Source organism: Pelagerythrobacter aerophilus, assembly GCF_003581645.1.
GTDB lineage: Bacteria > Pseudomonadota > Alphaproteobacteria > Sphingomonadales > Sphingomonadaceae > Pelagerythrobacter > Pelagerythrobacter aerophilus.
This window is the reverse complement of the sequence record NZ_QXFK01000016.1, coordinates 280,615-337,499: the sequence shown is the minus strand read 5'-3', so window position 1 is coordinate 337,499 and position 56,885 is coordinate 280,615. Positions and strand designations below refer to the sequence as shown.

General features: G+C 64.1%; 52 protein-coding genes (2 of these 52 only partly in view). 30 read left to right on the top strand and 22 right to left on the bottom strand.

Going from position 1 to position 56,885, the window contains the following annotated elements:
* From D2V04_RS09910 to D2V04_RS09885, 6 genes are all read left to right on the top strand, one after another.
* On the top strand, positions 1-68 hold the final stretch of the coding sequence (locus D2V04_RS09910; RefSeq protein WP_119513509.1) for a hypothetical protein. 460 nt of this gene lie to the left of the window's left edge; only the last 68 of its 528 coding nucleotides appear in the window; the start codon falls outside the window, past its left edge; its stop codon occupies positions 66-68.
* A 95-nt stretch (positions 69-163) separates the two neighbouring features.
* The gene (locus tag D2V04_RS09905; protein ID WP_182849726.1) at positions 164-916 is read left to right on the top strand and encodes a fimbrial biogenesis chaperone; all 753 of its coding nucleotides are present in this window, start codon (positions 164-166) and stop codon (positions 914-916) included.
* Positions 917-929: 13 nt separating this feature from the next.
* Positions 930-3,536, top strand: a complete 2,607-nt coding sequence (locus tag D2V04_RS09900) for a fimbrial biogenesis outer membrane usher protein (RefSeq protein ID WP_182849725.1) — start codon at positions 930-932, stop codon at positions 3,534-3,536.
* Positions 3,533-4,465, top strand: a complete 933-nt coding sequence (locus tag D2V04_RS09895) for a Csu type fimbrial protein (RefSeq protein WP_147391808.1) — start codon at positions 3,533-3,535, stop codon at positions 4,463-4,465. Before D2V04_RS09900 ends, D2V04_RS09895 begins: the two co-directional genes overlap by 4 nt.
* A 271-nt stretch (positions 4,466-4,736) precedes the next feature.
* On the top strand, positions 4,737-5,699 hold the full coding sequence (locus tag D2V04_RS09890) for a PAS domain-containing protein (protein WP_182849724.1): 963 nt from the start codon (positions 4,737-4,739) through the stop codon (positions 5,697-5,699).
* Between the two features lie 189 nt (positions 5,700-5,888).
* Positions 5,889-7,142 carry a diguanylate cyclase gene (locus tag D2V04_RS09885; protein WP_119513504.1) on the top strand — a complete coding sequence of 418 codons (1,254 nt, stop codon included), beginning with the start codon at positions 5,889-5,891 and terminating at the stop codon, positions 7,140-7,142.
* A gap of 176 nt (positions 7,143-7,318) precedes the next feature.
* Here D2V04_RS09885 and D2V04_RS09880 read toward each other — a convergent pair whose 3' ends face one another.
* Positions 7,319-8,251: a LysR family transcriptional regulator gene (locus tag D2V04_RS09880; protein ID WP_182849723.1), complete on the bottom strand. Its 933-nt coding sequence runs from the start codon at positions 8,249-8,251 to the stop codon at positions 7,319-7,321.
* A 71-nt stretch (positions 8,252-8,322) separates the two neighbouring features.
* Here D2V04_RS09880 and D2V04_RS09875 point away from each other — a divergent pair, with 71 nt between their 5' ends.
* From D2V04_RS09875 to D2V04_RS09860, 3 genes are all read left to right on the top strand, one after another.
* Complete coding sequence (locus tag D2V04_RS09875) at positions 8,323-9,357, top strand: aldo/keto reductase (RefSeq protein ID WP_119513502.1); 1,035 nt, start codon at positions 8,323-8,325, stop codon at positions 9,355-9,357.
* Between the two features lie 15 nt (positions 9,358-9,372).
* Positions 9,373-10,554, top strand: coding sequence for an MFS transporter (locus D2V04_RS09870; protein ID WP_119513501.1), 1,182 nt, complete (start codon positions 9,373-9,375; stop codon positions 10,552-10,554).
* A gap of 359 nt (positions 10,555-10,913) precedes the next feature.
* Positions 10,914-11,777, top strand: a complete 864-nt coding sequence (locus tag D2V04_RS09860) for a TetR family transcriptional regulator (RefSeq protein WP_147391807.1) — start codon at positions 10,914-10,916, stop codon at positions 11,775-11,777.
* Here D2V04_RS09860 and D2V04_RS09855 read toward each other — a convergent pair.
* Positions 11,774-12,397, bottom strand: coding sequence for a TetR/AcrR family transcriptional regulator (locus tag D2V04_RS09855; protein WP_119513498.1), 624 nt, complete (start codon positions 12,395-12,397; stop codon positions 11,774-11,776). The genes D2V04_RS09860 and D2V04_RS09855 overlap by 4 nt on opposite strands.
* 81 nt (positions 12,398-12,478) lie before the next feature.
* On the bottom strand, positions 12,479-14,002 hold the full coding sequence (locus tag D2V04_RS09850) for an MFS transporter (RefSeq protein WP_228766354.1): 1,524 nt from the start codon (positions 14,000-14,002) through the stop codon (positions 12,479-12,481).
* A 364-nt stretch (positions 14,003-14,366) separates the two neighbouring features.
* On the opposite strand from D2V04_RS09850, the gene D2V04_RS09845 reads away from it, so the two are divergent.
* From D2V04_RS09845 to D2V04_RS09830, 4 genes are all read left to right on the top strand, one after another.
* Positions 14,367-16,766, top strand: coding sequence for a TonB-dependent receptor (locus D2V04_RS09845; RefSeq protein WP_119513496.1), 2,400 nt, complete (start codon positions 14,367-14,369; stop codon positions 16,764-16,766).
* A gap of 209 nt (positions 16,767-16,975) precedes the next feature.
* On the top strand, positions 16,976-18,100 hold the full coding sequence (locus D2V04_RS09840; RefSeq protein WP_228766353.1) for an amidohydrolase family protein: 1,125 nt from the start codon (positions 16,976-16,978) through the stop codon (positions 18,098-18,100).
* Between the two features lie 218 nt (positions 18,101-18,318).
* Positions 18,319-18,831 carry a flavin reductase family protein gene (locus D2V04_RS09835; protein WP_182849721.1) on the top strand — a complete coding sequence of 171 codons (513 nt, stop codon included), beginning with the start codon at positions 18,319-18,321 and terminating at the stop codon, positions 18,829-18,831.
* A gap of 4 nt (positions 18,832-18,835) precedes the next feature.
* Complete coding sequence (locus D2V04_RS09830) at positions 18,836-19,213, top strand: VOC family protein (RefSeq protein ID WP_182849720.1); 378 nt, start codon at positions 18,836-18,838, stop codon at positions 19,211-19,213.
* A gap of 26 nt (positions 19,214-19,239) precedes the next feature.
* Here D2V04_RS09830 and D2V04_RS09825 read toward each other — a convergent pair whose 3' ends face one another.
* The 12 genes from D2V04_RS09825 to D2V04_RS09770 all read right to left on the bottom strand — a co-directional run bounded on the left by D2V04_RS09825 (position 19,240) and on the right by D2V04_RS09770 (position 33,947).
* Complete coding sequence (locus tag D2V04_RS09825; RefSeq protein ID WP_119513492.1) at positions 19,240-19,971, bottom strand: helix-turn-helix domain-containing protein; 732 nt, start codon at positions 19,969-19,971, stop codon at positions 19,240-19,242.
* Positions 19,972-20,069: 98 nt separating this feature from the next.
* Complete coding sequence (locus D2V04_RS09820) at positions 20,070-20,822, bottom strand: hypothetical protein (protein ID WP_228766352.1); 753 nt, start codon at positions 20,820-20,822, stop codon at positions 20,070-20,072.
* A 34-nt stretch (positions 20,823-20,856) separates the two neighbouring features.
* Complete coding sequence (locus tag D2V04_RS09815) at positions 20,857-21,126, bottom strand: hypothetical protein (protein ID WP_119513490.1); 270 nt, start codon at positions 21,124-21,126, stop codon at positions 20,857-20,859.
* Positions 21,127-21,261: 135 nt separating this feature from the next.
* Positions 21,262-21,867, bottom strand: a complete 606-nt coding sequence (locus tag D2V04_RS09810; protein WP_228766351.1) for a class GN sortase — start codon at positions 21,865-21,867, stop codon at positions 21,262-21,264.
* Positions 21,864-23,972: a marine proteobacterial sortase target protein gene (locus tag D2V04_RS09805; protein ID WP_119513489.1), complete on the bottom strand. Its 2,109-nt coding sequence runs from the start codon at positions 23,970-23,972 to the stop codon at positions 21,864-21,866. Before D2V04_RS09805 ends, D2V04_RS09810 begins: the two co-directional genes overlap by 4 nt.
* Before the next feature lie 311 nt (positions 23,973-24,283).
* Positions 24,284-24,715, bottom strand: coding sequence for a hypothetical protein (locus tag D2V04_RS09800; RefSeq protein ID WP_119513488.1), 432 nt, complete (start codon positions 24,713-24,715; stop codon positions 24,284-24,286).
* A 218-nt stretch (positions 24,716-24,933) separates the two neighbouring features.
* Positions 24,934-26,037, bottom strand: a complete 1,104-nt coding sequence (locus tag D2V04_RS09795; protein ID WP_228766350.1) for a LacI family DNA-binding transcriptional regulator — start codon at positions 26,035-26,037, stop codon at positions 24,934-24,936.
* A gap of 17 nt (positions 26,038-26,054) precedes the next feature.
* Complete coding sequence (locus D2V04_RS09790) at positions 26,055-27,557, bottom strand: tryptophan halogenase family protein (RefSeq protein WP_119513486.1); 1,503 nt, start codon at positions 27,555-27,557, stop codon at positions 26,055-26,057.
* Positions 27,554-28,552, bottom strand: coding sequence for a cupin-like domain-containing protein (locus D2V04_RS09785; RefSeq protein WP_228766348.1), 999 nt, complete (start codon positions 28,550-28,552; stop codon positions 27,554-27,556). Before D2V04_RS09785 ends, D2V04_RS09790 begins: the two co-directional genes overlap by 4 nt.
* 25 nt (positions 28,553-28,577) lie before the next feature.
* Positions 28,578-29,297, bottom strand: a complete 720-nt coding sequence (locus D2V04_RS09780; protein ID WP_119513484.1) for a SapC family protein — start codon at positions 29,295-29,297, stop codon at positions 28,578-28,580.
* Positions 29,294-30,841, bottom strand: a complete 1,548-nt coding sequence (locus tag D2V04_RS09775) for a tryptophan halogenase family protein (protein WP_119513483.1) — start codon at positions 30,839-30,841, stop codon at positions 29,294-29,296. Before D2V04_RS09775 ends, D2V04_RS09780 begins: the two co-directional genes overlap by 4 nt.
* Positions 30,842-30,947: 106 nt before the next feature.
* Positions 30,948-33,947: a TonB-dependent receptor gene (locus D2V04_RS09770; RefSeq protein ID WP_119513482.1), complete on the bottom strand. Its 3,000-nt coding sequence runs from the start codon at positions 33,945-33,947 to the stop codon at positions 30,948-30,950.
* A gap of 470 nt (positions 33,948-34,417) precedes the next feature.
* On the opposite strand from D2V04_RS09770, the gene purB reads away from it, so the two are divergent.
* The 5 genes from purB to D2V04_RS09745 all read left to right on the top strand — a co-directional run bounded on the left by purB (position 34,418) and on the right by D2V04_RS09745 (position 37,839).
* On the top strand, positions 34,418-35,728 hold the full coding sequence (gene purB / locus D2V04_RS09765; protein WP_119513481.1) for an adenylosuccinate lyase: 1,311 nt from the start codon (positions 34,418-34,420) through the stop codon (positions 35,726-35,728).
* Between the two features lie 79 nt (positions 35,729-35,807).
* Entirely contained in the window at positions 35,808-36,158 is a 351-nt protein-coding gene (locus tag D2V04_RS09760; protein ID WP_119513479.1) for a DUF1049 domain-containing protein, read from the top strand.
* Positions 36,155-36,829, top strand: a complete 675-nt coding sequence (gene pyrF, locus D2V04_RS09755; RefSeq protein ID WP_119513477.1) for an orotidine-5'-phosphate decarboxylase — start codon at positions 36,155-36,157, stop codon at positions 36,827-36,829. The genes D2V04_RS09760 and pyrF overlap by 4 nt, the downstream gene beginning before the upstream one ends.
* A gap of 2 nt (positions 36,830-36,831) precedes the next feature.
* On the top strand, positions 36,832-37,194 hold the full coding sequence (locus tag D2V04_RS09750) for a bleomycin resistance protein (protein ID WP_119513475.1): 363 nt from the start codon (positions 36,832-36,834) through the stop codon (positions 37,192-37,194).
* Between the two features lie 6 nt (positions 37,195-37,200).
* Positions 37,201-37,839 (top strand): phosphoribosylanthranilate isomerase, encoded by a 639-nt coding sequence (locus D2V04_RS09745; protein ID WP_119513473.1) that lies wholly within the window; start codon positions 37,201-37,203, stop codon positions 37,837-37,839.
* Between the two features lie 49 nt (positions 37,840-37,888).
* Here D2V04_RS09745 and D2V04_RS09740 read toward each other — a convergent pair whose 3' ends face one another.
* Together D2V04_RS09740 and D2V04_RS09735 are read right to left on the bottom strand one after the other, a co-directional pair.
* Positions 37,889-38,347 (bottom strand): outer membrane protein, encoded by a 459-nt coding sequence (locus D2V04_RS09740; protein ID WP_119513471.1) that lies wholly within the window; start codon positions 38,345-38,347, stop codon positions 37,889-37,891.
* A gap of 227 nt (positions 38,348-38,574) precedes the next feature.
* The gene (locus D2V04_RS09735) at positions 38,575-39,162 is read right to left on the bottom strand and encodes a porin family protein (protein WP_119513469.1); all 588 of its coding nucleotides are present in this window, start codon (positions 39,160-39,162) and stop codon (positions 38,575-38,577) included.
* A 245-nt stretch (positions 39,163-39,407) separates the two neighbouring features.
* Between D2V04_RS09735 and trpB the strand changes: the two genes are divergently transcribed.
* The 4 genes from trpB (at position 39,408) to D2V04_RS09715 (ending at position 43,823) form a co-directional block, all read left to right on the top strand.
* Positions 39,408-40,622 (top strand): tryptophan synthase subunit beta, encoded by a 1,215-nt coding sequence (gene trpB, locus D2V04_RS09730; protein WP_119513467.1) that lies wholly within the window; start codon positions 39,408-39,410, stop codon positions 40,620-40,622.
* Between the two features lie 118 nt (positions 40,623-40,740).
* The gene (trpA, locus tag D2V04_RS09725; protein WP_119513465.1) at positions 40,741-41,523 is read left to right on the top strand and encodes a tryptophan synthase subunit alpha; all 783 of its coding nucleotides are present in this window, start codon (positions 40,741-40,743) and stop codon (positions 41,521-41,523) included.
* A 62-nt stretch (positions 41,524-41,585) separates the two neighbouring features.
* Positions 41,586-42,434 (top strand): acetyl-CoA carboxylase, carboxyltransferase subunit beta, encoded by an 849-nt coding sequence (accD, locus tag D2V04_RS09720; RefSeq protein ID WP_119513463.1) that lies wholly within the window; start codon positions 41,586-41,588, stop codon positions 42,432-42,434.
* Between the two features lie 93 nt (positions 42,435-42,527).
* Entirely contained in the window at positions 42,528-43,823 is a 1,296-nt protein-coding gene (locus tag D2V04_RS09715; protein WP_119513461.1) for a bifunctional folylpolyglutamate synthase/dihydrofolate synthase, read from the top strand.
* On the opposite strand, the gene D2V04_RS09710 is transcribed toward D2V04_RS09715, so the two are convergent.
* Positions 43,824-45,554 (bottom strand): AmpG family muropeptide MFS transporter, encoded by a 1,731-nt coding sequence (locus D2V04_RS09710; RefSeq protein WP_119513459.1) that lies wholly within the window; start codon positions 45,552-45,554, stop codon positions 43,824-43,826.
* Positions 45,555-45,625: 71 nt separating this feature from the next.
* On the opposite strand from D2V04_RS09710, the gene D2V04_RS09705 reads away from it, so the two are divergent.
* The 3 genes from D2V04_RS09705 to rsmD all read left to right on the top strand — a co-directional run bounded on the left by D2V04_RS09705 (position 45,626) and on the right by rsmD (position 48,212).
* Positions 45,626-46,789: an aromatic ring-hydroxylating oxygenase subunit alpha gene (locus D2V04_RS09705; protein WP_119513457.1), complete on the top strand. Its 1,164-nt coding sequence runs from the start codon at positions 45,626-45,628 to the stop codon at positions 46,787-46,789.
* A gap of 110 nt (positions 46,790-46,899) precedes the next feature.
* On the top strand, positions 46,900-47,664 hold the full coding sequence (locus D2V04_RS09700; protein ID WP_119513455.1) for a pseudouridine synthase: 765 nt from the start codon (positions 46,900-46,902) through the stop codon (positions 47,662-47,664).
* Positions 47,665-47,666: 2 nt separating this feature from the next.
* Positions 47,667-48,212: a 16S rRNA (guanine(966)-N(2))-methyltransferase RsmD gene (gene rsmD / locus D2V04_RS09695; protein WP_119513453.1), complete on the top strand. Its 546-nt coding sequence runs from the start codon at positions 47,667-47,669 to the stop codon at positions 48,210-48,212.
* Between the two features lie 27 nt (positions 48,213-48,239).
* Here the strand turns inward: rsmD and D2V04_RS09690 are convergent, their stop codons facing one another.
* A complete protein-coding gene (locus D2V04_RS09690) occupies positions 48,240-48,728 on the bottom strand; it encodes a hypothetical protein (protein WP_147391806.1) in 489 nt (162 codons plus the stop codon).
* Between the two features lie 302 nt (positions 48,729-49,030).
* Positions 49,031-49,684 (bottom strand): hypothetical protein, encoded by a 654-nt coding sequence (locus D2V04_RS18195; RefSeq protein ID WP_228766347.1) that lies wholly within the window; start codon positions 49,682-49,684, stop codon positions 49,031-49,033.
* A 107-nt stretch (positions 49,685-49,791) separates the two neighbouring features.
* Here D2V04_RS18195 and D2V04_RS09680 point away from each other — a divergent pair, with 107 nt between their 5' ends.
* The 3 genes from D2V04_RS09680 to D2V04_RS17940 all read left to right on the top strand — a co-directional run bounded on the left by D2V04_RS09680 (position 49,792) and on the right by D2V04_RS17940 (position 52,776).
* Positions 49,792-52,098 (top strand): ATP-dependent helicase, encoded by a 2,307-nt coding sequence (locus D2V04_RS09680; protein WP_119513593.1) that lies wholly within the window; start codon positions 49,792-49,794, stop codon positions 52,096-52,098.
* Positions 52,099-52,137: 39 nt separating this feature from the next.
* A complete protein-coding gene (locus D2V04_RS09675; protein WP_119513449.1) occupies positions 52,138-52,536 on the top strand; it encodes a GFA family protein in 399 nt (132 codons plus the stop codon).
* Between the two features lie 81 nt (positions 52,537-52,617).
* Complete coding sequence (locus tag D2V04_RS17940) at positions 52,618-52,776, top strand: hypothetical protein (RefSeq protein ID WP_182849719.1); 159 nt, start codon at positions 52,618-52,620, stop codon at positions 52,774-52,776.
* Positions 52,777-52,866: 90 nt separating this feature from the next.
* On the opposite strand, the gene D2V04_RS09670 is transcribed toward D2V04_RS17940, so the two are convergent.
* Positions 52,867-54,237 (bottom strand): DEAD/DEAH box helicase, encoded by a 1,371-nt coding sequence (locus D2V04_RS09670; RefSeq protein ID WP_119513447.1) that lies wholly within the window; start codon positions 54,235-54,237, stop codon positions 52,867-52,869.
* Positions 54,238-54,369: 132 nt separating this feature from the next.
* Positions 54,370-54,918: a hypothetical protein gene (locus D2V04_RS09665; RefSeq protein ID WP_119513445.1), complete on the bottom strand. Its 549-nt coding sequence runs from the start codon at positions 54,916-54,918 to the stop codon at positions 54,370-54,372.
* A 158-nt stretch (positions 54,919-55,076) separates the two neighbouring features.
* Between D2V04_RS09665 and D2V04_RS09660 the strand changes: the two genes are divergently transcribed.
* Together D2V04_RS09660 and D2V04_RS09655 are read left to right on the top strand one after the other, a co-directional pair.
* Complete coding sequence (locus D2V04_RS09660) at positions 55,077-56,525, top strand: FAD-binding oxidoreductase (RefSeq protein ID WP_119513443.1); 1,449 nt, start codon at positions 55,077-55,079, stop codon at positions 56,523-56,525.
* Positions 56,526-56,593: 68 nt separating this feature from the next.
* Positions 56,594-56,885, top strand: partial view of a SapC family protein gene (locus D2V04_RS09655; protein ID WP_119513441.1) — the 5' portion only. It continues 491 nt past the right edge of the window; 292 of the gene's 783 nt are visible here — the first part of the coding sequence; it begins with the start codon at positions 56,594-56,596; its stop codon lies off the right edge, out of view.

The following is a 56,885-nucleotide window of genomic DNA, read 5'->3' as shown; positions in this document are numbered from 1 at the left end:
TGTCCGAATACGCGGTGGCCGGTACGTACGAGGATGAACTGACCATCACGCTCGCCGCGAACTACTGACCCCCTGGCCCTTCGTGGGCCACGACCGGGAGGGCAAAACCCTCCCGGTCATTCTTTTCTCTTGCTCGTCACGCGGGAGTCCGGGGATGACATCGATGCGTAAAAGGCTTGCAGCGCTCCTGACGCTTGCCGCACTGATCTGGTCCGCGCCCGCCGCGGCCTACGACCTCAGGCCGATCGTGGTACAGTTGTCGCCGACAGGCGCCGGATCGGGCCAGACCCTCGTCATTACGAATTCGCATGAGGTTCCAATCGCCATCGAGGTGCGCGCATATCGGCGCCAGCAGATGCCCAATGGTGAGGACACTCTCACGCCCGAGGACGAGGATCTGCTGATCTATCCTCCGCAGATGGTAATACCGCCGCGGACGAGCCAAAGCTTCAAGGTGCAATGGGTCGGCGATCCTGCGCCTGCGCGCGAATTGGCGTATCGCATCGTAACCGAGCAATTGCCGATCAAGCTCACGCAGGAGATCGAGGCCGGCAGCAACGCCGATATCACCGTTCGCTACCGCTACGAAGCTGCGCTCTACGTTATGCCCAGCAATGCGGAGCCAGCCGCCCGCCTCATCTCGATCACGCGCGTAACCGGCGAGGATGGATCCGAGCAACTGGAGCTGCGCATAGCTTCCGAGGGTACGATGCGCGCTATTCTGGAGACCCCACGGGTCACGATCAGGGGCGCCTCGGGCGAATCCATGGTTCTTTCGGGCGAGCAGGTTCAGCCGCTCGATGCCCTCAATGTCCTTCCGGGCGCTGAGCGGGTCGTCCGGATCGCCGCTCCGCCCGGCCTGTCCTCCGGCCCGCTGACCGGCGAACTGGACACTCGCTACGTCGTCCTTCAGTGATCGGTGCGCGCCGATGCGGTCCGCTCCTCCCGCAATTTTCCGGTTGATCGTGATCGGCGCGCTCTACGCACAGCCTTCGCTCGCACAGGGAGACGCCCCTTCCCCGCCGGCACCAGCGGACGGCCAGGAAGCTGCATCTTCTTCAGGAGACGTCGTACCCCCTACCTCTCCGCCCAGCGCCGCAGACCCGGCAGAGATGGATGCCGACGCCTTGTTCCGCCAGGTCTTCGGCAAGGAGCGCCCACCCCTCGCCGCAGGCAACTACAGCGTGATCGTCGATCAGGTGAATGTCGGCGAGTATGAGATAACGCCGGGCCCCGCGAATGACGGCACCGTGGCCACGGCTCTCTTGCGGGCAGCCTTGATCCCGGTCGCCCTGAGCGACACTGCCGCACGTCTCCAGAACCTCGCGCAGCAGCCGGTGGTGCGCTTCTCGGATCTGCGCGATCTCGGTTTCGCAGTGCACTTTGATCCGGGGCAGCTCGTCCTGCGCATCACGATACCGCCCGAGCAGCGGACCGCCCGTGACCTGTTGCTGCGCGGAGCGAGACGCCGCGCAAACCTGGAGTACGTGCCGCAGGCGGACGTCTCGGCCTATATCTCGGCGCGCGCCGGGATCGATCTGATCGAGGATTCCACGAACCGTGACAAAGGGTTCAGCGGATTTGCCTCCGACATAGACGTCGGCGCCAACGTCATGGGTCTCGCTGCCCAGGCACGGTTCCGCTATGACGAGCGCCGGGACCGGGAGTTCAGCCGGCGCGATGTGCGGCTGACGTACGACGATCTTGAGAATTTGATCCGCTTCGAGGCAGGCGACCTCAGCGTCGCCAGACGCCCCTATCAGCTGGCGCCGAGGATTGGCGGGTTGGCCGTATTCCGCGAATTTCCCATCGATCCCTATCGCAATATCCGGCCAACCGCCGAACAGGGCTTCCAACTCGACGAGCCCGCCCGCGTCGAAGTCGTCCTCAACGGCGCGCCCGTGCGCACGTTCACCTTGGGCGCGGGACGATACAACCTGCGCGATCTGCCTCTCGTGCCGTCTGCCGCCAACGATATCGAGTTGCGCATCACGTACGCCAGCGGGCGCACCGAAATTCTCTTGTTTCCGGCATTCTACGATATCGAGTTGCTCGAACCGGGCCTGGTCGATTTCGCGGTGAACGTCGGCTTTCCCTACCGTGACGAGAACGGCATACGCACGTACGACGATGGCAATTACAACGTGCTGGCTTATGTTCGCAAAGGCCTCACTCCCACGCTCACCGCCGGCCTGAACTGGGAAGGCGACGAGCACTTCGACACCGTAGGAGGCGAAGTCATCTGGGCCTCGCCTGTCGGTTCGCTCGCAATCAACGCAGCCACCAATGTCCGCGCCCCGTCGCTCGACAGTTCGCGCGCCTCTCTTCAGTACGCGTGGAGGGACTCCGACCCCGTACGCGGTCGAGCCATCGACGCTCAGGTCATCGTGTCGGGACGAGACTATCGGACGCTCAACCAGCTGTTCGGCAGTTCCATCATGCGCATGTCGGCACAGGCACGTATTGGCCAGATGATCTCACCCGTTACGCGCGCCCAACTTTACGGCGGTTACGACGACGCGCGCGAGTTCGGTGAACGGTACTACTTTGGCGGCTCCCTTTCACGCCAGTTCGGGTTCGGGTCGGTCGCATTTGGGGCGGAGTATCAAAAGGATACGGAAAGAAAGGGGCTTGTGGTGCGCGCCTCCCTCTCGATGCCGATTGGGAAAGGAACGGCAAGCGCGAGCTACACAAGCGAGGACAATGCAGCGCGTGTCGAATACAATCGTCTGGCTTCCCTGGGCGTGGGCGCGATGGGCTTCAGCGCCGGCGCGGAAAGACGCGACGACTACGACCGGCAATACGCGCGCCTGAACTACATCGGCAACCGGTTCGAAGCCGGCATCGAGCAGGTGCGCGCAGCCTCCGATGGCGGCCAGCGCGAGCTCCACACCGGCTTCACGTTCGGCACATCGCTGGTGATGGCGGACGGCGCGTTCGCTGTGGGCAGGCCGATCAGCAACAGCTTTGCCATCGTCTCTGTCGACGAACGGGCGGCCGACTACCGCATCGCGGTCGAGCCTCGCCGCGGCTTCGGCTCGACCAAGACGCTCTACTCCGCCTACAGCGGCGCCCTCGGACCCGCGGTGGTCCCGTCCTTGCCGCCCTACTTCAACCGCACACTCGAAGTGGATGCGCCGGAAGCGCCTGCTGGCACGTCCCTGGATGGTCAGGTGTTCGCTATCCGGCCGGGGTACCGCAGCGGGTATCGGCTCCAGGTCGGCAGCGGCTCCAATGTCTCCGCCGTCGGTACGCTGGTGGGCCGCGGCGGCACGCCCCTGGCATTCGCCACGGGCGAAGCGCGGCGCGTCAAGGCAGAACCCGACGAGCGGTCACTGCAACTATTCACCAACGCCGGAGGGCGCTTTTTCCTCGAAGGAGCCATGGCCGGTGAGACTTACGAGCTCACGATCCGCCTTGGCGATACCACACTCGAGACAACGCTCATCATCCCGCCCGACATCGTCGGCATTCACCGGATCGAGGATCCGATCGCGTTCGATGTCGCGGCCCCGTCAGAAGGAACCGACCTATGACACTCAAATCGCCGAATGTGCGTGCGGGTCTTGTGGCCTGCGCACTCGTCGCGTCACCCGCATTGGCCGAGGATTTGCCGTTCGACGCTACCTGCCGCCTCGAAATGGAGGTCGACAGCGCAATTTCCTGGCACGGACCCTTCGGCCGAGGATACGAGGTGTTCGCCCCCGATGAGACGATCGAGGTCGCTACCGTGTCGATCAGGCACGAAGGCGGGCCCTGTCGCTACTTCCTCACAGCCGCCCCGAACGAAGCGAGCGACAACACGCTGCACGGTCCTGAGGGTAGCCTACGGTTCGACATCCTGCGGCAACCCAGTGGCCCGTCCCTGCTCTCCCCCGATTACACGGGCAACCAATTCTCCCGCCTGCCCGGCCAATTCGGGGCCGGGGTCGGCGCACAAGAAGCCATGTTGTATGTGACGATCCCGCCTGGACAATTCGTGGCTGGTGGCACGTATTCGGGCCAATCGATCTTGCGTCTGTTCCGCGACGATCCGGCTGGTCCGGAGCTTGCCGATCAAGCGCCGGTTAGCGTCGTCGCCCCCGTCGCTGCCGTCCTCGAGGTGGACAGCATGGAGGCCGGCACCGGATCCAATGCGATGAGCGTGGATCTAGGCGATCTGACTGCCGGCGTCGACCGCACCCTGGATTTCACGGTCCGCAGCAACGCGCCGGTTGCCGCACGGTTTGACTCGGCTAATCGGGGCATGCTCGCCCATCATGCCAGAGCGCCCGGCATTGCGTATCACCTGTCTGTTGGCGGTATGCAGGTCGATCTCCAGAATGCGCTGGCGACCTATCAGATCGGTACGCCCGGCTCGGCCCAGTTGCCCGTGCCGTTGCGTATCACGGTTCCCGCCAATGTGAACGCCGCCGCCGGCAATTACCAAGATACGCTGACGGTCGTGTTCATCGTGGACGGTTGACGCGCCGCGCCGCAGCGCGGCCGAAGCGCCCCCCCTCGCGCCAAGGCTGAAAGGGACAAGTATGCGACCAGGCGCCTCGCGATTTGCCCGCTGCGGGCGGGCGGGGTGGGCCTGTCGATCTCGCATACGATCGTCGAGGCGCACGGTGGCCGCATCTGGGGGCAGCCGTGCGCAGACGGCGCGCCAACCCGCGGCCCGCTTCTTTGCGCGCCGTGTAATCCCTTGCAATTACGCCATTTTGTTGCACAGTGGTGTAAACAGGGGAAATCCGATGATCCCGAGGGAAGTGCTTGGCGCCTTTGACGAGTTCGGGCCGCTGCTCGGTGCGGTTCTCGACCAGACCCACGACTGTATCAAGCTGCTCGATCCCGATGGAACGATCAGGTACGTCAACGAGCGCGGTGCCATTGCGATGGAGCTTCGCGCACCTGCCGAACTGATCGGGCAACGGTGGGTCGAACGCTGGCCGGGCGAAATGCGCGCGGTCGTCGAGCAGGCGCTGGAAGAAGCGCGTTCAAGCGAAGTGGCACGCTTTACCGGTTCGCGAACGATCGGCGGCAAGCCGAGCTGGTGGGATGTGACCGTCACCCCGGTTCGGCTGGCGCAAGCGACCGAGTACCTGCTCGTGATCGCACGCGATATGACCGCCGAGGTCGAGGAACGCAGGCGGGCCGAGGCGGTGAGCGCCGAGATGCGGCATCGCTTGCGAAACGCCATGGCGATCGCATCCGCGCTCGTGCACATGGGCGCGCGCGGCAAACCGGAACTTCAGGCATTTGCCGACGAAGTTGCGTTTCGCTTTGCTCAGTTGGGCCGCGTTCAGGAGCTGGTTCTCGATTCCGCGCCGAACAAGTCACTGAAGCAAGTCGTAACTCTCCTCGGTAACGTGTACGACAATCTCGAAATCGGCCCGATGCCCGAAATCGAGCTGGAGGACGCCACCATGCAGGCGCTCGCGCTGGCGTTCGGCGAACTTGCGACCAACAGCTTGAAGTATGGAGCATTGAAGGACGGCACTGCTGTGCGCGTCACAGGGCAGCTTGCTGACGGGGAACTCCAACTCACCTGGCAGGAAGAGACCGCGCTTGCGCCGCGGCGCGCTGGCGGACAGGGCCTCGACTTGATCGATCGGATCATGCGCGCTTCGGGCGGGCGGATCGAGCGCCGCGTCGAAGATCACCGGTTCACGGTCCGGGCGATTTTTCCCGTGCAGCCGCCGCACGAGGCGACCTGAAACCGGTTAGCGCCGACTACGCGAAGTTGGCCGTTCACGCCGGGCGCTGAGCGGCCATTGCCGATCCGCAACGTCGCGGGACGGCCCGCGCAGGTAATCAACACGCTGCGGGGTTAACACGCTGCGGGGTTAACCGGACGTTTGCCTTCATCAAGCACAGGGACTGCTGACTGCATCAAGAGTGGGTCGATGACTGCCGCGTTCGTTCTCGCCATCAATATGTTCATTGCGGGCATTTTCGCGCTCGCGTTCGGGGTGGTGGCCGCAATGAACCGCACGGCGCAGGGGGCGAGGTGGCTGGCGATCGGTTACGCGACCGGCATCGTGACCATTCCGCTCGAGTTTCTCCTGCCCTGGCAAACCGATCCCGCGCCCGTCGTGATCGGGACATTCCTGGTCTATCTCCTCGCTCTGACGTTCTGCCTGATTGGGATCGCGCGCCACTACGGCACGGCGCCGCCGTGGCGGACCATGGCGGCGATCTGGATGGCAAGTGTGCTTGCGATACCGGTCATCTTCATGCTGACTTACGGTTCGCCCGCGCGAGGGCTCCTGTATCAGCTACCCTATTTCGCGATGCACGCGGCGGTGGGACTGGTCATCTACCGCTCGAAGCGTCGTCAGCCGCTGGACCTGCTCCTGTTCACGCTGAACGGAGTGGCCGCCTCCCTTCATCTGCTCAAGCCCCTGATTGCGTGGACGATCGGGACCGCCACAGAGCCGCAGGGTTATCTGGCGACGACATACGCGGCAGTGTCCCAAAGTATGGCCGCCGTAACGCTTGTGGCACTCGCACTGGTCCTGCTGCTGGTGATGATGCGGGATACCACCGCCGAGATGGCGGCGCGATCGGAGACCGACGCACTGTCGGGTATCCTCAACCGGCGTGGCTTCGATCTGCACGCCGAACGAATGCTGGCACACGCGCGACGTACGAACGAGCCGCTGACGCTGGTGACTGCCGATATCGACCATTTCAAGTCGATCAATGATCGCTTCGGCCATGCCGTGGGCGATCAGGTGATCGCCCATGTTGCGGCCCTGCTTCGGCAGTCGGTCAGCGACGAGGCGATCGTCAGCCGGCTGGGCGGTGAAGAATTTGCCGTGCTGCTTGCGGGCGCATCACTTGCCGCCGGGCGGCGTATTGCGGAAACGGCGCGTGAACGGCTCGCGGCCGATCGCCTCGCGCAACTGGATGGCGACTGCATGGTGACCGTGTCGTTCGGCGTCGCGCAAATGACGCAGGGCGACACCTTGTTCGATCTGTCGCGGCGGGCGGACGCGGCCTTGTATCGTGCGAAATCCGGCGGCCGGAACCGGGTAAGCCTCGCCCTCGGCGAAGCGCGCGAGACGCCGACGCCGCCCGCCGAACGCCCGCCGGAGTTCGCTGAGAGGCAGCATGCATACGCCGCGACCCAGGTCTCCCCGCTACCCATCCGCTAGTCAGCGCCGCCGTCGATCGACCGAGAAGCCATGCGGTAATGCCCGCCCGCCGTCCCGCTGACATTCACCTCGTTGAGCGGCACCCTTCTAAGCGCGAGCCTATGCGCCAGCGGAAGCCACGATCGGGTGAGCTCGAAGCGCCCATCGGCGATCGAGATCCTACTCTCAGTTCGGCGCTACAAGCTCTGGATCGGCAGGCGCTCCGCCAGGTAGTCGACGAACACGCGCACCCGCGCCGGCGTGTTGGCTCCGCCGACAAAAACGGCGTGGATCGTTTCGACATCGCCCGGATTGAAGGTTTCCAGAATCGGAACGAGCTGACCGCTCGCAATCTCCCGGGCGACGCTAAAGGCGCCCACGCGCGTGATGCCCGCTCCGGCCAAGGCGAGCTGGCCCAGCGTTTCGCCGTTGTTGGCCTCGATGTTCCCCGTCACCGACAGCACGTAATCGCGCCCCTCTTTACGGAACGGCCATATCGGCTCGGCACGGCGGAAGTTGAAGCCGAGGCAATTATGACCGTGCAGATCTTCGGGCACCTGCGGCGTACCATGGCGCGCAAGGTAGGCCGGCGATGCAACGATGACGCGGCGCGTCTCGCCAAGCTTACGCGCCGTCAAGGGACTGTCCGCCAGGGGACCGAAACGAACCGCCACATCCGCCTGGCCGGCGGCAACATCGACAAGCGCATCTGTGAGACCGATATCCACCACGATATGCGGATATCGCTGCACGAACTCGCCCAATAGCGGCACCACGCAGAGCCGTCCGTGCGACAGGGCGGCGCTGATGCGCAGCCGACCGCGCGGTGCGCCTTGGTCGGCGATCTCCTGCTCGACATCGTCGAGATCGGCGAGGATGCGGCGCGCGCCGCATAGATAGGCATGTCCTTCGGCGGTGAGGGTGAGCGCGCGGGTCGAGCGAAGCAGCAACCGCACGCCAAGCCGCTCCTCCAGTCGGTCGATGGCCCGGCTTACTGCCGACGGCGTCAAGCCGAGGCGCCTGCCTGCTGCGGAAAAACTCCCCTCGCCGACCACCGTGGCGAATAACTCCAGAGACCGTGCGCGATCCTCTCGTGCCGTCTTTGCTTCCAACTCAAAAGTCCTTCGCATCCAGTCGGACTACCCAGCTCTTCGGGCGCCCTCCATTTATGTCTCACCCTCATAACTGGACAGGACGGATCATGGAATATCGGCAATTGGGATCGTCGGGCCTGCGCGTTCCGGCGCTCAGCTTCGGGACCGGCACTTTCGGCGGCAAGGGCCCCTTGTTCAGTGCCTGGGGAACCAGCGACGTGAAAGAAGCGCGGCGGTTGATCGACATCTGCCTCGATGCCGGGGTGAACTTGTTCGACACTGCTGATGTCTACTCCAACGGTGCGTCCGAGGAGGTGCTCGGCGAAGCGATCCGCGGACGCCGCGATGAAGTGCTGATCTCGACCAAGACCGGCTTGCCCATGGGCGACGGCCCGGCCGACTGGGGCGTGTCGCGCTCGCGGCTGATCGCCGCGGTCGAGGCGTCGCTCACGCGGCTCGGCACCGACTACATCGACGTACTCCAGCTCCATGCATTCGACGCGCACACGCCGGTGGAGGAGCTGCTCGCGACGCTCGACACACTGGTCGCGCAGGGCAAGCTGCGTCACGTGGGCGTTTCCAACTATCCCGGCTGGCAGCTCATGAAGGCATTGGCCGCAGCTGATCAGTGCGGCTGGCCCCGCTTCGCCGCGCATCAGGTCTACTATTCGCTGATCGGCCGCGCCTACGAGGCCGATCTGATGCCGCTCGCCGCCGATCAAGGCGTCGGTGCACTGGTGTGGAGCCCGCTGGGCTGGGGGCGCCTTACCGGCAAGATCGGTCGCAACCGCCCTGTGCCGGAAGGCAGCCGACTGCACGACACCGAGCAGTTCGCGCCGCCGGTCGATGACGAGCACCTCTACCGCGTGGTCGATGCGATCGAGGTCGTCGCGGAAGAGACGGGCAAGACAGTACCGCAGGTCGCGATCAACTGGCTGCTCCAGCGACCGACCGTGTCGTCGGTGATCATCGGCGCGCGCAACGAGGAGCAGCTGAGGCAAAATCTCGGTGCCGTCGGCTGGTCGCTGACCGCCGAACAGGTCGCCGCACTCGATGCGGCAAGCGACGTGCTGCCGCCCTACCCCCACACTCCATATCGGCAGCAGGAGGGCTTCGCCCGTCTCAACCCGCCGCTGGTCTGACCTGGAAGAACCCACATGAAGCTCAATCCCCCATTACTCGCGCTAGCCGCGGGCGCCTTCGGTATCGGCGTGACCGAATTCGCACCAATGGGCCTGCTGCCCGTAATCGCCTCCGATCTCGGCGTCTCGATCCCTGCCGCCGGCCTCCTGGTCAGTGCCTATGCGCTGGGCGTGCTGATCGGCGCGCCGCTGATGACGCTGACCACGGGGCGGGTACCACGGCGGACGTTGCTGATCGGCCTCGCCGCGATCTTCACGCTTGGCAACCTCATGTCGGCGGTCGCCGAGGGGTACAGTATGCTGCTCGTCGCGCGGATCATCACCTCGCTCAATCATGGCGCTTTCTTCGGCGTTGGATCGATCGTCGCGGCAAGTCTCGTCCCGGTCGAGCGCCGCGCCGGCGCCGTCGCGGCGATGTTCATGGGGCTGACGATCGCCAACGTCGTCGGCGTGCCGTTCGCGACCTGGGCGGGCGAACATCTCGGCTGGCGCGCGTCGTTCTGGGGAATAGCTGGACTCGGTCTGGTGACGATGGCGGCGCTGCGCCTGACCCTGCCGGCGATACCTGCACCCGCCGGCGGCGATATTGCCCACGAATTGCGCGTGCTGACTCGCGCGCCGGTGCTCGGCGCGCTCGCGCTCACTGTCATCGGGTCGAGCGCGATGTTCACGGTGTTCACCTACATAGCACCGATCCTGCGGACGCAGACACACGGCTCGCTCACGTTCGTGACCGCGATGCTCGTGACTTATGGCGTCGGTCTGACGGTCGGTAACTGGCTGGGCGGCAAATTCGCGGACAAGTCCGTCGACCGCACGCTGATCGCTACGTTGGCCGCGCTGTCGGCAATTCTCGTCACGTTCGCTGTCCTGATGCCGTTTCAGATGCCGGTGGCGGTCCTGGTCTTCCTATGGGGCGTAGCCAGCTTTGCGCTCGTGCCGCCGCTGCAGGTGCGTGTGATGACCGCTGCGGAGGATGCGCCGAACCTTGCCTCCTCCGTCAATATCGGCGCGTTCAACCTAGGCAATGCGATCGGAGCTGCGCTGGGCGGTGCGGTAATCGCCGGTGGGTTCGGCTACCCGGCGGTCGCACTCGCGGGCGCCGCCACCTCGATACTGGGGCTTGCCGCGCTTCTCTTTTCCAAACACGCCAAGGTCCGCTCTGCGGAACGACCGCTCTGTAAGGGCGGCATCTAGTGGACCGTTTCCTTGCAATGTTCGCATAGATACGCCCGAAGCTGAGCCGTCAGCTGCCCGTCTGCTTTCAGGTGGCCACTCTGCATCGACAAGACATTTGCAGGCGGCGAGATGATCGATGCGGTTTGAGAAGGTGAAGGCGTCGGACGCGCCTGCGCAATGTTCGACCCAAGCGAGCAAGGTCTAGACCTCCGCGGCAGGGCTGCATTGAACCGGTCGGGGCGTCTTTCGCTGTACGATACCGCGCCGCCTCGCGCGGGCGCCAGTTGCGCGAGCTTCGATGATTTGGCAGTGTCGAACCAGGCTATGATTGAAGCGCTTCTTCCCGGCACCGGCGAAATCTTACAAACGAGCTTGGCTTGCCGGGAGGAGAAGCTTTCGTGACAAAGGCTTCACAACGCTCTGTAGATCGCGCTGAGCTGTTCGATGCCGTCTGGTCCTCTCCGTTGAGTGAAATCGCTGACACCTTCGGCATGACGCCTGGTGGCTTGGCGAAGATGTGCGACCGACTTGATGTTCCTCGACCAAAGCGAAGCTACTGGCGGCTTCCGACCGATGAGCGCGACAAGATCCGCCCCGAACTGACACCTGTCTCATCCAATTCCAACGAGCTTGCCTCGAACCGGCCAGCCAAGAAGCGTTCGCGCCTTCCGATCACCGAGCGTCGGGCTCAGCTTCTCGCCATCGCGACAACCATCATCGAAGAGGAAGGCACCGACGCGGTCAGCATCAATCGCCTTGCCCGCGAGGCCGGCATATCGGAGGCACAGGCGCACAATTGCTTCGCCCGGCGGGTCGATGTGCTTGCCGAGCTGGCGCGGCGCGAGATTCGCGAATTCGAACACTCGAGAAGGGGTGTGGTTCTCCGCGGCCAGGATCGGATGACGCAGATCGTCCTGTCTACCGTCAACTATCTGAACGAAGCCGGGCGGCGAGGTGCACTGCTTCAGTCGATCCTGCTCGAAACCGAGGTGCGCGAAATGCTGCGGAGCGAGCGGGAGGCGACCCGCGAGGTCTTGACCGGCCCGATCGTCAACTCGATGTCAGCGACCTATCACATGAGCAAGGAGGAAGCAGTGGGCAGCAACTGGCTGGTCACTGCAATTTGCTTGCGCACAGGGGGGCTCGTCTCGAACGGCCGCCTGTCGACGGAGGCCGGAATCCGCCTCTGCCTGCCTATGGTTATGGGCTGCGTACGAAGCAACGCTCAGCGAAACGCCTAGACGTCGTCCTGCCTCTGCGGACGCAACTCCTCGAGTGAAGCGGGGATCAACCGACGGCAAAGGCTGCGCGCGGTTTCGAGTGAGACATCGCCTTTGTGGACCAGCCGCGCGCCTTCTTCTGGCACTGCCAGAAGAATTTGAACAACGCCGAGCGCCTCGCGTGGGCCGTAGTGCAACTCGCACTGGACCTTGCGGGCCAGCGCACGGACCACGCGAGCTCCGAGCGTTTTCATTTTTCCGTCCAGATGGCGAGCAAGCCACTTCTCGCGAAGGCAAAGCTCGATTGCTGCCCCGTGCCTGGCGATGTGCTCCAAATATATGATGGCACAGTGGACAGCCGATTCAATCAAGTCATCCCGTGCGGCGGCTTCCTCGATTCCTGCATCAAGCAGCAGATCGGCCTGACGGTCGAGCACTGCCACGAGCAATGCGTTGAGATCCGGGAAATAGGAATAGACCAGCGAACGGCTCGTCCCCAGCTCGGCTGCAACATCGTTCGGAGATATCCGCGCCGATCGCCGGAGATTGATCTGGCGATCGGCTTCCAGAACCATCATCGCCGCACGATCCTGCGCACGCATCCGGGATTGTAGTTCCACTTTGCGCACCGCGTCTTTCATAGGCGAGCTATAGGATGGCGATCTGAGGATGGAAAGGTAACGGATCCTTCTTGCCGTCCAAGCAGACAGGGCCATTGGCATTCAGAAGGTGGGAGGGCTGCCGCCGGCATTCTCGGTCTCCCGCATCCTTTCCTTCGCAGCCACTTCGCGTAGCCGGTCGACATTGGCGCGATGCCGCTTTTGATCGATATCGTAGAACAGCAGGATCAGCACCCCGCCAAGCCAGAGCGACAGCACAGTAGGAACGTAGTGCGCGATCAGCGAAAGCTCAGCGGTCCGGGAAACCGTCGAGGGATCGACCTTTTCGGGGAATCCGGCCGCGGTCAGGACCAGACCTGCCACGAACACTCCAAGCGCCGCCGAGCATTGCTGCATGAAGCTTGAGGCGGAGAAGAACACCCCCGATGAGTGCTGCCCGGTTCTGACAGCGTAGTCGTCGACAACATCGGCCAGCATCGAACTGGTGTTGATCAGTGAAATCGCGATCAAACTGCCGCTGATGGTTCCCTGCACGAGAAGCGCCGGCACGAGTAAACTGTGCCCCGCGGGGAGGAACAATCCGAAATAGGTGAGCACCAGCGGCGTCACGCTCACAAGGATACCCAGAACGGCCGTCGCCATCGCTGTTCGCTTCTTCCCGAACTCGCGAGAGAATACGGGCGCGAGCGGCGCCGCCAGCGTTGCAGCCGTAACCGCTTCAAGCGCCAGGACCGCAATCTGCTTCGCGCCAAGATCGAAGATGTAGGTATTGAAATAGAGTGCAAGGGCCCCTGTAAGCCCTATCGCGGTCAGCTTCAGCACACCGAAGCCGAAGATGGCGAGGAACGCACGGCTCCGAAATGCGGTGAACATCTCGCGCAGGTGGGTTCGCCAAGTCCCACGTGCCGCCGGACGCTCGTCCGCCTGCCGCATGCGTGGAATCTGGCTCATGGTGCCCAGCCCGCAGACAAGGATTGCAACCGCCATCAAGATCGCGCCGGAAACGGCGAACTTGATGTATCCCTCCGGGTTGAGCTGGCCCACTGGGTGCTCGGGCGTTTCGACGAAGAAGAATGTTAGGCTCAGCGCGACAAAAGCGAACGTGCCGACGTATCCGAACCAGAAGCGCAAGGAGAAAAGCCTGGTCCGATCGGCGTAGTCGCTTGTCAGTTCGGGCACCATGGCCGTCGATGGAATGTCATAGGCGCTGACCGCGATGCGCGTGATCGATGCAATCGCGAAGATCCAGATTCCCGTCTGCGTGGGCGAAAGCCCGCCCGGTGGGAGCCAGATCAAAAGGAAAAATATGGCCGTGGGGATGGCCGAGCCAAGGATGAACGGATGCCGCCGGCCAATGGAGGTGCGCGTCATGTCCGACCAGCGACCGATAAACGGATCTACCAGCGCGTCGACGACGAGTGTCGCGGCGATTGCGGTGGAGACGATCGTGGCGGGGATGCCCACCACCTGATTGTAGTAGAGGAGGAGGTAGGCGAAGGCCGCGTTCTTGACCGCGGTCGAGACCGACCCGAACCCGTAAGCGAGGCGCACGCGCCCCGGGACAACCCCATCCGCTGACGAAGGGTCGGGCCGCTCCGCGTATTCCGCAGGATCCTGCGCCTCCACATCTCGCGCCATCGGTCCGATCCTCTCGTCTCGCGCAGCACCGTTCTCGCACTGTCGCTTTCCATTTCGGGAGGTCAGTCCGTCATATATAGATAGTGTGTCAAGATAATTCGCGATGCCTTCAGGCGAGTGGGGACGACTCTATCAGCGGCAACCCGCCCGGCGCCGGAGGCGCACCTTCCGCAAGTGCGCGCGAGAACGCGAGGCGAGATTTCGAACGAGATCTCCCGGACATATCTCCAGCCGCGGCTTGCCACCTCAACACGAGTCCGACTGCACCTTGCTGCTACTGACCAATGCTCAATAAGTATGCATCATAGTCAAGCAAGAGATCGCCATATCTGGTGCTGTCTTGCGCATATCCATGTTGACTACATCACAATTTACATGTGAGACTACGCACACAAAGGCTTGCCAAGGGCCTAGCTGGGAGAGGTATATGAGTACGAAGGCATTTCGGCACACGGCTGCGCTCGCTGTGGTGCTGGCCGCGGGCACGGTCACTGCGGCTCCGCTCGCAGCGCAAGAAAACAGTCCTCAACAGTCAGCGCGCAACGGCGCCTCCACGGGCGATGTTATCCTTGTGACCGCACGCAAGCGGGTCGAAGATATCCAGGATGTCTCCGAATCGATAACCGTTGCTACTGGTGAGGCTCTCGAAACCCTGCAAATTGTTCAGCCAAGCGACCTCACGCGAATCGCGCCGGCGCTTACATTCAGAGACAATCCGATCCCCATGTCGTCTGCCTTCGCTGTCAGAGGCATCGGCACGTCCTCGTTCTCCTCTACTGTGGAGCAAAGCGTATCGACCGTCGTCGACGGTGTCGTGCTCGGCCAACCCCAGTCGGCGGCCTCGCTGATCGACATCGAGCGGATCGAAGTACTCGAAGGCCCGCAGGGTCTCCTGTTCGGCAAGAACGCCTCAGCCGGGCTGGTGAATATCGTGACAAACTCGCCGCAGCTTGGACGGTTCGCCGCCGAAGCGGCGGTCACGCTCGGGACAGATGGGGAGATTCGCAACAGCGGCGTACTGAACGTGCCGATCGGGGAGCGGCTGGCGTTGCGCCTGGTGGGCTTCCGCAACCGCACCGACGGCTTCATTCACAACGAGTTCCTGGGCGAAGACTACAACGGCGAGCGCAACTATGGCTTTCGCGGCAAGCTGCTCTTCGAGCCGAACGACGCAGTCCGCCTGCTGGTGACGGGCGACTATTCGAAGGACACCTCGGTCTGCTGTTTCTCGACAGCGCTGACGCTGGGCGAAAACGCCAACCTGGCAAACCACTTCGAGGAGTACGGGATCGAGCCGGGTCCGGACAATCTCTCCGTCGTTGCCGGAATGCCGACCGGGACCTATCCCGGTGCTCCGCTGAGGCGATACAAGGGCGTTACGGGGCAGGTCGATATCGATCTCGGCGGCATGGCGCTGACGTCGATTACCGCTTTGCGGGACAACCATCACATCCTGGATTTCGACGGCGACCAGACGCCGCTCGACCGCTTTGACTATAACGGTGGCGACTATCGCTATCAGCAGTTCAGTCAGGAACTGCGGCTCGCCTCTGACCCCGGGCAGACGATCGAATGGCTTGCGGGCCTCTACTACTTCCGCGGCGAGAACGACGTCTTCTATCGCGCAGGCGGACGCTTGCTTGGACCAGCCCCGGCGCCGCTCATAGTGGCCGTCATAGAGACCGACTTCGTCAGCAAGAGCTATGCGGGATTCGGTTCGGTGACCTGGAATGCGACCGACGCTTTGCGTCTCCGGGTGGGCGGCCGCCTGACCCACGACGACCTGCGGGCACGTCGGATCGCCTACGATCTTCCCGGCGCGCTGCCGGGTTCGTCCGCCATCATCGGCAGTGTTGCAGGCGACACGACCGAGAGAGGGGACTCGACGAACTTCTCGTGGAAGATCACCGGCGAATACGACATCGCGCCCGACGTCATGATCTATGCCAACGTGGCCCGCGGCTACAAGGGGCCGGGGCTGGCCTCGAGTGGCATCGTCCAGCCCGACGTAAGCCCGCTGATCCGCCCCGAGACGGTCATGGCCTACGACCTGGGTGTGAAATCGCGCTTCTTGCGGGGGCTCGCGACATTCAATGCGGCGGTGTTCTACGAGAAGTTCAAGGATTTTCAGACCCAGATCTACGACACCAGCACCAATCCTCCGGGCTTTCGCACGACCAATGCGGGCGGGCTCGTAACCAAGGGGATTGAGGCGCAGCTCTCCATCAGACCGGTCGACGGCCTGAACCTGTCGGCAAATGCGGCCTACATCGATGGCGAGTACCGCGACCTCGACGGTGTCTCCTGCCCCTATGCCTATACCGTTCCCGCGCTCAATAGCGGCTGCCGCCTGATCGATGGACGGCCGGTTCTCAATGTCGATGGCAACCGGCTCGCCAATTCCCCCAAGTTCAAGTTTAACGTGGCGGCGAATTACGAGACCGCGCTTACCAGCGATGTGGATCTGCTGCTCGCGACCGATTATTCGTGGCGCGACGACGAGCAGTTCTCCACCAGCGGCGATCCCAGAACGATCCAGCCCGCGTACGGCATCTGGAACGCCTCCGCGGGACTCTCATTCGCCGATGGCCTGTTCGAATTGCGCGGCTTCGTTCGCAACATCACCGACAAGCAATTCGCGACACTGATCGCGCCGAACTCGGCCGATACCTCGGGCGGTTACGCTCAGTATCTCTCACGTTACCGCGAGCGCCAGGCGGGCCTCACTCTCCGAGTTCGCCTTGGCGAATAACCGACTGGAGCGGGCGCCATGGCCTGTCCGGCAGAGTCCGCGATCGGCTTGCCCCGCCCGCTCCACTTTTTAGACCGGCCTCGTTGGAGGTAAATTGACACACACACTGATAATTAGATAATTATCTGATCGAATCGAAAGCCGAGATTGGGAGATTTGCAATGTCGTACGCATATGGACGTGTCATAAATGATGCTGACAGTCACACTATGGAAACGCAGGACTGGATCTACGAGTTCCTCGATAGCGACGATCTGCGGGAGAAGTACGGCACGCTCTACAAGGCGGACAAGTCGGGCCGGGTCGTAGGAATGATCGAGAAGGCAAAGGCGCGTGCGACCGATCCAGAAGCCGACGCCGCAGCCGCCGACGACCCGATCTCGGGCGACAAGGGCTGGATGGCTTTTGGCGCGTTCGATGCATCCGAACGCGCCCGCATGCTCGACAAATACGGTTTCGTCAGCCAGCTCGTCTTCACCACGGCCTGCCTGGCCGCGATGGGCAAGGCAGAAAGTGACGAGGAGAAATACGCGATCGTCAGGGCTGCAAACAAGGCCCAGCAAGCGTTTTGCGACGGTGACAGGCGCCTGGTGAACGTCGCGTATATTCCGCTCGACAATCCGGCCCTGGCCCTGGCCGAAGCCGAGCGCGCGATCGCAGCAGGCGCAGGTGCGGTGGGCGTAGCGCCGATGCCATCCGGCGGAATGTCCCCCGGTCACCCGGACCATGCGCCGTTCTGGGCAATGCTCGAGAACCGCAAGATTCCCTTCATGGTCCACATCGGCACCGGCACCAAGACGCAGCCCAAGGGCTATCACAACAACGGGCGCGAACGTGCGCCGGACCTGCACGGCGGAGGCGAGAACCTGCGCTTCGCCGACTTCACATCGCTCTGCTTCGCACCGCAGGAGTTCCTCACCGCGATGGTCTACGATGGCATCTTCCAGCGCCATCCGGGCCTGCGCGGCGGGGTAATCGAGTCCGGAGCAGGTTGGGTGCCCGACTTCCTCCGCCGGCTCGACTACGCTTACAAGTCGTTCAAGCGGACGGATCCCTATGTCCAGGAGCTCGAGATGCTCCCGTCCGAATTCATTCGGCGGGCGGTCAAGTTCACCCCGTTTCCGGGCGAGGACGTTGGCGAAATGATCCGCGACGGCGGCGCAGAGCTGTTCATGTTCTCGAGCGACTACCCGCATCCGGAAGGCACGAAGGACCCCGTCGGCAAGTTCGAGAGCACGCTCGAGGGCGTCGATGAAGCAACCAAGGACATGTTCTATCGCACAAATTACGACGCGATGATGAACTATCAGTCGAGCGCGGCGTTGGCCGCCTGAGATTGCCGAAGCCAGGCGGGCGGTGCGCAAGTCGCCGCCCGCCTCCCGGCCGACGCCGCCATGAGCGAACCTGCGACACCGCACCAAGGTCCCGGAGAACCTTCCGCCAAGCCGTTGCGCGCCGTCATCAGCGGTAGGGTGAACATTTATCCCGACAAGGTCCTGCGCGACAGCATCGGGGCGCCTTGTTGGTCCGATGCTGAGCTGACAATCTGATGATGACGCAAGGACCAGAGCTGGAGACGCTCGAAGCATTCCTGGAATCGATGGCGCGACTGGCAAGTGCGGTTCACATCGTGACTGTGCGTCACGGCGGCCGCGACTACGGCATGACAGTCACGGCGGTGACATCCCTTTCGACCGATCCGGTATCCATCTTGCTATCGATCAACCGGCAGGCGGCGGCGCACGATGCGATCCTCGCAACCGGCGAACTCGGTGTGAGCACACTCAGGCCGGGACAGTCAGGTCTTGCGAGGACCTTCGCCGGCATGACGGGGGTCTGCGGCGAAGCCCGTTTCGCGGAGGGAGATTGGGATACCGGCAGTGACGGTCCGCCCGTCCTGCGCGATGCAGCATCCATGATGCGGTGCAGGGTTCTTCAGTCGCACGTAATCGGCACCCACCGCATATTCGCCTGCAAAGTCGAACAAGTAGTGTTGGGACATCAACCTCATGCGCTGGTTTACGGCAACCGCCAGTTCGGCACGATGGCATATGCGGAGGATTAGCGAGATGGAGCAGACCCGGCCAGCATTCTACAAGATCTTCGTGGCCGATCTCGACCGAGCAATCGATTTCTATTGCGAATGCCTCGGCTTCACCGAGCAGCGACGGATCGACGCCGGCGCGTTCGATGAGGTGATCCTCGCGCCCTCGAAAGCCGGGGCGGCGCTCGTGCTGTGCCGGTGGAAGGATGGGCGCAACCTTACGCTGGGCCAGGCAAACGGCCCGGTCGGTTTCTACATCGCAGAACTCGACAAGACCTGTGAGACGATGATCGCGCATGGCGCGACCGTACGGCTCGAACCAACCACATTCGCCGGGACCCAGATCGCCGTTCTCGCGGACCCCGACGGACACCAAATCGAGCTTATTCAGCGCCAGAATTGATCGCAAACCGCTCGCTAGCGGTCACTTCACGCGAAGCGAGCGAAATCGTCGGTGGTGGCCGTGTCGAGCAGCGCTTTGTAGTGCGAATAGCAGGCGGACCCGGGCAGGATACGACCCATCTCCGGTACCGTGATTTGCTCCACTGGGATAAGGCCGATCGGGCAGGCTACGGGCACGAGCTGTGAGCCACTGCCAATCTGCAACGTCAGCAATATGCCGAACATGCGCATCTCGCGCGTCGCGCGACCCAGCATCGCCATGCGATACTGGCCGGTGTCGTTGGTCACCAGATATATGTGGCCCGAGAGATTGGGTATGGACACATGGCCTTCCTGAGCGAACTGCTGATCGGCGCGCGCCAACTCGGAGAAGACCAGATGCCCCAGGCTCTCGTCCCAGCGAATTGTGGTGAGGTAAGCATAAAGCGTATCGGAGTTCTCGAAACTCGGACGCAAGGTCAGGAAATCGCCCTCGATCCACTTGATGGCGGCGCGCGCGTAGGCCCCGAGCTGCTCAGGCGCGGGACCGGACGGCGCGACGGCAGGAAGGTCGCGCAATGGCATCCCCAGCGCATCCTCCAGGCGAAGCACCGTAGCCAGCGTGAAGCTGCGCCCGCCCGACAGGGCCTTTTCGAGCGTTGAAATGCTGATCCGCGCCATATCGGCAAGCGCCTGCCGCGAGATGCGCCGCCGCGCCAGCTCCTCGCGCACGCGGCGGGCGATGACCTCGCCATCCAGTCCATCGTTGCGTCCGGTCATGATAGTGCCCCCGCCGGCCGTTAATATGCGGACATATCCGCACATTCCCGCACACGCCGTCAAGGGGTAGAAATGCGTTCCGGACGGGCTCGTTGGGATCAGCAGCTGGGAACCTTCGTACCGCCTCGCACTTCGTAGTGGCCGTCTTCTCCGCGAACGTAGTGCTCGCGGAAGGTCCGCGAGCCCCTGTAGGTGACTGTAAAACTGCGGCCTTTCTCGACCGATGTGATGGTGCCCTCCAGGCTGGTGTCGCCCTCCCCCATTGCCCCTTCGTTGGAGAAAAAGACCGGGATGCTGGCGATCTCGAGCGGACCGGCGGGCGTCAGTGCGGTCAGCGAGGCGCGAGAGCAGGCATATCCCTGCCAGACGCCGCCGCCTTCGGTGTAGAGCACCGGATCGTCAGCAATCGCATCGCTCCAGCCCCAACGCAGCGCCGGATGGCCGAACGTCCCGGTTGCCCCGACGTGCGACCATTCTCCTTCGACTTCATAGCGCGCCCGGACTTCGCGCAGATAGTGCACCGCGTTGATCCCGGAGCAGGGGTGGCCAGTGCATGCGCTCCTTCCGGTGCTGACCAGCGCGACTTTTTCGCCGGCCAGCGGGATCAGTGCCAGCGGTACGAACGTGAAGGTCGAACCGTCGATTTCGCGCACTGCTTCGTTACGCGGAGCCTGGCCGAAAGCGGCTTCGAACGCCGCCGGCGTTCCGGGCGGAACGGTATCGCGATCGACATCGGCCACCTCCAAAGTCAGGCGCTTCTCCGAATAAATCGGCGGTGTCGACGCCTCTTGCGCCCCTGCGGGCGAGGTCATGACAGCAACCAGAGCGAGCGCCCCTGTCGACCTTGCCATATGCGATCTCCCTGCCTTGCCGTGTTTGCCGGACTTATTTGCCAAGCATCGCGCGAACATCGTTGCACATCTTCTGCTTTTGCGCGGATGTCGCCCCAGCGATCTTCTTCGTTCCCATTGCATGGCCAGCCTTGAACGCGCGCTCGAACTCTGCCGGCGACGTGCCGCCCTGCACGGCGATTCGGCGCTGTTCTTCTTTCATCTGTGCGAGCTCCGCTGCCGAATAATCTCCGCACGCTTCGGCGACCGCCTGCATTGATCCGCCCAGCGACGCGAGATCACCGTAAGTCGTGCCCTGCGCCATGACAGCGGGGGCGAACAGGAAGAATATTGTCCCAGCTATTGTTTTTAACATGAAGATTCCCCTTGATTGACAGCTGCGGACGATCCGCCAGGCTGTATTTGCGATCAGGTTTAATCCGGCGACGCATCGAATCGCTCAATCCATCTTTTCCGCCATTCCGACGAAGCGCAACGGGCCCCGCTGTGTTGCGTCGAAGGGATAGCAGGAAACGAGCAGCAATGTCGCCCGGTCAGGATGAGAGTCGAACGCAAAGTCGTTCCATCGCACTATCTGGCTGCCGGTCATGCGATAGCGCAGCGTATCGCCGGTTATCCCCTTCAGTTCGATGAGATCTCCCGGCCGCAGGTCGCGCAGAAAGGTGAAATGAGTATCACGATGCGCGGCTATGATGCTGGTTCCGTTCTCGCCCACGCCTGCTCCCGCGGATAGCAGGCTCGGTCCGAACGCCATTGCCTGGCCGGAACCGCCCGCCAGGACCACTTCGCTGATGCCCAGACGTGGCACATCGAGGCGCGCGATCGGCGCAGTGTCTGCCCAGCTCCAGGGCTTGACCGGCCGGCCAAGCGCCTGGCTCTGCTCAAAGGCTCGGTCGAGCAGGATTTGCGCCAGCACCGCTTTGGCAGGAATCCAGACCCCTTGGGCCATTGTGGCGGTGCCGATCAGACAGGCGCCGATTGCAATCAGGCGGAGAAAGCCGCGCCCGAAAGCGCGGCTCCCCATGTTGGCGAGGCGAAGGCTCACGCCATCGCTCCGGGCATGCGGCGGCGTGTCAGCCATATCCCGGCAAGGCCGATCAGCATGAGCAGCAGCCCCTTCCCGACCAGACCCGCAAAGCCGGTCGCGGTTTGAGGCAGGTCGAGGGCCGTGGCCGGATCGTTGGCCCGCGCGGCCCGGTTTGCCCGCTCCTCGCTCGCCGCAACGGCCGCCCGTGCCGTCTCCCCGCCGAACAGCGCATCGAAATCCCAGCCCGCAGGCAGCAGGAGGGGCAGTTCTTCTTCGGTCAGCGGCTGATCGAGCGGCCGCGTGGGCGTCTCATCGACCGCGACCAGGCTGGTCTGGCTGGTAACGATCGAGAAGGCGAGACCGAGCTCGGCGATCGCCGTATCCGCGTCCTCATGCGAGATCGCGCTCATCAGACGGCCGACCTCGATATCGTCGATCCGCCGCTTGGCCCAGAGCCGCGCGACTGCCTCGCTCTCGATGGCGTCGCTCAGATCGACCGTATCCGTCCATGCTTTATCGCCGATCGTGCCGCTGACCATCAGCGTCCCCGAAAGGCGGTTGGCACGGCCGAGCAGGACCAGCGGCTCGCCGGCATAGAGATCGGGGAGCACGGCCGGGGTCAGTTCCACGCCATCCCCCGAGAGTGTCACCTTGAGGTTGCGCGCGACGGGAGCCTTCAATCGGTTCAACAGTGCAGCCATCTTCGCGGTCACTTCGTCCGGCGATCCGATATTGACGTAAGTTCCGCGCCCCACCTCGGCCATGCGGGTCATCAGATAGTTGTTCGGGGCCGAGCCGATCCCGACCATGAACACGCGGCTCCGCCCAGCTTGCGCAGCCAAGGTGGCCAACATTTCGCGTTCGTTGGAAATCGCGCCGTCGGTCAGGAAGATGACCTGCCGCAGCCCGCTGGCGGAGCCAGCCGCACGATCGTCGAGCGCCGCCTTCAGCGCAGGCAGCATCTCGGTGCCGCCCGACGCCTCGAGGCTTTCGGTGAAGCGGCGTGCGACGGCGATCTGCTCCGAGCTCGCTGCGACGGGTTCCTCGAACAGGACGGTCATGCTGTCGTCAAAGCGGACGATATTGAACCGGTCCACGGGTCGCAGTGTGTCGAGCGCATGGAGCAGGCTTCGTTTCGCCTGGCGCATCGATTCCCCACCCATCGAACCGCTGTTGTCGATGACGAAGATCATTTCGCGCGGAGCGGGCGGGGGCATGGTGTCCGGCGCCGGCGGGGAGATAGTGGCCATGACGTACTGCTTCCCATCGCGTTCCTGTCGAAAAAGCTCCACCGTCGGATCGGCCGTCGCCGAACGCCAGCGCAATTCGAAATCGCGGTCGGCCGGAACATCGCCATCCGCCAGGCGGACGGTCCGCCGCCGCGGCCCGCCGGCTTCGACCGCGATCTGGTGATAGGGGCTGATGATGTTGGCGGGCTTGAACCCGGGGGCGAGCCGCACAGTGATCGACACCGGGTTGAGGTCGCGTCCCAGCGCCGGGTCGGCCAGCGGCGCCGTCACGGCGCGGGCATCGTCCGCCGACCGCGCGTCCTGCACGCTATGCGGCGGGACGTAGCGCGGCCCCACCACCAGCGGCAGCCGGAGCGCATATTCGCCGCTCAGGCGGCGGACCGGTGCCTGATACTCAATCGAAACCAGCACGGTTTCGCCAGGCCCGATATTGGCAACGCTGTTGCGGAACATGTTGGCGCGATACTGCTCGGTCAAGCCGGCTTTCCGGCCGCTGGCCTTGGCTTCTTCATAGATCTCACGGGCCTCTTCGCGGCGCTTGATGCGGCCGACGATGACCCGCTGGCCGACGACCATCTTCAGGCTGTCGACCGCGCCGTCTTCGGGTAGCGGGTAGAGGTAGGTGGCCTCCATCCATTTGTCGCTCGTGTTGCGGAACGCCTGGGTCACGCGTACCCGAGCGATCTGCCCGCTGACCTCCACGTCCATATCGGTGCCGAGGCGCACGGCAGGCAAGCGATCGGCGACGCCTTTTTCGGCAAGCAGCAATGTGCCGCTGCCGACCGGATCGGCTTCGGTTCGGGGGTCGGCGGCGTTCAACCGGCTTCCGAGCAACGCCCCGAGAAGCACGACCAGAAGAAGGGCCAGGCCCATTGCAAGCCGTCCGCGGGAATGGGACGGAAGTGACAGACGAGACGCAGCGCGACGAGGCAAAGACATGAGATCGCTCCATCTTGGATGGTGGAGTTTTCTCGGTAGGCGGCGGCTATCCCAGACAGCCACCACCACTGTTTGCTACTCTTTGCACTTCCAGGTGGCCTTGTCCGGATTGCACCTCATTCTTGACGATTTGTGAGGAAATGTGCGGACGCGCCTGCTGAGACCGTCCACGGCATCGCGTCAAACGAGATAACTCAGGCGCTTGCTCGAGCTCGACCCAGATGCATGTCAGCTAAGCGCGATACTCACAGCTTGCTCGGATTGCCCTCGGCGATGGTCGCGTGCAGACCGCGAAAGATGTCCTCTGGCACGGAGCGGACAGTATTGCCCGTGACGACGATGCCGATACAATCTCTGTCGCTTTTCAGATCCTTGCCGTCCTCAACAACGCACAAGCGCTCCTGATCATCGATCGACCATTTGCCGACAAGCGATTCCGCCTCATTCGCAACGCCGTTTGCCGACATACGCGATACTGCCCGGCCATCCGACGCGAAGTACATGACAACCTCCAGCGCGAACGGAGCCTCGCTCTCCGGCGTAAGAACGATGGTATTGCCGGCGATGCGCTCAATAGCCGCCCGCCCCGCCAGCGTCGGCTCTTCAGCTTGGCCATATGCACTGGCGGGAATCAGGGCCGAGAGGCCCATGCTTGCGAGGAGCAGAGGTCTTTTCATGGGCCGCGCGTATCGGATCGTAGCCCGCCTTGCAAACAGTGTCGTTGCCGCAGTGCAGTCAGCCCCGTGCCGGACCTTCGAAAGATAGCCAGCGCTCGGATTGGCGATCCCGATCCACGATCACCCGTGCCAGAACTTCGTCCGTAACGTCAGCCGCACGGCTCGGCCAAGAGGATCGATCTCATCGCGGCTCCGGCCGGCGGATTGCCGCCATGGCCCTATCGACCGTCTACGCGTGCAGGACCAGTCGAGCGGCGCACTACTAGCTCACCTTGTATCTGTACGGGTTCCGCCGGCGGAGCATGGGTGCGAGCATCGATCAGCATTTCCACAGCGCGGCTAACCGTGGCGGCAATCGGCTGTTCGACCGCGGTCAGCGGCGGATCCGTGAAGCGCACCACCGGCGAATTGTCGAAGCTGATCAGCGACATGTCCTCAGGCACCGCGAGGCCTCGCTCGCGCGCGACCTGCAGCGTGGCCAGCGCCATCTGATCATTGCTGGCAATGATCGCAGTCGGAGGGTCCGGGCGGTCGAGTAGCGAGTTGGCCGCGGCAATTCCGCTTTCAAAGCCAAAGTCGCCTTTCACGCACAAGCCGTCCACGGAAAGACCAGCCCGGCCCATCGCTTCGCACCACCCGTCGATACGCCAGCCCGCCAGGCTATACTCGTCGGGTCCGGCAATGAGCCCGATGCGCTTGTGGCCCAGTTCGATCAGATGATCGGTGGCAAGCGCAGCCAGGTACTCGTCGCCCATCGTGATCGCTATGCCCGGGCCTTCCTCCTTCGAACCGATCCGGGCGAAGGGAATGCCGCTTTCGGCCAGTAGATCGGTGATCTGCAGGTTTTCCGAATGTGGCGGCGTCACGATTATCCCATCGGGCCGCAAAGCTGCAATCGCCGCACCCAACTCTCGTTCGACATGGTCGCTGTGGGTATCGACCAATTCGAAGATCATACGATAGCCGCGCTCGGCAGCGGTCAGCATGCCGCCGAGGAGCATCTGGTCGATCCAGTCACGTCCCTCGCGCGCGCGCCAGTCGGCTATGGTGCGGTCGCGGTCGTTGATGGCGAGGATGAGATAGGAACGTGAACCACTCATCCGCTGCGCGGCTATCGAAGGTACGTAACCGAGCTTGTCGATGCTCGCCTGGACTCGTTCCTTCATTGCCGGGCGGACATTGGGGCCGTTATTGATGACGCGGCTGACGGTCTGCAGCGATACACCCGCGTCCGCCGCCACGTGCTTGATGGTGACCGATTGGCGGCGCCTGCCCGTTGGTGCTAAACCCCCATTACCCACTGCCATTATCGTCCTCGTCATTCGCCTGCCACATACGGTCAGGCAACCGTCGCCTGTTTTGACCCGCAGAATTGCGCCACATAGTCTTCGTGGCTTGGCAAGGCCGCCACTGTTTTGGTGATGTTTTCTCGCAAGGATGAAAGAAAGCGCGACAGTTCCGCGTCGCTCATTTTCTTCGCTATTGGGTGGTGGTTTCGCGGCTTGATGCCCTGGCCGAGCATGACCTGCACCCAACTGTTCTCGGCGAATATCTCCTCGTTCTTACGGAAAACACGACCCGTTTCGCGGAACAGCTCGATCTTCTGGCGCAGTGTATCCGGGATATCCATCGTGGCGCATTGCCGCCAGAACGGGCTGTCGCGCCGGTCGGTGGCGTTGTAGTGTAGGATCAGGAAATCCCTCACCTGGATCATGTCGGTAAGCTGCTGATCGTTGAATTCGGCGATGTCCCGTTCGCTTACCTGGCCCGCCGGCATCATCCGCATCAGCCGCACGACAGCGCGCTGGATCAAGTGGATACTGGTAGATTCAAGCGGTTCGAGGAATCCGCCCGCAAGGCCGATGGCAACACAATTGCGATGCCACTGCTTGCGCCGTGCGCCAGCGGTAAACGGTATTGCCCGGGGCTCGCTGATGGGCTTGCCTTCGAGCGTTGACATGAGCCGTTCGCGCGCTGCGTCCTGCGAAAGGTAGCGGCTGCAGTAGACGATGCCATTCCCGCCGCGGTGCTGCAGGGGAATACGCCATTGCCAGCCCGCATCGTGCGCAATGGCACGGGTATAGGGCACGGGCGGTCCGGAAAGCTCGGTTTGCACCGCGATCGCGCGATCGCATGGCAGGTAATGGGACCAATCGTCATAACCGACGTGCAGTGCCCCTTCGATGAGCAGCGCACGAAAGCCCGTACAGTCGAGGAACAGGTCACCTTCGAGCCTCTGGCCATCTTCCAGCCTCAGGGCGGTGATGTCGCCGCTGTCCCCGTCGAGCTCGACCTGTGCGATCTTGCCCTCGACGCGTTTGGCGCCGGCTTTCTCGGCAATGCGGCGGAGAAAGGCAGCATAGGCCGTTGCGTTCAGGTGATAGGCGTAGTTCAGCCCGTTCTTGGGCAGATGTGCGAATTTGCGCGCATAGGCTGCCACCAGCTCGAGGCAGTAGTCGCTGTAGCTGTCCGAATGGCCGCGCTCGTTCCCCTCGGCCCAGAAGTGCTGGAATCCCGCGGACCAGTGATCGCGCCCGGTGGTCCCGAAGGCATGGAAGTATTTTTCCCCCTCGCACCTCCAGTTCTCGAATTCGATGCCCAGCTTGAAGGTCGCCTGCGTCTCGCGCATGAAATCGGCTTCGCTTATACCGATCAGGCGGTTGAACAGAACCAAGGGTGGGATCGTCGCCTCTCCCACGCCCACAGTGCCAATGGCGTCGCTTTCGACCAGGGTCAGGTCGATTGTCTCGCCCATGGTGTACGCCAACGCCGCGGCGGCCATCCAGCCTGCGGTGCCTCCTCCGGCGACCACGATCCGCATGGGTGTAAAGTCGCTTCTCATTTGCTCAGTGCCCTCAGCAGATAGGCTTTTATCCTGCCTGCGGTCTCGGCGGTCAGCGGAGCAAGGATCCCCCGGGCCTTTTGGGGGATATGCTCGGCCACCTCCGGTGGATTCTCGAAGACGTAATGGTCGAACAGCTCACGCCAGAAGGCGCGTTCGGATCGCGGCAGGTCGCGCAGCGCGAGGATGGCGTGATTGAGCGCGTCATGCGGCTGGCCGAGAAAACCGGGCGTGTCGCGCCACCAGTAGTTTACCAGCACATTGAAAGGGTCGAGTCCCTCGACATGGTGCCACCACATCGAAGGAATGTAGACCGCATCGCCCGGCTCCAGCTCGACCACTTGCGCATGCTTCAACGCCTCGGCGAAACGCGGGAAGGCATCGAAGTCGGGCGCGTGGAAATCGACCATGCTCACCGCACGGCCGGCGGGCGTGTTCTCGAGCGGGCCGATGTAGAGATTGGCGAACTGCTCGGGCGGGAAGATCGTGAAGCGTCGTCGGCCAACGGCACAGCAAGCCAGATTGCGAGGAAAGTCGTTGTGAGCCGCCACGCAGGTGTCGGTACCGATCCAGATGCTTTCGAGCGGTCGCCGGTCGACCACCGGGGAGACATTTTCTTCGACCAACCCGTCGAAGAACAGCTTCATATCGACCGAGGAAAGGTAGATCGCGGGCGCTTCCGTGCGGGCTTCGTTGTCATCGAAACCGCGAAAGATGTCTGCGAGCTTCCCGCGCGCGGTGCGGAAGTTCATTCCGAAGTCGTCGTCGTAGAACAGTCGCCCGCCACGACCCGGTTCGCCGATGGTCACCGTGAAGGGGGCCGACCGGGCACGGTCCAGCAGATAGCGGCGGGCGGTGCGTGCGGATTGGAGCCCCGCCTTGACCAATGGCCATTCCGACACCAGTCCGCGCACCACAAAGGGTGAATCAGCCTCATCGAGTATCGAGGACAGCGCGGCACTATCGCTCGCCTTGCGCTCCGGGACTTGTTCCATGCCCGTGAAAATCGGAGGGTCGGCCTCAGCCACGCGCCTGCTTCGCGTCCTTACGGGCGATCAGCTCGGAGAAATTGGACAGTGAGGCAAGCGCCATGAAAATAGGCATGAGATAGCCATCCCCGTGCAGCGAGCCGAGCGCATCGGCATCCAGCGCACGCAGTTTGTCCTCATCGATAATGTGGAAACCAATCAGCGATTGGTTCGACCCGTCACTAAGCGGCACGTCGAGCGTGAATGGCTGGAGCAGATCATGGCGCGCAAGGGCGTCGTAAAAGGCGCTGCTTTCCTGATAGCCGACGTGCAGCGCGCCGAGCTTCTCCGTGATCGTCTCGAGAAACGGTGTGGCGCGACCGGCTTCGTCGAAAACTCGGGTTCCTTCGCCGCTGGCCGAAATGCGCGGGTGCCCCATATCCACATGCACTTGTCCCTCGCCTCCGCCATCCTGCGGAAGTCCCACAAGGAACGGCTGGATATCCATCGAGAGCGGGCGATAGCGCGCCTCCCACTCGCCGTTTGCGAGGAAAAGGTTCTCGCCATTTTCGAAGCCGAACAGAGCGAGCGCCGAAAAGCGCCCGCCGTCGGCCTCGCGGCGGAAGACAATCGGATAGTGTGCCTGCACCTTGCGAAACTCGTCGGGCACGACCAGCGCGGCCATGACCGCGTCGCCCAGTTCCGCGCCCGCGCCGGTGTGGACGCGCAAGTCGGCGTGATCTTTGGTGTTGAGAATTTCGTGTTTACTCATTGGGAGGCGATCTCTCCTTGTGCCCTTGCAGGTTCGCCGGCGAGAGCATCGAAGTACGCGCGATTTGTCGGCAGCGCAGAGGCTAGCGCTCGCTCTCGTTCACGAACCTCGGTCAGCTTCCTTGTTGCCCCGTCGCCCGCAGTGAAACCGGAATCGGCAGGGAGAACGTATCCCATGCCGTAGAGCACGTATTGCTGGCTGGCGGCGGAGAAAATCTCGTTGATCTGGGGGAAGTCGGCCTCCGAAGGCGGATGATCGCGCCACAAGACGAGCTGGTCGGCTAGAGACTGCGGGATTGTCGCGGGATCCCGCTGGGCGAGCCAGTAGGGTTCCCTGCGGTAGCTCAGCACGTAGTGAAGTTTGAGGAAGTCGACCGTCCGGCCCCAGCGATAGCGAAAGAGCGAATTGAACCGCGCTGCGTGCAGGGTCAGGGCGTCGCGGCTGCGGGGGAAATTGTCTGCCAAAGCCTTGAGCGACAGTTCGATCAGTACGATGGCCGACGCTTCAAGCGGTTCGATGAAACCCGCGGACAGACCCACGGCTAGGCAGTTCCCCCGCCAGAATTCCGCGCGATGGCCTGTGGCGAACTGGAGTCTGCGCGGCGTAAGCGATGCAGAATCCGCTCCAGGAACATTGGCTGCAACATATTCGGCAAGCACTTCGGCGGCCGCGTCGTCGTCCATGAAGCGCGAGGAATAGACGCAACCGACACCCCGGCGCGAGGGCAGCGCGATATCCCATAGCCACCCTGCCTCGTGAGCCGTGGCCACGGTCTGCGAGGCAATCGGGCTGTCCGGCAATGTCGGCACTTGCACCGCCAGCGCCCGGTCGTTGAAGGAGACATCCGAACGGTCGATCCACTCCACCCCGAGCTCTTGGCCGATCAATCGCGCGGCCATGCCGGTGCAATCGATGAAGAAATCACCCCGGAGCGGCTCTCCCTCACGCAGGCGGAGCGCGGTGATAAACCCATCCTCGCCGGTTTCGACGTCCATCGCCGTATCTCGGACGTGGGTGACGCCAAGTTTCTGGACCGCATGGCGTGCGAGAAGCACGGCCAGCTTTCCGGCATCGAGGTGGTAACCGTAGTTCAACGCACCGGCAAAGTCCGGCATGGCACGTTGGCGCGGCGCGAGGTCCCGGTCGCAGATCGCGGCTTGCGGATTCATGGCGTAGGAAAAGGGCAGCTCGTCGGCCGTTCCCTTCCATGCGGACAGGAGCTCGGCGATGTCCCCTGCAATAGGCGCCGTGAACGGGTGGTAGTAGCTGTCGCCAGGTCCGCCATTGGCCCAGCCGTCAAAGCGGGACCCCTGCTTGAACGAAGCATCGCAGGCAGTCAGGAACTCGACTTCGCTAATGCCGATGGTGGCAAGTGTCTTGCGCAGGGTCGGCCAGCTTCCCTCGCCGACGCCGATAGTGGGAATGTCGGGCGCCTCGACGATCGTGATGTCGAGCTCGGGACAGCGTGCAGCAAGGTAGGCTGCACTGAGCCAGCCCGCAGTTCCCCCGCCTACAATCACCAATCTCGCAAAGTCGCCGTGCATACGCTCATCCCATAGCCGCGGACCTCACCGGAGACAAAGAGTCGCACTGCGTCGGGGGCAGTGCGACTCTCTTGCAAGTAGGAGGGGGCGGGAACGCCCCCACCCCTCACCAGGTAAAGCGCACGCCGGCCGCGTATCGGGCGTAGCCCGGGGCCGCGAAATACACCGCCTGATCGGCCCGGCGATGGCCCCGACGGCCTTCGCTCAGGAGGTTGATGGCCTCGCCGAAGATGGTGAGCCCGTTTGCGAATTCGTAGCTCGCACTCGCATCGACCTGGCCGTAGGCTTCAATGTAGAACGGGTCGAGCCCGTAACCGGTCAGAAACTCGTCCCGCCAGTTATAGGCAACACGCGCCTGCAGACCGCCCCGGTCGTAGAATAGAACGGCATTGGCGCTGTCGGAAACACCGGTCACAGCGAACTGCTCTTCCGTGTAGCGTAACGTATTATCGTAATGAGTGTCACTATTTACGATCGTGTAGTTAAGGATAGCCCCGAAACCGGTGTTCCAGAAGTCGTGCTGGATAGCGAACTCGAAACCATCTAGCGTCGCCGACCGATCGGTGTTGATTGGCCGAGTGATCGTGAAAACCAGTGAAGGATCTCCGGGCTGCCCAATAATGCCCCGGGGCTCGCCGGCGTTGTCCCGGGTGACGAGGTCTGGATTGTTGGTCGCCACGTAACTGAGAATGTCGGCGAAGCTCGCGTCTTCGCCTAGCGCAGCCCGCGCTGCCTGCACAGCAGCACCTTGAGCCGGATTAGGCAAGTCGAATACCGGCTCCTGCGTCGTCTGATCGGTGATGAAGTTACTGACGTTCTTACGGAAGTACCCAACTGAAATATAGCTTGCCGGACCGTAATACCACTCGGCCGACACATCGAAGTTCTTCGACTTGTACGGGGTGAGGCCGGGATCGCCGCTGCTGCCGGTACTGCCGCCGTTGGGGCGAGCAGGAGAGTTAACGGTCAAACCGCCGCCTAACTTGTCATAGCCCGCGCGGGTGATCGTGTGACTATATGACGCGCGCAGAACGACGTTCTCGATCGGCGTAATGTCGAAGTCAATTGCCGGGAGCCAGTTGTCGTAGCTGCCTTTCAGCGACGAGGCTACCGTATCCTCAGCATTCTGGATTGCGATTTCGTTGTCGGAGATCAGTACGGTCCCGATTGGGACCGGAACTCGCGCTGGGGCGGAAATATCGGTCGTTTCGTACCGCAAGCCAAGGCGCAGGTGAGCCTCGTCCGCAAGGATGTCGAACGCGTGAAGCGACTGCACGAACGGCGCGATGGTCTTTTCACGGAGCCGGCGGTCGACGGTATATTCGGCCAGGCAGCCTTCGCCCGTGGGCGTGCCGGACCATGGCGCAGAACAGATTCCAATCTCCGATTCAAGGAACTGGATCAAGTCTTCCGTGGCGATTCGAAAATAGGTCGGGATGATGCTCGGGTCTTGTGACCCATTCATCCCGTCGAGATCGGTGCGAAGGTCCCTCGGCGTGAAGAAATCGTCCGGCGTCTCTTCCGCGCTCAACGTGCCGCCCCAGCTGTCGCTCTGGAGGAAACCATAGGCGGTGCGAACCTTGTTATCGGTATAGGTCGCACCGAAGTCGAGACTTTCGATGAACCCGGCGTCGAAATCGTAGGCGCCCCTTAGCGACACCTCCATGATCCGGTCCTTCATATAGGCATTGCGGAATGCATTGCCCGATGGACGGATATTCGACGGATCGATTTCGGAGCCCGGATACATATCAACCGATAGGACGGGCATCTCGGTGGTGAAATCGACACGCTGACTCTCGACGCCGAAGATCGAAGTCCCCACGGCAATGTTGCTGCCGTATGGAGATGTCGGCTTGGATTCTGCGGTCGAATAGTGCGCATCCAGCACCCAGCGCATACCGCTCGGATGGTTCCATTCGAAGTTGGCGCCGATCGAGTGATTGATGCTGCGATTGGCGGCGACCGCGCCGGTGATGGGAAGGTCCTTTCCTGCCCCGAAAGTCTCGGCGTAGAAGTTTGGACCGGCGACTGGCCCATCGGTCCAACTGCTGCTTGTCTGATCGTGATTGAACCACACACCGATGCTATTCGTGCGGGCATCGAGCGTGTTTTGCGAGAAGGTGTAGTCAAACGTCGCGCCGAACTCGTCCGACGGCTGGAATTGCAACACGGCCTGGCCGTTGATCCGTTCACGATCGATATCGGTGAAGTCGTAGGCCGCGTTCTGCGGAACCTGGTAGATATCGTCGCCTTCCGGACGGTTCTCGATGTTGGCGTACCGGGGGTCGCCCGGCATCGCCAGCGAGCCCCAGTTGCCCTCTGTTGCAAGATACCCTTCGCGCCACTCACCAACCGTGAACTGCGCGAGGCTGGCCTTGCGTCGCTGGTAAGAGCCACTCACCAGAATGCCGATGGTATCGTTGGCAAAGGTCTTGCTGATGATGCCCGAAATCTCGGGCGTGATCTCGGTGTCTTCGAACGTGTGATCGATTACACCCTTGATTCCGATGCTGCCCTGAAAACCCGGCCGATCGAGCGGGCGCGGCGTCTTGATGTTGATGACCGAGCCAATACCGCCGGTCGGCAGCGAAGCGCGGCCCGACTTGTAGACTTCGACGCCGGCAATGCCCTCCGAGGCAAGGTTGGCGAAATCGAAGGAGCGCGAAGCGGGAGCCGAACAGCAGTCGCCCAAACTCGAAGCAGGCATCTGGCGGCCGTTGAGAAGCACGAGGTTGAAATCCGGCCCGAAACCGCGGACCGTCACTTTCGACCCTTCGCCGCTCTGGCGGTCGATCGATACGCCGGTGATCCGCTGGAGCGATTCGGCAAGGTTCGTATCGGGGAATTTGCCGATATCTTCCGCGCTGATGGCATCCACCACGCCGACAGCTTCGCGCTTGATGTTCATCGCGTTCTGAAGACTTGCGCGAATACCCGATACGACGATGACGTTTTCGTCCTCGGGAGTATCGTTTGCAGTCTCTTGAGCGGAGTCGTCGGCGGACGAATCCTGCGCCTGCGCGACCGGCGCCAATGCGCTCAGTGCCACAAACGACGTTCCCGCCAGCGCCCTGACGAGAAACGGGTTGCCCTTCAATTTCATCTGATTCTCCTCCCGATTTCATGCGCTTCGCGGCATGCAAAATTCTTATGTGAACGTTCACCTAATTGATAACGTTCACTTGGTCAACATGGCCGTGCCAAAGATGACAGCGAAATATGCCCCCAGGCGACGGTGGAACTCGTCAGAAAGAGCGCTTCTCGCCAACCGCAACGTGGCCTGCGCCCGCGACCGCGCCGAGCGGCGGCGACGAGAAGCTGTACGGGTCGCCATGATGGGGGCGGCTAGTACCGCCGCGGTTTCTAGGGTTCGACGAGCCGACCAACCACCTCGCCACCGCCGCCTTCGAGATGCTCAAGAGGCCCTCGCCTCGTATGACGGCACATTGCGTCTCGTCAGTCGTGATCGGCGATTTCCCGGTGCGGAGGGGCTGGCACGGGAGATTGCACTGCCCCTTGCTATCCCCGCGCCGGCCCCTTAGCGGCTGCGCCAGCCAGCAACCGGAGTCGAGAATGGTCCCCCGCTACGCCCGCCCCGAAATGACCGCGATCTGGGAGCCCGAGGCGCGCTACCGCATCTGGTTCGAGATCGAGGCGCACGCGACCGAGAAGCTCGGCGAGCTCGGCGTGGTGCCGAAGAGCGCAGCAAAGGCGCTGTGGGACTGGTGGGCGACCGATCCGAAGATCGACGTTCCGGCGATCGATGCGATCGAGGCGGTGACCAAACACGACGTGATCGCCTTCCTCACCTGGGTCGCCGAACAGGTGGGAGACGAGGCGCGCTTCATGCACCAGGGCATGACCAGCTCGGATGTGCTCGACACGACGCTTGCAGTGCAGCTCGCCCGCGCGTCCGACATTCTGCTCGCCGACCTCGACCAGCTCCTCGCGGCGATCAAGCGCCGGGCGGAAGAACACAAGTACACACCCACCATCGGCCGTAGCCACGGCATTCATGCCGAGCCGGTGACCTTCGGGCTCAAGCTGGCGCAGGCCTACGCCGAGTTCGCGCGCTGCCGCCAGCGGCTGGTCGCGGCGCGCGAGGAGATCGCGACTTGCGCTATCAGCGGCGCCGTCGGCACGTTCGCCAATGTCGACCCGCGGGTGGAGGAACACGTCGCCGAGCGCCTCGGCCTCGTAGTCGAGCCGATCAGCACGCAAGTGATCCCGCGCGACCGGCACGCGATGTTCTTCGCCACGCTGGCGGTGATCGCCGGCTCGATCGAACGGGTCGCGGTCGAGATCCGCCATCTCCAGCGGACCGAAGTGCTGGAGGCGGAGGAATACTTCTCGCCCGGGCAGAAGGGCAGCTCTGCCATGCCGCACAAGCGCAACCCGATCCTGACCGAGAATCTGACCGGCCAGGCCCGCATGATCCGCGCCTATGCCCTCCCCGCGCTGGAAAACGTCGCGCTGTGGCACGAGCGGGACATCAGCCACTCCTCGGTCGAGCGCTTCATCGGTCCCGACGCGACGATCACGCTCGACTTCGCGCTCGCGCGCCTCACCGGCGTGATCGACAAGCTGCTGGTCTATCCCGAGCGGATGCAGAAGAACCTCGATCGGATGGGCGGCCTCGTCCATTCACAGCGCGTCCTGCTGGCGCTCACGCAGGCAGGCGTCAGCCGCGAGGACGCCTACCGCCTCGTACAGCGCAACGCGATGAAGGTCTGGGAATCGGACGGCGCGCTCTCACTGCTCGACCTGCTCAAAGGCGACGACGAGGTGACGGCGGCGCTCAGCCATGCCGATCTCGAAGAGAAATTCGACCTCGACTATCACTTCAAGGAAGTCGACCGGATCTTCGCCCGGGTCTTCGGCTGAGGGGCACAGCGGCAGGCTTCCCTTGGGTTGCCAAGGCGTTTAGCATCCGGGCCGCCTTGAACGAGAAGCGAGACAGAGCATGCAAGTGGTGAGAACGATCGTCTGGGTCCTGCTGCTGGCCGCGCTGCTGGTCTTTTCCGCCTTCAACTGGCGGCCGGTCGAAATAACGATCTGGCAGGGCCTGGTGCTGGAGACCAAGATACCGGCGCTGGTGGTCGTGTCCTTCCTGCTCGGCCTGCTGCCGATGTGGCTGCTGCATCAGGGTTCGAAGTGGCGGCTCAACCGGCGGATCAGCTCGCTCGAAACGGCGCATCGCACCGCGGTCGCCAACACCGCGGCGGCGCCCCCGCCGCCCGAAACCGTGCATGAACCCGCGTCGACACCCGTGACGACCGACGTCGCGGACGACCGCCCCAAAGACCCCGCATGAGCAACCCGGTCTACCTCGCGCTCGACCTGCCTCAGCTCGACGCGGCCAAGGCGCTGGCCTCCAGGGTCAAGGCACATGTCGGCGGCGTAAAACTGGGGCTCGAGTTCTTCTGCGCGCACGGGCACCACGGGGTGCACGAGATCGCCCATCTGGGCCTGCCGATATTCCTCGACCTCAAGCTCCACGATATTCCCAACACGGTCGCCGGGGCGATGCAGGCGATCCATGTGCTCGAGCCCGCCATCGTCACCGTCCACGCCAGCGGCGGACGCGCGATGATGGAAGATGCCAAGGCGGCCGCGAGCAACGGGACGAAAGTCGTCGCGGTGACGATGCTCACCAGCATGGACAACCGCGATCTCGAACGCACCGGGGTGAAAGGCGGCGCGCACGATCAAGTCATGCGCCTCGCCGAACTGGCCGAGGCGGCGGGGCTCGACGGCATCGTCTGCTCGGGGCAGGAGGTCGGCGCGGTTCATCGCCAGTGGAAGGACGGGTTCTTCGTCGTCCCCGGCTTGCGCCTGCCCGGCAACGGAGCAGGCGACCAGAAGCGCGTCGTCACTCCGCGGCAGGCACGCGACGATGGGGCGAGCGTGCTGGTCATCGGCCGCCCGATCAGCCGCGCTGACGATCCCGTGGCGGCGGCAATCGCGGTCGAAGCGACCCTTTAGACATGGCGGACCGCGCCACTCCCAACTTGCCCGCGCGCGATTTCGACACGACCGAAAGGTTCTATGCCAAACTCGGCTTCGAGCGCACCTGGCGCGACGGCGGCTGGATGATCCTGCGCCGCGGCGAAGTGCAGCTCGAATTCTTCCCTCATCCCCATCTCGATCCCTCGGAAAGTTCGTTCGGCTGCTGCCTTCGCCTCGACGACATGCCGGCCTTCGTCGAGATATGCCGCGCGGCCGGTATCAGCGCTGGCTCTTCAGGTTTCCCAAGGTTGCAGGCCCCGCAGCGCGAGCATAGCGGGCTCGACATCGCCTATCTTGTCGATCACGACGGCTCCCTCCTTCGTCTCGTCCAAAACGCCTGATCGCCCATGACCAAAATCAAGATCTGCGGGATATCCACGCCCGAGGCGCTCGATGCAGCGATGGGAGCACGGGCCGATTATTGCGGCTTCGTGTTCTTCGCCCCTTCCCCTCGCAACCTGACTGCTGGCGCGGCGCGCGAACTCTCGGCCCGCGCGGACCGGCGGATCGGCAAGGTCGGGCTGTTCGTCGATCCTGACGACGCGTTGCTCACCGAAGGGGTGACGGCGGGCGCTCTCGACGCGATCCAGCTTCATGGCAGCGAGACGCCCGAACGCGCAGCGCAGCTCCGCGCGCGCTTCGGCTTGCCAGTGTGGAAGGTGGTCTCGGTCGCCTCGCGGGAGGACGTTGCGCGCGCCAACGCCTACCGCGATGCGGCGGACCTGCTCCTGTTCGACGCCAAGACCCCCAAGGGTGCCGCGCTGCCCGGAGGGATGGGTCTGCGGTTCGACTGGTCCCTGCTTAGCGGACACCGCGGGCCGCTGCCGTGGGGCCTCGCCGGAGGGTTGACGCCGGGCAATGTTGCCGAGGCAATCCGCGCGGCCGGGGCGCCGCTGGTCGACACCTCCTCGGGGGTGGAAAGCGCGCCGGGAGTGAAGGACCCCGCGTTGATTGCGGCCTTCTGCGCGGCAGTGCGCGGCGCATAGAAAAAGGGCGGCCAGCAGGACCGCCCTTCCCTTGCAATACTCGCTGGCTTCAGAAGGTGAAGCCGACGCCGACCGCCGCCGTGTTCACGTCGACGAAGTCGCTGAAGAAGTGGCGGTACTCGCCCTTCACGTAGAGATTGGTGCCCAGGCGGTGCTGATAGCCGGCACCGAGGTGGGGCGTATCCTCACCCTCGCCAAAGGTGTAGCCGCCGGCGGCATAGAGCTTGCCGTTCGCACCCACCTTGGCGCCGACGCGCGCCGTCGCACCCCACACCACATCCGCGCCGTCGTCGAGAATTTTGTCGGCCGAGCCTTCGACACCGAAGAACGTCGTCTCGCCCAGGTCGAAGTCGTAACCGCCGGCGACGCCTGCAACGGCCTCTTCATGGCCATTGGCCCAGGCGATGCCGCCGCGCGCTTCCACACGGCCTTCGTTCGCCTGCGCGGGCGATGCGATAACGGCCATTCCCACGAGGGCGGGCAGGGTTGCCAAAGCGAACTTTTTCATTGTTTTTCTCAACTCCACGATCCGGCGCGGGCCCATCCCGTCCGTTCGATTGGCCGCATCTGGGGAGCCGATCCTGTATCTTTCATTTACCGTCGACGAACGACATTCCCGGTTCGAGCAACATCGTTTCACTCTCGACGAATGTCGTACTTGACCGCCGCGGGCGCCTCGCAACAAAAAGGGGCGGCCGATCGGCCGCCCCTCCGGTTGTCTTGCATCGCTGCCGATCAGAAGCGGTAGGCGACGCCCGCGCGAACGGAGTTGTTCTTGATGAAGTCGCTGTAGTCGGCATAGGTGTACTCGACGCGGAATGAGGTCGCGTCGCCAAACCGGGTTTCCAGACCGGCGCCGAGAACCAGCGCATCGTCGCGATCGCTATCGCCCTCGCCGTTCAGCTCTGCCTTGAACCGGGTGTTTTCCCACCCTGCGCGGCCGTAGATGCCGGTGCTGTCGTTGAGCATCGCACCGAGGCGGGCGGTGGCGCCGAAGGTTTCCTTCGCGCCGACGGTGAACGCGTCTTCACCGGTGTCGACGGTGATTTCGGCGGCGCTCAGCGCAGCCTTGCCTTCGACGCCGACGAAGGCCGAGGTGCCCAGCGGGAGGTCGTAGCCGGCAAACACGGCGCCCACGACACCATTGCCGCTCAGGCCGTCGTAGTGGTCGCCAGCGGCGAACACGTCATCGGCCTGGACTTCGTAGCTGTCGAGACCGGCCTCGACACCGACGTACGGCCCTGAAAACGGCTCGGCCATCGCCGGAGTTGCTGCCAGCGCGAGGAAAGAAGCAGAGGCGATAACTGCGAACTTAGTATTCATTATTATTTTCTCCGTTCAAGTATAACTTGAATCTATTGGTTGGTAGAGTTGTATTAACCGCACTGTATTGCGGCAGGCCGTATCTGGGGATCGGACATCCGGATCCCAGCGCCAAAAAGTATCTACCTTGCAAGAAAAACGCTGTGTTGCTCGGGTGCAACACCGGTCCCGCCGCCGCGATCTGCACCCGGCCAACTGCTGGATTCTGGACAAGCCCCGGCGGCTCTGCCAAGCGCGATCGCGCCATGACCACGCCACCCAACTCGTTTCGCAACCAGCCCGACGAACGGGGCCATTTCGGTGCCTACGGCGGGCGCTATGTTGCCGAAACGCTAATGCCGCTCGTGCTCGATCTGGAGCGCGAATATCGAGCGGCCAAGGCAGACCCTGCGTTCCAGCAGCAGTTCGACGACCTGCTCGAACACTACGTCGGCCGGCCTAGTCCGCTCTATTTCGCGGAACGGCTCACTGAGGCGCTGGGCGGCGCGCAAGTGTGGTTCAAGCGGGAAGAGCTCAACCACACCGGTGCGCACAAGATCAACAACTGCATCGGCCAGATCCTGCTCGCGATCCGTATGGGCAAGACAAAGATCATTGCCGAAACCGGGGCGGGTCAGCACGGCGTCGCCACCGCCACCGTCTGCGCGCGCTTCGGCTTGCCCTGCACGATCTTCATGGGCGCGACCGACGTCGCCCGTCAGCAGCCGAACGTGTTCCGCATGAAGCTGCTCGGCGCCGAAGTCGTGCCGGTAGACAGCGGCGCCGCGACGCTGAAGGACGCGATGAACGAGGCGCTGCGCCACTGGGTCGCCAATGTCCACGACACCTTCTACATCATCGGCACGGCCGCGGGGCCGCATCCCTACCCTGAGCTGGTGCGCGACTTCCAGAGCGTGATCGGCAAGGAAGCGCGCGCGCAGATGCTCGCCCGCACCGGCCGCCTGCCCGACCTGCTGATCGCGGCGGTCGGCGGCGGATCGAATGCGATCGGCCTGTTCCATCCGTTCCTCGACGACCCCGACGTTGCGATGATCGGCGTCGAGGCTGCGGGCCACGGGATCGAGAGTGGCCAGCACGCCGCCAGCCTCACCGGCGGCGCACCAGGCGTGCTCCACGGTAACAAGACTTACCTGCTGCAGGACGAGGACGGCCAGATCACCGAGGCGCACTCGATCAGCGCGGGTCTCGACTATCCCGGCATCGGACCCGAGCATTCGTGGCTGTACGAAAGCGGCCGGGTGAAATACCTGCCGATCGGCGATGACGAGGCGCTCGAGGCGTTCCAGCTCTGCTGCCGCCTCGAAGGCATCATCCCCGCCCTCGAAAGCTCCCACGCCCTGGCCGCCCTGCACAAGCTGGCGGACGACTATAGCAAGGATCAGATCATCCTCGTCAACGTCTCGGGCCGGGGGGACAAGGACATCTTCACCGTGGCCGACAAGCTGGGGGTGGAGCTTTGATGCATATGCCGTTTCACCCTGCGCCTGAGCATCACCGTCACCCCAGCGAAAGCTCGGGTCGCATGCCACTAGGCCGCCCTTTCCCGAGGGCGATCCCAGCTTTCGCTGGGATGACGCGATGAGCAGCCGCCTCTCCTCCGCCTTCGCCAAGCCGCATCCCGCGCTCGTCACCTTCATCACCGCGGGTGACGGCGACACCGCGGCCAATCTCGATGCGTTGGTCGAAGGCGGCGCGGATCTGATCGAGCTTGGCATGCCGTTCACCGATCCGATGGCCGATGGCCCGGCGATCCAGGCGGCGAATATCCGCTCCCTCGGCGCGGGGACGACCACGGCCGAGGTGCTGCGGATCGCGCGCGAATTCCGCCAGCGCCATCCCGACGTACCACTCGTCCTGATGGGCTATGCCAACCCGATGGTGCGGCGCGGGCCCGAGTGGTTCGCCTCCGCCGCCGCCGAGGCTGGCGTCGACGGGGTGATCTGCGTCGACATTCCGCCTGAGGAAGACGACGCGCTCGGCCCCGCGCTGCGTGCGGCCGGTATCGCCCCGATCCGCCTCGCCACTCCGACCACCGATGCCGCGCGGCTCCCGCAAGTGCTCGAGGGCTCGACCGGGTTCCTCTACTACGTTTCGGTCGCGGGGATCACCGGCAAGCAGCAGGCGGTGCAGGCAAGCATCGAGGAAGCGGTCGAACGTCTCAAGGCGGCAACGGATCTGCCGGTCGCCGTCGGTTTCGGCGTGCGCACGCCCGAACAGGCTGCGGCCATCGCCCGGGTTGCGGATGGGGTAGTGGTCGGCTCTGCGCTCGTCGAGCTAGTGGGCGAGCACGGCAGGGACGCGCCCGAGCATCTGCGCAAGCTCACATCGGCGCTCTCCGAGGAGATCCGCACCGCCCGCTGATCTCCCCTCCCGCGAACGGGAGGGGGCTGTCATTCGCTCGATTTCGGTTTAAGGCCCAGCCCATGAACTGGTTCACCCGCGTCCGCAATTCGCTGCCTTTCGTGGCCAAGCGCACGACCGAGGAAACGCTGTGGGTCAAATGCCCCGGCTGCTCGGAGATGCTGTTCACGAAGGAATACGAGGAAAACCTCAAGGTCTGCCCGCGCTGCGGCCACCACGGCCGGATCGGCGCCGACGAGCGACTGCGCCAGTTGCTCGACGACGGTTACGAGGTGCTGCAGCAGCCCGATGTCGCCGAAGACCCGCTCAAATTCCGCGATACGAAGAAATACACCGACCGGCTGAAGCAGGCGCGCGCGAAGAACCCGCACAAGGATGCCTTCACTGTGGGCTCGGGCGCGATCGAGGGCCGTCCGGCGGTCCTCGGCGTGCAGGACTTCAGCTTCATGGGCGGCAGTATGGGCATGGCCGTGGGCACCGCCTTCTGCCAGGGCGCAGAGCGCGCGCTGACCCGCAAGTGCGCCTATATCGTCGTCACCGCGGCGGGCGGCGCGCGAATGCAGGAGGGCATTCTCAGCCTGATGCAGATGCCCAAGGCAACCGTGATGACGCGCCGGCTAAAAGAGGCCGGCCTGCCCTATATCGTGCTGCTGACCGATCCGACTACGGGCGGCGTAACCGCCAGCTACGCCATGCTCGGCGACGTGCATATCGCCGAGCCCGGCGCCCTGATCGGCTTCGCAGGTCAGCGCGTGATCCAGGATACGATCCGCGAGAAGCTGCCCGAAGGTTTCCAGCGCGCGGAGTATCTGCACAAGCACGGGATGGTCGACATGGTCGTCAATCGGCGCGACCTGAAGGCCACGCTGGCGAGCCTGCTCGATTACCTGCAGCCGAGGGCGGCGGCTTGATGCAAGCCGCCATTCCGGCAAAAGCTGGAATCGCGTGCAGCAAGCCCGGAGCGTGAGGACAGCGATCCCGGCTTTCGCCGGGATGACGACGCCATGAAAGACTTCGGCACTTCCTCGGACCCCGCGGTTCAGGCGCAGCTCGACCGGCTGGCGGCGCTTTCCGTGCCGCAGGGGCGGCTCGGGCTCGAGACGATCCGCACCCTGCTGGCCCGGCTCGGCGATCCGCACCTGGCGCTCCCCCCGGTGTTCCACGTCGCCGGAACCAACGGCAAGGGCTCTACCTGCGCCTTCCTGCGCGCCATGCTGGAGGCGCAGGGGCACCGCGTTCACGCTGCCACCAGCCCGCACCTCGTGCGCTATAACGAGCGCATTCGCGTGGCGGGCGAACTGATCCCCGACGCGCGCCTGGCCGAACTGCTCGCGGAAGTGCTCGACGCCGGGAGCGACCTCGCCCCCAGCTTCTTCGAAGTGACAATCGCCGCCACCTTCCTCGAATTCGCCCGCGTGCCGGCCGATACCTGCGTGGTCGAAGTCGGTCTCGGTGGCCGGTTCGACGCGACCAATGTGATCCCCGAACCGGTAGCGTGCGGGATCGCCGCACTCGGCATCGACCACGAACGTTTCCTGCTCGCTCCGGACGACGACGTGCCGGCGGAACCGCTCGCGCGCATCGCGTTCGAGAAAGCGGGCATCGCCAAGCCGGGTGTGCCGCTGGTGACATTCGAATACCCGCCCCAAGCAGCCACGGCAGTCGAACGGGTGGCGGACCGGGTGGGCGCGCCGACGTTCGCCCTAGGAGCGGACGGTGGATGGAGCGCCAATGTCGCCGAGGATCACATCGCCTACGCCGACGCACAAGGCACACTCTCGCTGCCCCTTCCGACGCTGCCGGGCCGGCATCAGGCGTTCAATGCAGCGCTGGCGGTGGCGCTGCTGCGGCATCAGCAGGCGGTGTCCGTTTCACCCGAGGCCATGGCAGCGGGTATCCGCACCGCGCGTTGGCCCGCCCGGCTCCAGCGCCTCGCGTCCGGTCCGCTGACCGGCGAGCGCGAGGCCTGGCTCGACGGCGGCCACAACCCAAGCGCCGGGGCCACCCTCGCGGAGCACTTCACCGGGCAGCGGCTACACCTCGTGATCGGCATGATCGAGGGCAAGAATCCGATGGCGCTCGTCGCTCCCCTCGCGCCGAGCATCGCCAGCCTCACCGCGGTGCCCGTGCCCGACCACGATCACTACCCGCCCGAGGCCTTCGGCGAGATCGCCAGCGGCGCGCCCGATGTGACCGCCGCCCTCGCCGCCTTGCCCGACGATGACCTGCCGGTGCTGATCGCCGGTTCGCTCTACCTCGCGGGCGAGGTGCTGCGGCTCAATGACGAATGGCCGGACTGATTACTTGGCAGGGATTGCTTCGCCAGCTTCGGGCGCGATGACTCCCGCGCTCCGCTTTCCACGGCTTTCCCGCCACCATTCCAGGCACACCAGCACCGCCGCTGCGAGCCCGATCCAGGTGGTCAAAATAAAGACGTCGTAATAGCCCTGTTCCTCGATCATCTCGCCCAGTGCGCCTCGGCCGAGCGTGCCGACGAGGAGCGTGAGAGACGAAAGCAAGGCGTATTGAACGGCGCTGAATTGCTTTGACACGATCGACGACAACCAGGCGATATAGGCTGCGCCCGCGATACCGATGGCAAGGTTCTCGAACGCGATGGTAATGGTAAGCTTCGCAAGTTCGGCATCGCCGATGCCCGGGATTTGCTCGATGAGGTACGTGAACCCGATGGCGTCGCTGAACGCCTGCATATTCGCTCCGCCAAGGGCCATGTCCGCGTAGAGCAGGTTGGTCAGCGCGGCCATGATGCCGCCGATCAGCAGCGTTGCCATGCGACCAATCGTCGTCAACATCAGCCCTCCGAGCGCGAGCCCCGCGATAATCGCCCCCACCCCGAAGAATTTCGAGGCGAACGCAACATCGTCGTTCGTGTACTGGAGCTCGCCGAGATAGAACGGATAGGCAAACGTGCCCCAGATCGCATCGCATATGCGGTAGGTCAGGACCACGGCCAAGATCAGGACCAGCGACCAGCCCATCCGGCCGACGAATTCGACGAGCGGGAGGACAAGCGCTCGATAGAGATGGTCCGCCGCATAGGCCCCGCCCTTCGCAGGCGCCTGGTCTTCGGAGAGGACATGTTCGCCGTTTCTCTTCTTCGACGCCAGCCATCCGGCAATGAGAGCCGGCAAAATGATCGTAGCGACCACGATCCACGGGCCGACATTCAGAGTGAATTCGGTCGGATTGGGCCGATCCTCGGGCGCGTAGGTCATCGACATGATCATGAACGCCAGCACGACGCCGATAGCCCCCGCCCACAGGAGCCCGACGAGTGCAAGCGCACGGTTGCGAACCCCCGGCGCGAGCTCACCCGCTTGACGCAGAGCACGGACCTGGCGCTCGCTCTCGCTGGCAACCTCGCTCGCCTCTTCGGTTGCATTCGGGGCCCAGAGTCCGACGAATCCTACCGCCAGCAATATGCCCCCCATCAGCATATAGGTTTCCGGCCAGCCGATGCGGGCCGCAATGATGAGCCCGAATGCGCCGCCGACCAGCGAGGACAGCCTGTAGCCCATCTGGTAAACGGTCGAGAGGATGTCGATCGTCGCAACCTCGTCCGCAACGTCGATACGCCAAGCGTTTATGGCAATGTCCTGCGTCGCACTGGCGAAGGCTCCGATCCCGGCAAGCAATGAGAACATGCCGAGCTGGCTGCGAGGTTCGAGCACGCTCATCGTGATGAGAATGCCGCCGAGGAGGAGCTGCGCCGGCACGATCCACTGCTTGCGCCTGCCCAACCGGCTCAGCACCGGGATACTGACCTTGTCGATCAGCGGGGACCAGAGAAACTGGAAGGCGTAGGCGAGCCCGATGAGCGAAAAGATCCCCATCGTCTCCAGGTCGACATCCGCCTCGGTCAGCCAAGCGAACAGCGTGCCGAGAAACAGCGCAAACGGCAGTCCGCTGGCAAAGCCGAACAAGAGCATGAAGCCAGTCTTGCGATTGCCGAGTGCAATCCCGAGCGCGCGCCAAGCGGAAATCTTCTTCTTCTCGCCGACCTCGGCCATTCCCTAGCGTCCTTCCGTCTGTCCCGATTTTCTGCGACACTAGCTGCCGGAGAGGGCCAGGAATAGGCGCTATGGAAGCTATCGACACCAAACATCCCGCGCGGCGGCCGACCGAGGGCATGCTCGCCCTCGCCCGCGCGATTGCCGAGGGGCAGAGCCGGGCCGAAGCGGGCGTCAGCCAGGTTCCGGCGAGCGTTTATACCGACCCCGGCTATTTCGCGCGCGAGAAGGCGGCGATCTACGAGCGGATGCCGCAGATCCTGTGTCCGTCCGCCCTGCTGCCCGAACCGGGCATGGCCGTACCGCACGATGCGACCGGGCGGCCGCTCCTGATTACCCGTGACGGTGAGGGCATGGCGCACGTCTTCCTCAACGTCTGCCGCCACCGCGGCACCCGGCTGGTCGAGGGCGGCGAGGTCCTGTGCCAGAAGCGGCTCGTCTGCCCCTACCACGCCTGGACTTATTCGGTGGACGGGCGCCTGCTCGCGCTACCCCGCCCCGACACGTTCCCCGGGCTCGACAAGGATGCGATGGGGCTGATCGAACTGCCGAGCCGCGAGACCGGCGGGCTGATCTGGTTCTGTCCGCGGGAGGAGAGCGCCGACTTCTCCGATGCCGAGCGGCTGGGCGATGACTTCGACGCGCTCGGCATGGGCGAGCACGTGCTGTTCCGCCGCAAGACGCACGAGGTCGCGGCGAACTGGAAGCTCATCATGGATGCTTTCCTTGAGAGCTACCATGTCACCCGGCTCCACGCGCAGACGATCGGACCCTTCTTCAAGGATGGGGTAACCTCGGGCGACATGGTCGGGCCCCACGCCCGCTCCGCCGTCGGCCGGCTGGAGGAGATGGAAGGCGTCGACCTTACCGACATGGCCGCGCTGCGCCGGGTGGTGACTTTCGCCTACCAGCTCATTCCTGGTGCGCTGATCATTCCCAGCCCGGATTACGTCAACGTTATGGTGATGATGCCGCAGGCCCACGACCACACGCTGGTGGAGGATTTCATGCTCATCCCCGAGCATCCGGCCACGGACAAGGCACGCGATCACTGGGAACGGAGCTGGGCCCTGCTCGACGGCGGCGTCTTCGCCAGCGAGGACTTCCGCGCGGCGGAACTTGGCCAGCAAGGGCTCTCCACAGGGGCCGTGCCCTCGCTGACGCTGGGCACGCTGGAAGGCGGTATCCGGCGATTCCACGAGACGGTGGAGGAGGCGCTGCGGGCAGTGAATTGACGGTCCAAGCCGTCATCCCAGCGAAAGCTGGGATCGCGTGCCACATCGTCAGACCTGTCGGAGAGCGATCCCAGCTTCCGCTCCCGCTACGCGACGTGTAGAGGCCCCGCATGGCCGACATTCCAAAACCGCAGGGCGAGCGCATCGCCAAGCTGCTCGCGCGCGCGGGCGTCGCCAGCCGGCGCGAGGTCGAGCGGATGATCGCCGACGGCCGCGTGGCGATCGACGGCAAGGTGCTCGACACCCCGGCGACGATCATTCCCGATCTGCTCGGCGTTACCGTGGACGGCAAGCCGGTCGGCAAGGCCGAGCGCACGCGGCTGTTCGCGTTCCACAAACCGACCGGCCTCATCACCGCGGAACGCGATCCGAAGGGCCGCGCGACGATCTACACCGCGCTGCGCAATGCGCTCCCCAAAGGCGCCGGGCGGGTGATGCCGATCGGCCGCCTCGACCTCAATACCGAGGGACTGCTGCTGCTGACCAACGACGGCGAGCTCAAGCGTGCGATGGAACTGCCCGCCAGCGGCATCCCGCGCACCTACCGCGCGCGCACGTTCGGCGAGATCACCCAGGGGCAGCTCGAGGACCTGATCGACGGCCTGACCATCGACGGGGTTCGCTACGGCCGGATCGATGCCAACATGGAACGGCGCACCGGCCGCAACCAGTGGATCGAGCTGACCATCACCGAAGGTAAGAACCGCGAGGTCCGGCGGGTGCTTGAGCACCTCGGCCTGCAAGTGAGCCGCCTGATTCGCATCGGCTATGGCCCCTTCGCGCTCGGCGAACTGCCCCGCGGCGCGGTCGTGGAAATCCAGAAGCACGAGATCGAGCGGTTCCGCTCAAGCCTCAAGCGGACGCGCAACGCATGAGCATGCGGGTGATCGCCGGCGAGTGGCGCGGGCGCAAACTCGTCACGCCGAAGAGCGACGCGACGCGTCCAACCGCAGACCGTACGCGCGAGACGCTGTTCTCTATGCTCGCCAGCCGGCTCGGCAGCTTCGAGGACCTTGCAGTGGCCGACTTGTTTGCCGGCTCGGGCGCGCTTGGCCTGGAGGCGCTTTCGCGCGGCGCGGCACAGTGCCTGTTCGTGGAGCAGGAGGACGCGGCACTCAAGGCGATCCGCGCCAACATCGCCGCGCTCGACGCCCGCATGCGGAGCGAAGTGCGCGCCGGATCGGTCATGACGCTGGGACCGGTCGACAGCGCCCTGGATCTGATACTGCTCGATCCGCCCTACGGCACCGGCGCCGGCGCGGTGGCGCTCGATCGGCTGCTGCGACTGGGCTGGATCGGGGAAGCTACCTGGATCGCCCTGGAAACCGGAGCGGACGAGACGGTGGTGATAAAGGGACTTTCGATCGATGCCGAAAGACGTGTCGGCAAGGCGAAGCTGACTCTGCTCCGCCTTGCCGACTGATCTTGCGAGCTATGCTCGACCGGCCGATTACATCGGTTCGTCGGTTTCGGGCTCGTCGGGTGTGGCCGGGTCAGCCGTCGTGGGATCGGCCATCGGGTCCGCAGTCGGGTCTGCCGGCTGTGTGGGATCGGCCGCCGGGTCCGCAGTCGGTGCCGGCATGCCAGCCGCCTGAGCTTCGATCTGCGCCCAGGCCTGGGTCTGCTGCTCCGGCGGCAGGGTCGCGAGCGTGCTCTTGTCGGCATCGGAAATGCGCCAGAACAGCTCCTGACGCTCCGGCGTCAGCGACCAGAAGTAGGTCTGCGTCTCGGATGGCCAGGCGTCGTATTGCGCCTGCTGCGCGGGCGCCCAGGCATCATAGGTCGACTGCTGGTCCGGGGCCAATGTGGTCGCCGTAGCAGTGTCGGCCGGCTCCGCGGATTCGACCGGCGGTTCGGCCATCTCGGTGTCCTGGGCCAGCGCCGGGCCGGAAATGATCGCCACTGCGGCGACGGCGGGGAGTAGATTACGGATACGCATTGGGAAGTCTCCTTCAAAATATTCCCAAGCGACGAACGCGAACTCTTCCTGACAATCAGTCCCCCGTCAGGATTGCATCAAGGGTGGGGACTTTGCGTTGCAGCGGCAAGACTTCCGCTCGACCACAATCGCATGGACAAAACGCCTCGCCGGGAAATGTGTCAGAATCGGGGCGAGCTGTAATCTGTTGATTTTCTTGCAACTTATTGCAGGGAGGCACAAAAAAGGGGCGGAGCCGAGAAAGCGGCTCCACCCCTCTTCAGGTATCGGCGCGCCCGCCAGGGCGGCCTGGAGAAATGCGGTCAGGCGTCGTCGGGCTTCTTCGCCGGCAGCGGCTCGTCGATCTCGCTCGCCGGTTTACCTGGCCAGTAATCGAGCGGGACATTGCCGTAGTTCTTGCCGGCCTCTCGCGGGTTGATGCAGCCGTCCTGCACCTTGGCGCTGCAGACCGGATACTCCTCCTTCGGCGGAGGAGCGGTCTGCACCGTCTCGCTCTCGACGAACCGCATATCGCCGCTCGCCCTCGTCGACGCCGTCGTGCTCGCGGGTCCGGTGGTCGTGCGGGATGTCGTCGCGGCGGTCGCAGCAGCGGCGCCCTGCGCTACGCCATTCATCTGTGCGGCGATCTGCGCCCAGGCTGACGTGCGTTGCTGCGGCGTCATCTGATAGACCTGCCTGCGCTGCTCGTCGGTCAGGGCCCACCAGCCGGTCTGCTGCTCGGGCGTCAAGGACCAGAAGTACTCCTGGATCTCCGCCGTCCACGCGTCGTAGGCGGCCTGACGGTCGGCCGGCCAGGCGTCGTAGGACGTCTGCTGGCCCGTGGTCATGGTGTAGGTGCCCGGAGGAGTCTCGGCCTCGACCTGCGTTTCGGCCTCGGTCGTGGTCGTGGTATCCTGCGCCGCAGCGGGCACGGCGAACGCCAGCGCCGCAGCGCCGGCCAGAATTATGCTACGCATTGGAGCTGTCTCCATCGTTATCATCGATCCGACTACGCGGCACAGATGATGAGGTTCCGCGTGACCCTTGCGTGTTTCCTCCGCGTTCCCTAGCTGTTCGCGTGTTCATGACCTTGCCCGGCACCGCCTCCAACTCCGCCCCAAGCGGCGAAATTCCCCTTTACGCAGCGCGGCTTAACGCCCCGCAGCGGGAAGCGGTGTTGACCACCGAAGGCCCCGTCTTGATGCTCGCCGGCGCAGGCACGGGCAAGACGGCGGCGCTTACCGCGCGTTTGGCACACCTCGTCGCAACCCGGCGCGCGTGGCCGAGCGAAATCCTCTGCGTCACCTTCACCAACCGGGCCGCCCGCGAAATGCGCGAGAGGGTCGCCCACCATCTGGGCGAAGCGGTCGAGGGGATGTCGTGGCTCGGCACCTTCCATTCGATCGGCGCCAAGATGCTGCGGCGCCATGCCGAACTGGTCGGGCTGCAATCGAACTACACGATCATCGACACCGATGATCAGCTCCGCCTGCTCAAGCAGCTCATCGTCGAGAACGACCTCGACGAGAAGCGCTGGCCCGCGCGCCAGCTCGCCGGCCTGATCGACCGATGGAAGAACCGCGGCCTCAATCCCGAGGATCTCGATGCGGTCGAGAACGAAGCCTACGCCAACGGCCGCGGACAGCAGTTCTACCGCCTCTATCAAGACCGGTTGAAGGCGCTCAACGCCTGCGACTTCGGCGATCTGCTGCTGCATATGCTGAATGTGTTCCGGCGCGAACGCGAGGTGCTCGCGCACTATCGGCAACGCTTCAAATACATCCTGGTCGACGAATATCAGGACACCAATCAGGTCCAGTACCTCTGGCTCCGCCTGCTCGCGCAGGAGCGCAAGAACATCTGCGTGGTGGGGGATGACGACCAGTCGATCTACTCCTGGCGCGGGGCCGAGGTCGCCAACATCCTGCGCTTCGAGAAGGACTTTCCCGGCGCGCACGTGGTCCGGCTGGAGCAGAACTACCGCTCCACTCCCCACATCCTCGGCGCGGCCTCGGGCCTGATCGACGCCAACAGCCAGCGGCTCGGCAAGACGCTGTGGACCGAGGTGAACGGCGGCGACAAGGTACGCGTGATCGGCGTGTGGGACGCGCCCGAGGAAGCGCGCCGTGTGGGCGAGGAGATCGAGCGGCTGGAGCGCGAGGGCGCCCCGCTCGAGCAGATCGCCATCCTTGTGCGCGCGCAGTACCAGACGCGCGAGTTCGAGGACCGGTTCATCCAGATCGGCCTCAACTACCGCATCGTCGGCGGCTTCCGTTTCTACGAACGCGCCGAGATCCGCGACGCACTCGCCTACCTGCGCGTAATCGCCCAGCCGCAGGACGATCTCGCGTTCGAGCGCATCTACAATCAGCCCAAGCGCGGCCTCGGTGCCAAGACGTTGGAGAAGATGCACCAGCACGCACGCCGCACCGGTCTGCCGCTCGCCGCCGCCTCGCTCCAGCTCGCCGACAGCGACGAACTTCCCGCTCGCCCCGCGAACACGATCGGCGGCCTCATGCGCCAGTTCCTCAAGTGGCGGGAGCAGGCCGAGAAGGTCACCCCGGCCGAGCTGCTGCGCACGGTGCTGGACGAAACCGGCTACAACGCCATGCTCGAGGCGGAGAAGACCGCCGAGGCTTCCGGCCGGCTGGAGAACCTTTCCGAACTCGCGCGCGCGATGGAGGAATACGAGACGCTCGGCGACTTCCTCGAACACGTCAGCCTGGTGATGGACAACGATGCCGACCAGAACAGCGAGAAGGTCACCATCATGACCATGCACGCCGCCAAGGGGCTCGAATTCGACAACGTCTTCCTGCCCGGATGGGAGGAAGGCGTGTTCCCTTCGCAGCGCGCACTCGACGAAGGCGGGCTCGCCAGCTTGGAAGAGGAACGCCGCCTCGCCTATGTCGCGATCACGCGCGCGCGGCGGCGCTGCACGATCCTCCACGCCGCCAACCGGCGCATCTATGGCCAGTGGACGAGCTCGATCCCCAGCCGCTTCGTTGGCGAGCTTCCGGCCGACCACATCGAGGAAGAGACCACCCTGACCGGCGGCGCCTCGCTCTGGCGCGCCGGCATGACCGAGCGCGAAGATCCGTTCGCCCACCTCGCCCGCGAACGCCCCGCCCGCACCCAGACCCGCGGCCCCGGCTGGCAACGCGCCCTCACTACCGGCTACGACGCGACACCCAAGCGCCTCAAGGAAACCACCCGCAGCGCCGCCAGCTTCGCCGCCAAGCCCCGCACCGACATCGCGATCGGCCAGCGCGTATTCCACGACAAGTTCGGCTACGGCACGGTGACCGATCAGGAAGGCAACAGGCTGGAGATCGAGTTCGAACAGGCCGGAACCAAGCGAGTGATCGACAGCTTCGTAACGGCGGCGTGATGTTGCAGAGAGCACGCGATGGGTTCTAGACCTCGCATCATGACCGATCGCGTAGCCACCTGCCGATGTGGGCAGTTGCAGGCCAGATGCACGGGCGATCCCGTGCGCGTTTCGGTCTGTCATTGCCTCGCCTGTCAGCAGCGGAGCGGCAGCGCCTTCGCGGTTCAGGCGCGCTGGCCCGACGAGCGGTTCGAACTGACGGGCACGTTCTGCGAGTGGTCTCGGGTGGGCGATAGCGGGGGCCAGGCGATTTATCGCTTCTGCCCCGATTGCGGCTCCACCGTCGCCTACGTCAACGACGGCATGCCGGGCGTGACAGCGGTGCCCGTCGGGGCATTCGCCGATCCCGATTTCCCCTCACCGAAATTCTCGGTCTACGAGGAGCGCAGGCATCGCTGGGTCGCAATCGTCGGCGACGACGTCGAACACACCGACTGATCGCGCTTTGGCCTACGCGCCGCACGCGAAGTGGAAACCTCTCGTCCTGCGGCCGTTGGTTTCGCTGAAGGAGAAACCGACATGACCAGCGAAACCGGCAACGCCCAGGCGCGGAAGGAAAACCGCGGCAGCAGCAATCCCAACGAGAAGCTGCAGAAGCAGGAAGAACGCGATCCCAATCACTCGAACGCGCGCGATCGCGAAAATCGCAAGGGCGGCGACAACGCAGAAGCGCTTTAGGTGCTTCGGTGGCGTCCGCTTGAAGGGGTCATGATCTGAACGGCCCATAAAGCGCCGTCGTCCCAGCTTTCGCTGCGATGACGCCGAGCTCTAGAGCGCGCTGACGTTCAGGAAGTCCGGCGTCGGGCCGTTCCACTCGCCCGCAGGAACGGGCTCGTTGTCCTCGTCCCGGCGCTGGCGCGGGCGTTCGGAGCGCTCGGGCTTTGCCTTCTCACGCCGCGGCTTTGCCGGACGCGGCTCGCGCTCCTGATCGCCGCCTTCGCGGCGCGAGCGGCGCGGCTTTTCGTCCTCGTCGCGCTCCTCACGCGGCTCGGGTTCCGGCGCGGGCTTGAGTTCGACACGCACGTCCTTCTTGCCAAACACCGGGATCTCGGCGCCGGTCAGCTTCTCGACGTTCTCGATCGCTTCGGCGTCTTCCTCGGCGACGAAAGTGAACGCCCGTCCCTTGGCGCCCGCGCGGCCGGTGCGCCCGATGCGGTGGACGTAATCGTCCGGATGCCAAGGCGTGTCGAAGTTGAACACGTGGCTGACGCCCTTGATGTCGAGCCCGCGGGCCGCGACGTCGGATGCCACGAGGATGTTGATCTCGCCGCCCTTGAAGCGGTTCAGTTCGGCGATGCGGCTGGTCTGGTCCATGTCGCCATGGATCTCGCCGCTCGCAAAGCCGTGACTGCGAAGGCTCTTGTTGAGCTCGCGCACGGTGGTCTTGCGGTTGGCGAAGATGATCGCGGTTTCGACCAGGTCGTTCCTGAGCAGCCAGCGCAGCGTCTCGCGCTTCTGGCGGCTCTTCACCGGTACCTTGAACGCGGTGATGTCCTTATTCGTGCTCGCCGCGCGGCTGACCTCGATCCGCTTGGGATTGTCGAGGAACTTCTTCGCCAGCTTCTCGATCGGCGGCGGCATCGTGGCCGAGAACAGCATCGTCTGGCGCGTGTCGGGCAGCTTCGAGCAGATGAACTCGATATCGGGGATGAACCCCATGTCGAGCATCCGGTCAGCCTCGTCGATCACCAGCAGCTCGCAGCCATTGAGCATGATCTTGCCGCGTTCGAACAAGTCCATCAGGCGGCCCGGCGTGGCGATCAGCACGTCGACGCCCTCGTTCAGCGCCTTGACCTGATCGCCCATCTGAACGCCGCCGATCAACAACGCCATGCGGAGGTCGTGATTGACGCCGTACTTTTCGAAGTTCTCGGCGACCTGCGCGGCCAGTTCGCGCGTCGGCTCGAGGATCAGGCTGCGCGGCATCAGCGCCCGGCGGCGGCCGTTGGCGAGGATGTCGATCATCGGCAGCACGAAGCCCGCCGTCTTGCCCGTGCCCGTTTGTGCGATACCGATAATGTCCTTCATCATCAGTACCGGCGGGATCGCCTGCGCCTGAATCGGCGTCGGCTCGGTGTAGCCGGCGTCTTCGACGGCTTTGAGCAGTTCTGGCGAGAGGCCGAGGTCGGCAAATGTCATCTGGTTTCGAATTGTCCGGGTTTCGAGGGTGCACGCCCACAAATGTGCAGCGCGCTGGCACTTGCACAAGCGCCGCGCCCTTTGCGCGGCGCGTGGGCAAAAGTCAAGAAAAGCGCGCCGGCACCCAGGACGTCAGTCCCGTTGGCGCACCATCTGGCTGATCGCCGTGACCTCGCACTTCGATCCGGTGCGCGATTGCAGCTTGTCGCGGTCGACGCAGATCATTCCGTCGTCGTTACGCTCGACATAGAAACCCGAGTAGAAATCGCGCGCGTGGCACGAGCGCTCCAGCTTCACGCTGTACAGGCGCCGGTCGCGCATGAACAGCATCAGGCGATTGTCGGGCGCAGGCTGGACCGCCCCGACCGCGGCGGCTGGCACACAGTCGCCCGCCTTGCGCTCGACCAGCCGCGTGTTCGGCCGTGACGCCTCGACGAACGAGGACGTTCCCTGCCGGGTCGCGGCGCTGCGGGGCACGATCCGGATGACCACCCGCTGCTCGATCCGAACCTGACGCTGGACCGGCGCGCTGCGAACTTCATCGAACACGCGCCAGCCCGGCTCCGTTCGGCCCTCGACGACGGAGTTCCGCGACGCCGATGCATTCCCCGCTTCATCCACCGGTGCCGGCGGGCTGAGCAACAGGACGATCGGGGCAAGAAAGGCAGCGGGACTCGTCATCGGCGCTGGTCGCGTTCTCCGTGCGGCCGCTGCATATGAAGCGGCCTTATCCGACTGCGCAGAATAGGGCAAACGCTTGAACGACGGCTTAATCCCACCCGCCGCAAAGGCGCAAACCGGGTGGCGCAGAATCACCGCGCTGTGCCATAGGGCGTCCCATGCGCGATCCTGACGCCTTTCTCGCAAGCGCGGCCGAACTGCTCGGCGAGCGCGGTTTCACCCGGGACCCGGAGCTGATGGCGCCGTGGCTGACCGACTGGCGCGGCCGCTATGCGGGGAATGCGCTCGCCATGGCCTCACCTGCGAGCACGGAGGAAGTCTCGGCCATTGTCCGCCTCTGCGCACGTCATCGCGTGCCGATCGTACCGCAGGGCGGCAACAGCGGTATGTCAGGTGGCGCGACGCCCGACGATGATGGCGACGCCCTGCTGCTCTCGCTCCGCCGCATGAATGCGATCCGCGAAGTGAATGCCGATTCGCGGCAGACGGTGTGCGAGGCCGGAGTGATTCTGCAGAACCTGCACGACGCCGCTGCCGGCAAGCAGATGCGCTTCCCTCTCACTCTTGGCGGGAAAGGCTCGGCCACGATCGGCGGGCTGATCGCCACCAATGCCGGCGGCACCCAGGTCCTCCGCCACGGGACGATGCGCACGCAGGTCCTGGGCCTGGAGGCGGTGTTGGCCGACGGCAGCGTGTTCGACGCGCTTACTCCGCTCAAGAAGGACAACCGCGGGTTCGACCTCAAGCAGTTGCTGATCGGGTCCGAAGGGACACTTGGCATCGTGACCGCTGCGACGCTGCGGCTGCTGCCAGAGATCGGCGAGCGGGCGGTGCTATGGGCCGGGCTCCGGTCGATCGGCGACGCGCGCCGTCTGCTGCTCCATTGCGAAGCGCGCGCCGGGAATCACCTCGAAGGCTTCGAGGTCATCCCCGCGCACTGTCTGACCGCTGTGCTCGATCATCTGCCCGACGCCCGCAGACCGCTGGCCAGCGAACACGCGTGGCATGCGTTGATCGAGCTTGTCGCAGAAGAAGGTGCCACCGACGGCCTTTCCGAACTGGCGGAATCGATACTCTCCGAAGCGTTCGAGGCGGGGACGATCGAAGATGCGACGATCGCTGCGAGCGAGACGCAGGCGGAGCAGTTCTGGCTGTTGCGCGACTCGATCTCGCCGGCCGAGCGGGCGATCGGCCCGGCGATGCAGCACGACATCTCCGTTCCGGTGGCGCGGATGGCCGATTTCGTCCAACAAGCCGTGCCCGAAGTGGAGGCGCGCTTTCCCGGAACCTCGGCAGTCGCTTTCGGACACCTGGGCGACGGGAATGTCCACTTTCACGTTCTGGCGCCCCCGAACGTGGTTCGCGGCGAATGGGAGGATGGGGAAGGCAAGGCGATCAGCGCCTTCGTGCACGACCTCGTTACCCGCTGGGGCGGTTCGATCAGCGCCGAGCACGGTATCGGCCAGATGAAGCGGGACGAGCTCGGTCGGCTGGGTGACCCGGTCGCACTGGCCATGATGCGCAGTATCAAGCAGGCGCTCGACCCGCAGGGCCTGCTCAATCCCGGCAAGCTCGTGCCGCTTGCGCCGGAGGCATGCAGCAACTAAAGCGCGCGCTTCACGCGCGGGGTGCATGCCTTGCCGAGTAGACAATCCTAGCGATCCGGAGAGAATCCATGGCCAGCCCGCCGCAGCCCAACCTGCCCCTGTTCTACAACGACCTCATGCCCCTCAACAGCCGCGATCATGCGAAGTGGCACAGCAAGGGCATCGATTCCGCGAAGTGGCTGAGCACCCAACATGCGATCCCGCTGACGGTGGACGAATTCGTCCAGGCGCAGCGCGATTATCCGATCGTCTTCTCCTCGGGCGAAAACCCGCTGCCGCTCGCGCTCATGGGCCTGAACGAGGGTGTGAACACGTTCGTCGATGAAGAGGGCAAGGTGAACGAGCCGGTCTATCTCCCGG

What these genes read in the sequence shown, in the direction of transcription:
- D2V04_RS09760 (WP_119513479.1), top strand. Translation starts at nt 35,808, where the DNA reads ATGCAAGTGGTGAGAACGATCGTCTGGGTCCTGCTGCTGGCCGCGCTG.
- D2V04_RS09680 (WP_119513593.1), top strand. Translation starts at nt 49,792, where the DNA reads ATGACCTTGCCCGGCACCGCCTCCAACTCCGCCCCAAGCGGCGAAATT.
- D2V04_RS09805 (WP_119513489.1), bottom strand. Translation starts at nt 23,972, where the DNA reads ATGGGCCTGGCCCTTCTTCTGGTCGTGCTTCTCGGGGCGTTGCTCGGA.
- D2V04_RS09905 (WP_182849726.1), top strand. Translation starts at nt 164, where the DNA reads ATGCGTAAAAGGCTTGCAGCGCTCCTGACGCTTGCCGCACTGATCTGG.
- D2V04_RS09675 (WP_119513449.1), top strand. Translation starts at nt 52,138, where the DNA reads ATGACCGATCGCGTAGCCACCTGCCGATGTGGGCAGTTGCAGGCCAGA.
- D2V04_RS09665 (WP_119513445.1), bottom strand. Translation starts at nt 54,918, where the DNA reads ATGACGAGTCCCGCTGCCTTTCTTGCCCCGATCGTCCTGTTGCTCAGC.
- D2V04_RS09735 (WP_119513469.1), bottom strand. Translation starts at nt 39,162, where the DNA reads ATGAATACTAAGTTCGCAGTTATCGCCTCTGCTTCTTTCCTCGCGCTG.
- D2V04_RS09790 (WP_119513486.1), bottom strand. Translation starts at nt 27,557, where the DNA reads ATGAGAAGCGACTTTACACCCATGCGGATCGTGGTCGCCGGAGGAGGC.
- D2V04_RS09670 (WP_119513447.1), bottom strand. Translation starts at nt 54,237, where the DNA reads ATGACATTTGCCGACCTCGGCCTCTCGCCAGAACTGCTCAAAGCCGTC.
- D2V04_RS09700 (WP_119513455.1), top strand. Translation starts at nt 46,900, where the DNA reads ATGGCCGACATTCCAAAACCGCAGGGCGAGCGCATCGCCAAGCTGCTC.
- trpB (WP_119513467.1), top strand. Translation starts at nt 39,408, where the DNA reads ATGACCACGCCACCCAACTCGTTTCGCAACCAGCCCGACGAACGGGGC.
- D2V04_RS09880 (WP_182849723.1), bottom strand. Translation starts at nt 8,251, where the DNA reads ATGCGAAGGACTTTTGAGTTGGAAGCAAAGACGGCACGAGAGGATCGC.
- D2V04_RS09830 (WP_182849720.1), top strand. Translation starts at nt 18,836, where the DNA reads ATGGAGCAGACCCGGCCAGCATTCTACAAGATCTTCGTGGCCGATCTC.
- accD (WP_119513463.1), top strand. Translation starts at nt 41,586, where the DNA reads ATGAACTGGTTCACCCGCGTCCGCAATTCGCTGCCTTTCGTGGCCAAG.
- purB (WP_119513481.1), top strand. Translation starts at nt 34,418, where the DNA reads ATGGTCCCCCGCTACGCCCGCCCCGAAATGACCGCGATCTGGGAGCCC.
- trpA (WP_119513465.1), top strand. Translation starts at nt 40,741, where the DNA reads ATGAGCAGCCGCCTCTCCTCCGCCTTCGCCAAGCCGCATCCCGCGCTC.
- rsmD (WP_119513453.1), top strand. Translation starts at nt 47,667, where the DNA reads ATGCGGGTGATCGCCGGCGAGTGGCGCGGGCGCAAACTCGTCACGCCG.
- D2V04_RS09750 (WP_119513475.1), top strand. Translation starts at nt 36,832, where the DNA reads ATGGCGGACCGCGCCACTCCCAACTTGCCCGCGCGCGATTTCGACACG.
- D2V04_RS09820 (WP_228766352.1), bottom strand. Translation starts at nt 20,822, where the DNA reads ATGGCAAGGTCGACAGGGGCGCTCGCTCTGGTTGCTGTCATGACCTCG.
- D2V04_RS09710 (WP_119513459.1), bottom strand. Translation starts at nt 45,554, where the DNA reads ATGGCCGAGGTCGGCGAGAAGAAGAAGATTTCCGCTTGGCGCGCGCTC.
- D2V04_RS18195 (WP_228766347.1), bottom strand. Translation starts at nt 49,684, where the DNA reads ATGCGTAGCATAATTCTGGCCGGCGCTGCGGCGCTGGCGTTCGCCGTG.
- D2V04_RS09855 (WP_119513498.1), bottom strand. Translation starts at nt 12,397, where the DNA reads ATGAAAGACGCGGTGCGCAAAGTGGAACTACAATCCCGGATGCGTGCG.
- D2V04_RS09740 (WP_119513471.1), bottom strand. Translation starts at nt 38,347, where the DNA reads ATGAAAAAGTTCGCTTTGGCAACCCTGCCCGCCCTCGTGGGAATGGCC.
- D2V04_RS09840 (WP_228766353.1), top strand. Translation starts at nt 16,976, where the DNA reads ATGGAAACGCAGGACTGGATCTACGAGTTCCTCGATAGCGACGATCTG.
- D2V04_RS09705 (WP_119513457.1), top strand. Translation starts at nt 45,626, where the DNA reads ATGGAAGCTATCGACACCAAACATCCCGCGCGGCGGCCGACCGAGGGC.
- D2V04_RS09715 (WP_119513461.1), top strand. Translation starts at nt 42,528, where the DNA reads ATGAAAGACTTCGGCACTTCCTCGGACCCCGCGGTTCAGGCGCAGCTC.
- D2V04_RS09770 (WP_119513482.1), bottom strand. Translation starts at nt 33,947, where the DNA reads ATGAAATTGAAGGGCAACCCGTTTCTCGTCAGGGCGCTGGCGGGAACG.
- D2V04_RS09815 (WP_119513490.1), bottom strand. Translation starts at nt 21,126, where the DNA reads ATGGCGCAGGGCACGACTTACGGTGATCTCGCGTCGCTGGGCGGATCA.
- D2V04_RS09885 (WP_119513504.1), top strand. Translation starts at nt 5,889, where the DNA reads ATGACTGCCGCGTTCGTTCTCGCCATCAATATGTTCATTGCGGGCATT.
- D2V04_RS09875 (WP_119513502.1), top strand. Translation starts at nt 8,323, where the DNA reads ATGGAATATCGGCAATTGGGATCGTCGGGCCTGCGCGTTCCGGCGCTC.
- D2V04_RS09785 (WP_228766348.1), bottom strand. Translation starts at nt 28,552, where the DNA reads ATGGAACAAGTCCCGGAGCGCAAGGCGAGCGATAGTGCCGCGCTGTCC.
- D2V04_RS09795 (WP_228766350.1), bottom strand. Translation starts at nt 26,037, where the DNA reads ATGACGAGGACGATAATGGCAGTGGGTAATGGGGGTTTAGCACCAACG.
- D2V04_RS09825 (WP_119513492.1), bottom strand. Translation starts at nt 19,971, where the DNA reads ATGACCGGACGCAACGATGGACTGGATGGCGAGGTCATCGCCCGCCGC.
- D2V04_RS09835 (WP_182849721.1), top strand. Translation starts at nt 18,319, where the DNA reads ATGACGCAAGGACCAGAGCTGGAGACGCTCGAAGCATTCCTGGAATCG.
- D2V04_RS09690 (WP_147391806.1), bottom strand. Translation starts at nt 48,728, where the DNA reads ATGCGTATCCGTAATCTACTCCCCGCCGTCGCCGCAGTGGCGATCATT.
- D2V04_RS09900 (WP_182849725.1), top strand. Translation starts at nt 930, where the DNA reads ATGCGGTCCGCTCCTCCCGCAATTTTCCGGTTGATCGTGATCGGCGCG.
- D2V04_RS09800 (WP_119513488.1), bottom strand. Translation starts at nt 24,715, where the DNA reads ATGAAAAGACCTCTGCTCCTCGCAAGCATGGGCCTCTCGGCCCTGATT.
- D2V04_RS09745 (WP_119513473.1), top strand. Translation starts at nt 37,201, where the DNA reads ATGACCAAAATCAAGATCTGCGGGATATCCACGCCCGAGGCGCTCGAT.
- D2V04_RS09780 (WP_119513484.1), bottom strand. Translation starts at nt 29,297, where the DNA reads ATGAGTAAACACGAAATTCTCAACACCAAAGATCACGCCGACTTGCGC.
- D2V04_RS09870 (WP_119513501.1), top strand. Translation starts at nt 9,373, where the DNA reads ATGAAGCTCAATCCCCCATTACTCGCGCTAGCCGCGGGCGCCTTCGGT.
- D2V04_RS09895 (WP_147391808.1), top strand. Translation starts at nt 3,533, where the DNA reads ATGACACTCAAATCGCCGAATGTGCGTGCGGGTCTTGTGGCCTGCGCA.
- D2V04_RS09890 (WP_182849724.1), top strand. Translation starts at nt 4,737, where the DNA reads ATGATCCCGAGGGAAGTGCTTGGCGCCTTTGACGAGTTCGGGCCGCTG.
- D2V04_RS09660 (WP_119513443.1), top strand. Translation starts at nt 55,077, where the DNA reads ATGCGCGATCCTGACGCCTTTCTCGCAAGCGCGGCCGAACTGCTCGGC.
- pyrF (WP_119513477.1), top strand. Translation starts at nt 36,155, where the DNA reads ATGAGCAACCCGGTCTACCTCGCGCTCGACCTGCCTCAGCTCGACGCG.
- D2V04_RS09845 (WP_119513496.1), top strand. Translation starts at nt 14,367, where the DNA reads ATGTTGACTACATCACAATTTACATGTGAGACTACGCACACAAAGGCT.
- D2V04_RS09775 (WP_119513483.1), bottom strand. Translation starts at nt 30,841, where the DNA reads ATGCACGGCGACTTTGCGAGATTGGTGATTGTAGGCGGGGGAACTGCG.
- D2V04_RS17940 (WP_182849719.1), top strand. Translation starts at nt 52,618, where the DNA reads ATGACCAGCGAAACCGGCAACGCCCAGGCGCGGAAGGAAAACCGCGGC.